This window comes from Clostridia bacterium, from assembly GCA_017394805.1.
GTDB lineage: Bacteria > Bacillota > Clostridia > Christensenellales > CAG-1252 > RUG14300.
In genome coordinates, this window is record JAFPXC010000020.1 from 1 (window position 1) to 56,812 (window position 56,812).

54 protein-coding genes and 14 tRNA genes (1 of these 68 cut by a window edge) are annotated in these 56,812 nt (G+C 55.1%); 53 read left to right on the forward strand and 15 right to left on the reverse strand.

Features of this window, described 5'->3' with window-relative positions; translation table 11 throughout:
- Nucleotides 1-117: 117 nt before the first annotated feature.
- The 9 genes from II896_04960 to rdgB all read right to left on the reverse strand — a co-directional run bounded on the left by II896_04960 (nt 118) and on the right by rdgB (nt 2,020).
- Nucleotides 118-220, reverse strand: a tRNA-Gly gene (locus II896_04960).
- A 191-nt stretch (nt 221-411) separates the two neighbouring features.
- Nucleotides 412-495 (reverse strand) — tRNA-Leu (locus II896_04965).
- 4 nt (nt 496-499) lie between these two features.
- Nucleotides 500-575 (reverse strand) — tRNA-Lys (locus tag II896_04970).
- Between the two features lie 4 nt (nt 576-579).
- Nucleotides 580-654: transfer RNA gene (locus tag II896_04975), tRNA-Gln, on the reverse strand.
- Between the two features lie 19 nt (nt 655-673).
- Nucleotides 674-750, reverse strand: a tRNA-His gene (locus II896_04980).
- 6 nt (nt 751-756) lie between these two features.
- A tRNA-Arg gene (locus II896_04985) sits at nt 757-833 on the reverse strand.
- A 3-nt stretch (nt 834-836) separates the two neighbouring features.
- Nucleotides 837-910 (reverse strand) — tRNA-Gly (locus II896_04990).
- Nucleotides 911-977: 67 nt separating this feature from the next.
- The gene (locus II896_04995) at nt 978-1,445 is read right to left on the reverse strand and encodes a metallophosphoesterase (protein ID MBQ4443992.1); all 468 of its coding nucleotides are present in this window, start codon (nt 1,443-1,445) and stop codon (nt 978-980) included.
- Nucleotides 1,442-2,020 carry an RdgB/HAM1 family non-canonical purine NTP pyrophosphatase gene (gene rdgB / locus II896_05000; GenBank protein MBQ4443993.1) on the reverse strand — a complete coding sequence of 193 codons (579 nt, stop codon included), beginning with the start codon at nt 2,018-2,020 and terminating at the stop codon, nt 1,442-1,444. Before rdgB ends, II896_04995 begins: the two co-directional genes overlap by 4 nt.
- Before the next feature lie 140 nt (nt 2,021-2,160).
- Here rdgB and II896_05005 point away from each other — a divergent pair, with 140 nt between their 5' ends.
- From II896_05005 to coaD, 6 genes are read left to right on the forward strand one after another with little or no spacing between them, the layout of a single operon-like run.
- Nucleotides 2,161-2,649 carry a hypothetical protein gene (locus II896_05005; GenBank protein ID MBQ4443994.1) on the forward strand — a complete coding sequence of 163 codons (489 nt, stop codon included), beginning with the start codon at nt 2,161-2,163 and terminating at the stop codon, nt 2,647-2,649.
- Nucleotides 2,642-3,988, forward strand: coding sequence for a hypothetical protein (locus II896_05010; GenBank protein MBQ4443995.1), 1,347 nt, complete (start codon nt 2,642-2,644; stop codon nt 3,986-3,988). Before II896_05005 ends, II896_05010 begins: the two co-directional genes overlap by 8 nt.
- A complete protein-coding gene (locus II896_05015) occupies nt 3,981-4,523 on the forward strand; it encodes a hypothetical protein (GenBank protein MBQ4443996.1) in 543 nt (180 codons plus the stop codon). Before II896_05010 ends, II896_05015 begins: the two co-directional genes overlap by 8 nt.
- Before the next feature lie 31 nt (nt 4,524-4,554).
- Nucleotides 4,555-5,511: an alanine racemase gene (locus II896_05020; protein ID MBQ4443997.1), complete on the forward strand. Its 957-nt coding sequence runs from the start codon at nt 4,555-4,557 to the stop codon at nt 5,509-5,511.
- The gene (gene rsmD / locus II896_05025; GenBank protein MBQ4443998.1) at nt 5,508-6,044 is read left to right on the forward strand and encodes a 16S rRNA (guanine(966)-N(2))-methyltransferase RsmD; all 537 of its coding nucleotides are present in this window, start codon (nt 5,508-5,510) and stop codon (nt 6,042-6,044) included. Before II896_05020 ends, rsmD begins: the two co-directional genes overlap by 4 nt.
- A gap of 18 nt (nt 6,045-6,062) precedes the next feature.
- The gene (coaD, locus tag II896_05030) at nt 6,063-6,548 is read left to right on the forward strand and encodes a pantetheine-phosphate adenylyltransferase (GenBank protein ID MBQ4443999.1); all 486 of its coding nucleotides are present in this window, start codon (nt 6,063-6,065) and stop codon (nt 6,546-6,548) included.
- Here coaD and II896_05035 read toward each other — a convergent pair.
- A complete protein-coding gene (locus II896_05035) occupies nt 6,545-7,498 on the reverse strand; it encodes a hypothetical protein (GenBank protein MBQ4444000.1) in 954 nt (317 codons plus the stop codon). The genes coaD and II896_05035 overlap by 4 nt on opposite strands.
- A 108-nt stretch (nt 7,499-7,606) precedes the next feature.
- On the opposite strand from II896_05035, the gene II896_05040 reads away from it, so the two are divergent.
- Nucleotides 7,607-7,858, forward strand: a complete 252-nt coding sequence (locus II896_05040; protein MBQ4444001.1) for a hypothetical protein — start codon at nt 7,607-7,609, stop codon at nt 7,856-7,858.
- A gap of 151 nt (nt 7,859-8,009) precedes the next feature.
- Here the strand turns inward: II896_05040 and II896_05045 are convergent, their stop codons facing one another.
- Nucleotides 8,010-9,128, reverse strand: coding sequence for a nucleotidyltransferase family protein (locus II896_05045; protein MBQ4444002.1), 1,119 nt, complete (start codon nt 9,126-9,128; stop codon nt 8,010-8,012).
- A gap of 109 nt (nt 9,129-9,237) precedes the next feature.
- On the opposite strand from II896_05045, the gene pta reads away from it, so the two are divergent.
- The 29 genes from pta (at nt 9,238) to II896_05190 (ending at nt 33,530) form a co-directional block, all read left to right on the forward strand.
- The gene (gene pta / locus II896_05050) at nt 9,238-10,227 is read left to right on the forward strand and encodes a phosphate acetyltransferase (GenBank protein MBQ4444003.1); all 990 of its coding nucleotides are present in this window, start codon (nt 9,238-9,240) and stop codon (nt 10,225-10,227) included.
- Between the two features lie 9 nt (nt 10,228-10,236).
- Nucleotides 10,237-11,430: an acetate kinase gene (locus II896_05055; GenBank protein ID MBQ4444004.1), complete on the forward strand. Its 1,194-nt coding sequence runs from the start codon at nt 10,237-10,239 to the stop codon at nt 11,428-11,430.
- Nucleotides 11,431-11,522: 92 nt separating this feature from the next.
- The gene (locus II896_05060) at nt 11,523-12,035 is read left to right on the forward strand and encodes a DUF177 domain-containing protein (GenBank protein MBQ4444005.1); all 513 of its coding nucleotides are present in this window, start codon (nt 11,523-11,525) and stop codon (nt 12,033-12,035) included.
- A complete protein-coding gene (gene rpmF / locus II896_05065; protein MBQ4444006.1) occupies nt 12,016-12,207 on the forward strand; it encodes a 50S ribosomal protein L32 in 192 nt (63 codons plus the stop codon). Before II896_05060 ends, rpmF begins: the two co-directional genes overlap by 20 nt.
- 76 nt (nt 12,208-12,283) lie before the next feature.
- Nucleotides 12,284-13,276 carry a phosphate acyltransferase PlsX gene (plsX, locus tag II896_05070; GenBank protein ID MBQ4444007.1) on the forward strand — a complete coding sequence of 331 codons (993 nt, stop codon included), beginning with the start codon at nt 12,284-12,286 and terminating at the stop codon, nt 13,274-13,276.
- Nucleotides 13,269-13,898, forward strand: a complete 630-nt coding sequence (locus II896_05075; GenBank protein MBQ4444008.1) for a hypothetical protein — start codon at nt 13,269-13,271, stop codon at nt 13,896-13,898. The genes plsX and II896_05075 overlap by 8 nt, the downstream gene beginning before the upstream one ends.
- Before the next feature lies 1 nt (nt 13,899).
- Nucleotides 13,900-15,063: a class I SAM-dependent rRNA methyltransferase gene (locus II896_05080; protein MBQ4444009.1), complete on the forward strand. Its 1,164-nt coding sequence runs from the start codon at nt 13,900-13,902 to the stop codon at nt 15,061-15,063.
- A gap of 105 nt (nt 15,064-15,168) precedes the next feature.
- Nucleotides 15,169-18,744 (forward strand): chromosome segregation protein SMC, encoded by a 3,576-nt coding sequence (gene smc, locus II896_05085; GenBank protein MBQ4444010.1) that lies wholly within the window; start codon nt 15,169-15,171, stop codon nt 18,742-18,744.
- A 7-nt stretch (nt 18,745-18,751) separates the two neighbouring features.
- The gene (gene ftsY / locus II896_05090) at nt 18,752-19,648 is read left to right on the forward strand and encodes a signal recognition particle-docking protein FtsY (GenBank protein ID MBQ4444011.1); all 897 of its coding nucleotides are present in this window, start codon (nt 18,752-18,754) and stop codon (nt 19,646-19,648) included.
- Complete coding sequence (surE, locus tag II896_05095) at nt 19,645-20,382, forward strand: 5'/3'-nucleotidase SurE (GenBank protein MBQ4444012.1); 738 nt, start codon at nt 19,645-19,647, stop codon at nt 20,380-20,382. Before ftsY ends, surE begins: the two co-directional genes overlap by 4 nt.
- Entirely contained in the window at nt 20,373-21,593 is a 1,221-nt protein-coding gene (locus II896_05100; GenBank protein MBQ4444013.1) for an NAD(P)/FAD-dependent oxidoreductase, read from the forward strand. The genes surE and II896_05100 overlap by 10 nt, the downstream gene beginning before the upstream one ends.
- Nucleotides 21,590-22,246 (forward strand): (d)CMP kinase, encoded by a 657-nt coding sequence (locus tag II896_05105; protein ID MBQ4444014.1) that lies wholly within the window; start codon nt 21,590-21,592, stop codon nt 22,244-22,246. Before II896_05100 ends, II896_05105 begins: the two co-directional genes overlap by 4 nt.
- Nucleotides 22,247-22,254: 8 nt before the next feature.
- The gene (locus II896_05110) at nt 22,255-22,890 is read left to right on the forward strand and encodes a 1-acyl-sn-glycerol-3-phosphate acyltransferase (protein MBQ4444015.1); all 636 of its coding nucleotides are present in this window, start codon (nt 22,255-22,257) and stop codon (nt 22,888-22,890) included.
- The gene (locus II896_05115; GenBank protein ID MBQ4444016.1) at nt 22,887-25,202 is read left to right on the forward strand and encodes a S1 RNA-binding domain-containing protein; all 2,316 of its coding nucleotides are present in this window, start codon (nt 22,887-22,889) and stop codon (nt 25,200-25,202) included. The genes II896_05110 and II896_05115 overlap by 4 nt, the downstream gene beginning before the upstream one ends.
- A 55-nt stretch (nt 25,203-25,257) precedes the next feature.
- Nucleotides 25,258-26,274, forward strand: coding sequence for a hypothetical protein (locus tag II896_05120; GenBank protein MBQ4444017.1), 1,017 nt, complete (start codon nt 25,258-25,260; stop codon nt 26,272-26,274).
- Nucleotides 26,275-26,385: 111 nt separating this feature from the next.
- A tRNA-Pro gene (locus II896_05125) sits at nt 26,386-26,461 on the forward strand.
- A gap of 14 nt (nt 26,462-26,475) precedes the next feature.
- Nucleotides 26,476-26,552: transfer RNA gene (locus II896_05130), tRNA-Ile, on the forward strand.
- A 17-nt stretch (nt 26,553-26,569) separates the two neighbouring features.
- A tRNA-Asp gene (locus tag II896_05135) sits at nt 26,570-26,646 on the forward strand.
- A 5-nt stretch (nt 26,647-26,651) separates the two neighbouring features.
- Nucleotides 26,652-26,727: transfer RNA gene (locus tag II896_05140), tRNA-Phe, on the forward strand.
- Between the two features lie 19 nt (nt 26,728-26,746).
- Nucleotides 26,747-26,821: transfer RNA gene (locus tag II896_05145), tRNA-Thr, on the forward strand.
- 6 nt (nt 26,822-26,827) lie between these two features.
- A tRNA-Tyr gene (locus II896_05150) sits at nt 26,828-26,912 on the forward strand.
- A gap of 679 nt (nt 26,913-27,591) precedes the next feature.
- Nucleotides 27,592-29,742, forward strand: a complete 2,151-nt coding sequence (locus tag II896_05155) for a TerD family protein (protein ID MBQ4444018.1) — start codon at nt 27,592-27,594, stop codon at nt 29,740-29,742.
- A gap of 134 nt (nt 29,743-29,876) precedes the next feature.
- Nucleotides 29,877-29,967: transfer RNA gene (locus tag II896_05160), tRNA-Ile, on the forward strand.
- A gap of 174 nt (nt 29,968-30,141) precedes the next feature.
- Nucleotides 30,142-30,447: an STAS domain-containing protein gene (locus II896_05165; protein MBQ4444019.1), complete on the forward strand. Its 306-nt coding sequence runs from the start codon at nt 30,142-30,144 to the stop codon at nt 30,445-30,447.
- A gap of 9 nt (nt 30,448-30,456) precedes the next feature.
- On the forward strand, nt 30,457-30,879 hold the full coding sequence (gene spoIIAB, locus II896_05170) for an anti-sigma F factor (GenBank protein ID MBQ4444020.1): 423 nt from the start codon (nt 30,457-30,459) through the stop codon (nt 30,877-30,879).
- Nucleotides 30,873-31,583: a SigB/SigF/SigG family RNA polymerase sigma factor gene (locus II896_05175; protein ID MBQ4444021.1), complete on the forward strand. Its 711-nt coding sequence runs from the start codon at nt 30,873-30,875 to the stop codon at nt 31,581-31,583. Before spoIIAB ends, II896_05175 begins: the two co-directional genes overlap by 7 nt.
- Nucleotides 31,584-31,717: 134 nt before the next feature.
- Nucleotides 31,718-32,161: a stage V sporulation protein AC gene (spoVAC, locus tag II896_05180; protein MBQ4444022.1), complete on the forward strand. Its 444-nt coding sequence runs from the start codon at nt 31,718-31,720 to the stop codon at nt 32,159-32,161.
- Nucleotides 32,161-33,162, forward strand: a complete 1,002-nt coding sequence (spoVAD, locus tag II896_05185) for a stage V sporulation protein AD (GenBank protein ID MBQ4444023.1) — start codon at nt 32,161-32,163, stop codon at nt 33,160-33,162. The genes spoVAC and spoVAD overlap by 1 nt, the downstream gene beginning before the upstream one ends.
- 11 nt (nt 33,163-33,173) lie before the next feature.
- Nucleotides 33,174-33,530, forward strand: a complete 357-nt coding sequence (locus II896_05190; GenBank protein MBQ4444024.1) for a SpoVA/SpoVAEb family sporulation membrane protein — start codon at nt 33,174-33,176, stop codon at nt 33,528-33,530.
- 5 nt (nt 33,531-33,535) lie between these two features.
- Here II896_05190 and II896_05195 read toward each other — a convergent pair whose 3' ends face one another.
- Entirely contained in the window at nt 33,536-34,168 is a 633-nt protein-coding gene (locus II896_05195; GenBank protein MBQ4444025.1) for a hypothetical protein, read from the reverse strand.
- Between the two features lie 148 nt (nt 34,169-34,316).
- Here II896_05195 and pheS point away from each other — a divergent pair, with 148 nt between their 5' ends.
- Genes pheS through thiI form a run of 6 tightly spaced genes read left to right on the forward strand, consistent with a single transcriptional unit; the run spans nt 34,317 to nt 42,837 of the window.
- Complete coding sequence (gene pheS, locus II896_05200) at nt 34,317-35,333, forward strand: phenylalanine--tRNA ligase subunit alpha (protein MBQ4444026.1); 1,017 nt, start codon at nt 34,317-34,319, stop codon at nt 35,331-35,333.
- Nucleotides 35,334-35,345: 12 nt separating this feature from the next.
- Nucleotides 35,346-37,748 (forward strand): phenylalanine--tRNA ligase subunit beta, encoded by a 2,403-nt coding sequence (locus tag II896_05205; protein ID MBQ4444027.1) that lies wholly within the window; start codon nt 35,346-35,348, stop codon nt 37,746-37,748.
- 4 nt (nt 37,749-37,752) lie between these two features.
- A complete protein-coding gene (locus II896_05210; protein MBQ4444028.1) occupies nt 37,753-40,095 on the forward strand; it encodes an endonuclease MutS2 in 2,343 nt (780 codons plus the stop codon).
- Nucleotides 40,092-40,550 carry a hypothetical protein gene (locus II896_05215; GenBank protein ID MBQ4444029.1) on the forward strand — a complete coding sequence of 153 codons (459 nt, stop codon included), beginning with the start codon at nt 40,092-40,094 and terminating at the stop codon, nt 40,548-40,550. The genes II896_05210 and II896_05215 overlap by 4 nt, the downstream gene beginning before the upstream one ends.
- Nucleotides 40,537-41,664 carry a cysteine desulfurase gene (locus II896_05220; GenBank protein ID MBQ4444030.1) on the forward strand — a complete coding sequence of 376 codons (1,128 nt, stop codon included), beginning with the start codon at nt 40,537-40,539 and terminating at the stop codon, nt 41,662-41,664. The genes II896_05215 and II896_05220 overlap by 14 nt, the downstream gene beginning before the upstream one ends.
- Before the next feature lie 9 nt (nt 41,665-41,673).
- On the forward strand, nt 41,674-42,837 hold the full coding sequence (gene thiI, locus II896_05225) for a tRNA 4-thiouridine(8) synthase ThiI (protein ID MBQ4444031.1): 1,164 nt from the start codon (nt 41,674-41,676) through the stop codon (nt 42,835-42,837).
- Here thiI and II896_05230 read toward each other — a convergent pair whose 3' ends face one another.
- Together II896_05230 and II896_05235 are read right to left on the reverse strand one after the other, a co-directional pair.
- Entirely contained in the window at nt 42,838-45,000 is a 2,163-nt protein-coding gene (locus tag II896_05230) for a transglycosylase domain-containing protein (protein MBQ4444032.1), read from the reverse strand.
- A gap of 55 nt (nt 45,001-45,055) precedes the next feature.
- Nucleotides 45,056-45,523, reverse strand: coding sequence for a hypothetical protein (locus II896_05235; GenBank protein ID MBQ4444033.1), 468 nt, complete (start codon nt 45,521-45,523; stop codon nt 45,056-45,058).
- Between the two features lie 82 nt (nt 45,524-45,605).
- Between II896_05235 and II896_05240 the strand changes: the two genes are divergently transcribed.
- From II896_05240 to II896_05285, 10 genes are all read left to right on the forward strand, one after another.
- Nucleotides 45,606-47,414, forward strand: a complete 1,809-nt coding sequence (locus tag II896_05240) for a YgiQ family radical SAM protein (protein MBQ4444034.1) — start codon at nt 45,606-45,608, stop codon at nt 47,412-47,414.
- Nucleotides 47,415-47,554: 140 nt separating this feature from the next.
- Nucleotides 47,555-48,301 carry a polysaccharide deacetylase family protein gene (locus II896_05245; protein ID MBQ4444035.1) on the forward strand — a complete coding sequence of 249 codons (747 nt, stop codon included), beginning with the start codon at nt 47,555-47,557 and terminating at the stop codon, nt 48,299-48,301.
- Between the two features lie 15 nt (nt 48,302-48,316).
- Nucleotides 48,317-48,994 carry a single-stranded DNA-binding protein gene (locus tag II896_05250; protein MBQ4444036.1) on the forward strand — a complete coding sequence of 226 codons (678 nt, stop codon included), beginning with the start codon at nt 48,317-48,319 and terminating at the stop codon, nt 48,992-48,994.
- Nucleotides 48,995-49,038: 44 nt separating this feature from the next.
- On the forward strand, nt 49,039-49,674 hold the full coding sequence (locus II896_05255) for a YggS family pyridoxal phosphate-dependent enzyme (protein MBQ4444037.1): 636 nt from the start codon (nt 49,039-49,041) through the stop codon (nt 49,672-49,674).
- Between the two features lie 7 nt (nt 49,675-49,681).
- On the forward strand, nt 49,682-49,981 hold the full coding sequence (locus tag II896_05260) for a cell division protein SepF (protein ID MBQ4444038.1): 300 nt from the start codon (nt 49,682-49,684) through the stop codon (nt 49,979-49,981).
- Nucleotides 49,978-50,763 carry a signal peptidase II gene (gene lspA / locus II896_05265; GenBank protein ID MBQ4444039.1) on the forward strand — a complete coding sequence of 262 codons (786 nt, stop codon included), beginning with the start codon at nt 49,978-49,980 and terminating at the stop codon, nt 50,761-50,763. Before II896_05260 ends, lspA begins: the two co-directional genes overlap by 4 nt.
- On the forward strand, nt 50,756-51,667 hold the full coding sequence (locus tag II896_05270; GenBank protein ID MBQ4444040.1) for an RluA family pseudouridine synthase: 912 nt from the start codon (nt 50,756-50,758) through the stop codon (nt 51,665-51,667). Before lspA ends, II896_05270 begins: the two co-directional genes overlap by 8 nt.
- Before the next feature lie 274 nt (nt 51,668-51,941).
- Nucleotides 51,942-52,481: a bifunctional pyr operon transcriptional regulator/uracil phosphoribosyltransferase PyrR gene (gene pyrR / locus II896_05275; protein ID MBQ4444041.1), complete on the forward strand. Its 540-nt coding sequence runs from the start codon at nt 51,942-51,944 to the stop codon at nt 52,479-52,481.
- 48 nt (nt 52,482-52,529) lie between these two features.
- Nucleotides 52,530-54,128 (forward strand): uracil-xanthine permease, encoded by a 1,599-nt coding sequence (locus II896_05280; GenBank protein ID MBQ4444042.1) that lies wholly within the window; start codon nt 52,530-52,532, stop codon nt 54,126-54,128.
- A gap of 229 nt (nt 54,129-54,357) precedes the next feature.
- Nucleotides 54,358-54,645 (forward strand): hypothetical protein, encoded by a 288-nt coding sequence (locus II896_05285; GenBank protein ID MBQ4444043.1) that lies wholly within the window; start codon nt 54,358-54,360, stop codon nt 54,643-54,645.
- A gap of 58 nt (nt 54,646-54,703) precedes the next feature.
- Here II896_05285 and II896_05290 read toward each other — a convergent pair whose 3' ends face one another.
- Nucleotides 54,704-56,185: a DUF1846 domain-containing protein gene (locus tag II896_05290; GenBank protein ID MBQ4444044.1), complete on the reverse strand. Its 1,482-nt coding sequence runs from the start codon at nt 56,183-56,185 to the stop codon at nt 54,704-54,706.
- 184 nt (nt 56,186-56,369) lie between these two features.
- Between II896_05290 and II896_05295 the strand changes: the two genes are divergently transcribed.
- Nucleotides 56,370-56,812, forward strand: partial view of a 4-hydroxy-tetrahydrodipicolinate reductase gene (locus II896_05295; protein ID MBQ4444045.1) — the 5' portion only. 286 nt of this gene lie beyond the right edge of the window; the window shows 443 of its 729 coding nt (coding positions 1-443); its start codon is at nt 56,370-56,372; its stop codon lies beyond the right edge, outside the window.

The window sequence follows — 56,812 nt, forward strand, 5'->3', positions numbered from 1 at the left end:
GATGGCCTTCGCTTCGGCTCGGCGTGCTTCCGCAACGAACCCGCGACATTTGCCTTGGCAAGGCAACGCTCTACCACTGCGCCACTCCCGCACGGAGTGTGTTTTGTTTTGTACTCGAGCGGGAGACGGGATGGCCTTCGCTCTGGCTCGGCGTGCTTCCGCAACGAACCCGCGACATTTGCCTTGGCAAGGCAACGCTCTACCACTGAGCCACTCCCGCACGGAGTGTTTTCTATTTTGTACTCGAGCGGGAGACGGGATGGCCTTCGCTTCGGCTCGGCGTGCTTCCGCAACGAACCCGCGACATTTGCCGAGGCCGGCAACGCTCATCTCATCCACTCTCGCGTGCTTTTATATATTAGCGCAAAACAAACTCGTTGTCAAGAATATTTCACGCATTTTTTGGCGGATTGGTGCGCTCGAAGAGACTTGAACTCATACCTCGAAGAGACTAGATCCTAAGTCTAGCGCGTCTACCAATTCCGCCACGAGCGCATTGTGGTGATCCATCGGGGGCTCGAACCCCGGACCCTCTGATTAAAAGTCAGATGCTCTACCGGCTGAGCTAATGAATCACGATGGCAGGGGTAGCGTGATTTGAACACACGAATGTCAGAGTCAAAGTCTGATGCCTTACCGCTTGGCGATACCCCTACGGATTGCAAAATGGGATTGGGGTGAGTAAAGGGACTCGAACCCTTGGCCTCCAGGGCCACAACCTGGCGCTCTAACCAACTGAGCTATACCCACCATATTTGGTGAACCTGGGGGGATTCGAACCCTCGACCCACGGCTTAGAAGGCCGTTGCTCTATCCGACTGAGCTACAAGTCCACGTGGAGCGAGTGATGGGAATCGAACCCACGCGACCAGCTTGGAAGGCTGGGATTCTACCGTTGAACTACACTCGCGCGACCCATTCTTGCCTTAGTATATTAGCACTTGGCATAGTTGCTTGTCAACCGAAAATATTAAGAATTATTCGATTTTTACAATTTTCGGCGAAACCATATCCCCCTCAACGTCGATGACGCAATAGGTCGCCGTGTTGTGCGGATAGCACACGTGTCCGGGGTTGACGCACAGCACGCCGCCCACGTAGCGAACGTCCGCTCGGTGCGTGTGCCCGTAGAGCGCGACGGTGGCACCCGCTTGCCTGGCCGCCGTGGCCAAGGTATCCAGACCGTATTTGACGTTGTAGCGATGGCCGTGCGTCATAAAGACGCGCACGTTGCCCGCTTGGAAGACGTAGTCTTCGTTCCACGGACAGTCGTAGTCGCAGTTGCCGCGGACGGCGGCGAATTGAGTGGGGAACGCGTACTTGAGACTTTCGGCGTCACGCCAGCCGTCGCCTAAGAACAGGACGTGCGTAAAGGTGGGTACGTCGAAAAGAAAGTTGAGGCGCTTCGCCTCGCCGTGCGTGTCCGAAACGACCAACAGTTTCATAGCATACTCTCCAATTTGCGCAAAGCGCGGCCACGGTGCGAAACCGAGTTCTTTTCGTCGGCGGTGGCAACGCCGAAGCATTTGCCGAGGTCGTAGGAATAGAAGAGGGTGTCGTAACCGAAGCCGAACGAGCCGGTTTCTTCCCAAAGAACGTAGCCGTCCACCTTGCCCTCTGCGACGAGATATTCGCCCGAGGGGTAGTAGAGTACGATGGCGGTGGCGAAATAGGCCTGCCTATCTTTCTCGTCGGGGTAGTCGCGCAAGGCCTCTAACAATTTGCGACGGTTGGCCGCGTCGTCGTGCTCTTCGCCCGCGTAGCGCGCCGAATATACGCCGGGAGCGCCGTCGAGCGAGAGAACGCACAAGCCCGAATCGTCCGCTATGGCCGCGGCACCCGTCGCCTTGGCGACGTAGGACGCTTTGATGAGGGCGTTGTCGCGGAAGGTGTCGCCCGTTTCGGGAATGTCGACGTTGAGACCTTTGTCCGCCATCGTGTACAGGGTGAACTTGTCGCCCAATATCTCTTTGATTTCGCGGACTTTGTTTTTGTTGTTGCTGGCGATGATCAAATCCATATCGTTACCTCGCTTGGCGCGTATGCGCGGTTGAATATGCTATAATTATATAGTGAAATCGGCCGAAAGACAACAAAAATGTGGCGTGCTTTTTGAATATCGGGGTTGAAAAAGCCGTTGGAATTGTTTATAATAGGGGTATGAAAGATAAAAAACAGGTGTTTTTGTGCAAGTTGCCCGTGGTGAATTACGTCATACTGGGCGTGATGTGCGCGGCGATGATCCCCTTTGCCGTCGTGGCGTTGTTGCGCCTATTGGAAGTGGGACGCTTCTATTCTTTCAATCGGGCGTTCGATATCGTCGCTATGACCGTGGAGATTGCCGCAACGGTGTTCATCGTCCTCTTGACCGTATTGACCCGGTACGTCGTGACCGATAGATTTTTTATTTTTCAACGAATCGTCGCCACCAAAATCCCCATAGAAAAATTGTTGCTCGTTCGCCACGAATTGAGCGAGGATACCTGCGTGCTGTACTATGCCGACGAACGGGCGCCCGACGGCGTGCGTTTCGTGGTGTTGAGGGTATTTGCCAAGCACAAGCAGGAGATCGTGCGCGCCATACAGGCCGCCAACCCGAACGTGGCGTACGAAGTATTCGATAATTCGAGGAAGGAAGAAGATGAGTAAAAAATTGTTGAACGGATACCAAAGCGCATTGCGCGGCGCGTTGGAAGCCGCCGTGGAGACGGTGGCCGTGCAAGACGGGCGCTTTGCAACCGAAAAAGGGGATTTCGCCTCGATAGAGGTGCGCAAAAACGCCTTGCAATACGCGTTGGGCGCGAGCATCGCCGGACGGCGCGCCACGGCAGTCGCGTACGACTTCGACACGGACGAGTTGGCCTCGGTGGCGCACGTGGGCGTCAATGCGGCTTTGGTGGTGCTGGCGGTCGACAACGAGATACGCCCCTACTGCGATCTGCGTAGTTTGGCGTATGCCGCACACCTGCCGATGATGGAGCCTTCGTCCGTCTATGAATGTAAGACGTTCGTCAAAATCGCGTGCAATTTGAGCGAAAAATACGACGTGCCCGTGCTGGTGCATATCGGGCAGGGGCTTGCGGACACCTACGACGAGGTGGAGTTGGTCGAGCCGAAAGTGCTGAAAGCCAAAGCCTACAAGCGCAACGTGGAAAAATACGTTACCACGCCGACCGCCAATAAGCTGTGCGCCGAGGATATCGTCGTCAGGGACAAGCGACTCGCGACCGACTGCGAAACCTTCCCCATACATACCGTGGAATACCTCGACCGCACGATGGGCGTGGTGTGCTACGGCGAAGCGTACGCCGCTTTGAAAGTGGCCGCGCCGCACTTGTCGGTGTTGCGGCTGGGGACGTGCTATCCTTTGCCCGTCAATACCATACGGGAGTTTGGGCAGAACGTGGAAGACTTGGTCGTGATGGAAGAGGGGGAGCCCATCGTGGAATACGCCCTTAAAGCGCAGGGGATCGCGTGCCACGGCGAGGACTTGTTCCCCTTGCGAATGCGCTACAATCCCGCCGAAATCAAAGAGCGGCTACTTGGCGTGGAGATAGCCAAAGACGACGTGTCTTTGCCCATACGGACGCCCGCGTTTTGCTCGAATTGCCCCTTGATAGATTTGTTTACGGCCATCAAAAAGGCCGAGGTCAAGACGCATACCGATACGGATTGCGGGTATTTGGCCGCCAATATCCCCATGATTTGTGCGGATACGGCCTTTGCCGCGTCGCCCGTTGCGTTGGCGGCGGGCTTTGGAAAATACGAGCCGTGCGTGGCCGTCGTGAGCGCGAAACGATTGGATTTGAACGATTTTCGCGGTGATCTCGCGGGGGTGAGCGTGTTCGTCTACGGCGACGTGGCGGGCTTGGAGCCCGTGCTGAGCAGTCTGTGCCCCACGGTGTGCGTCGTGAATGTGAAAGACGTGGGCGACTACCTGACCAAAGAGGGCGTGTGGCTGGTGCTGACGGAGTGCCGCCATGGATAAGAAGATACTCGTCGCCCTGTCGGGCGGGCAAGAAACGGCGTATTTGCTGACCGTGTTGCGGGCGGTGGCCGAGCGCGAACAGAGCGCGTTCGGCTATTACAGACCGTGTACGACCTCGCGGGAAGCGTGCGTGGAGCGGATATTCGTGACCGTGGGCGCGCAAACCGCGTGCAAGGAGTTTTTGCCCGAAACGGCCGACGTCTTGGTGGCGTTGGAAGAGTTGGAAGGGCGTCGTGGGGTGCGTTTTCTCAAAAAAGAAGGCGTATTGATACTGTGCGCGATGCATCGTTTGCCTATGGCCGTGGCCGTGGGCACGACGGGCTATCCGACCGACGTGTTGTACCGTTCGGTGAGCGAAGGGCGCAACGTATGGCAGGTGAAAAGGGCGGAATGCACGCCCGCTTTTATCGCCGCGATCACCTTGCGCGCCTTGGGGTACGAAAGGGAAACGGCGGAAGAAATCCTCTTATCGTGCGGGTTGACCGTAGACGAGGAGAGCGTGCGGGCCGTGTACGCCAAGGAGTACAGCAAGTAGCACCGCCAAAAGCCTTTTCATACTATATAGTATGAAAGAACTGGTCTGCGAAGTGGATTGCGCGCGCGTCGCGCGTAATATAGTGGAATACGGGAAGCCCGTCGTATTGATGGCCAAAGCCGACTGCTACGGCTTGGGGTTGACGGTGGCGGCGGCCCAAGCAAAATACGTCGCGGCGTACGGTGTGGCGTTTGCCGAGGAAGGCAAAACCCTGCGCGCCTTGACGGATAAACCCATATTGGTGACCACGCCCGTGTGGACGGCGGACGAGATAGCGCGCTACGCCTTGACGCCCGTGGTGCACGGAGTGGAAGACGTGCGGAAGTTGGCGACCATCGGCGCGGATTGCGCCGTGCATATCAAGTTGGACACGGGCATGGGGCGATACGGCGTGCGGTCGGCAAACGAATTGCGCGAGGTGGTGCGCGAGATAGCGCGTAACCCCCACCTTCGACCGGTGGCCGCGTGTACGCATTACGCCGCAGAAGCGGATTACGTCGAGCAAAACAAGCGGCTATTGACCTTTTTGCGGGAGTTGCCGCGCGATATCGCGGTGCATACGCAAGCCAGCTCGACGGCGCGTAAAAAAGGCTTCGACCTCTTGCGTATAGGCTTGGACGCCTATCGCGGCTGCGTGCGTTTGGCAACTAGGGTCATCGCCGTGCATCGCCCCAAAGCGGGCGAACGCCTGGGGTACGACGGTGAGTATACGGTCAAGGCGGGCGAAACCGTCGCCGTGCTGGCGGGCGGCTACGCGGACGGTATAGGTAAGCGCCTCAAGGGGCATTTGATATGGATAGGCGGTAGGCTTGCGCCCATCGTCGCCGTATGTATGGACGTGTGCTTCGTGGCGACGGATAGACCGTGCGCCGTAGGCGACGAGGCGGTTATATTGGGCGAAAGTCCCGACCCGACGGGGCAATCGCTGTACGAAACGTACACGGGATTACACGGGCGAGTAGCGTTCGCCTACAGAGGAGCGGAATGAGAATTATTGCCGGAAAACACAGGGGGCGCAAGTTGCTGACGCCCAAAGACGATGCGGTCATTCGTCCTACGAGCGACTTTACGCGCGAGGCGTTGTTTAACGTATTGTCCTCTCGCGTCGCGGGGGCGGACGTGTTGGACTTGTTCGGCGGAACGGGGGCACTGACCTTGGAAAGCCTGTCGCGCGGCGCAAAAAGCGCGACGGTGGCCGACCGAAGCCGCGAAAGTTTGTCCCTCATACGGCGCAACGCCGAGATGATGGGGGAGACGCCCACCGTCGTAGCGGGCGAGTACGACGCCGTATGCCGCAGGCTTCGCGGACAAGCCTTCGATCTCGTCTTTCTCGATCCGCCGTACGCGATGGACGTACAGCCCGTCTTGGCGTGCATAAGGGAAAACGAGTTGGTGCGTGAGAACGGAACGGTGATATACGAACATGATAAAAGCAACGCTTTTGCGCCCGTGGACGGATGGCGCGTGATTGATGAACGAGTCTACGGAAGGGTGGCGTTGACTTTTTTGCAACGAGAATAAACGAACGAGGAGACGACGATGAAAACTTGTATGCTAACGGGCAGTTTCGACCCCTTTACGGTGGGACATTTCGATTTGGTGAAGCGCGTGGCGGGCGTATTCGACAAGGTGTACGTGGCCATTTTGGTCAATCCCGTCAAAAAATGCACTTTCTCGGTGGATCAGCGTCTGCGTATCATTCACGCGGCGTTGGACGGATTCGAGAACGTGCGCGTGATCTCCTATGCGGGTATGACCTACGAGTTGGCCAAGGAGTTAGAGGTGGATTATTTGGTGCGCGGCATTCGCGTGGAGAGCGACTTCCGCTACGAGGCGGATATGGCCGAATTCAATATGCAGGAGGGCGGCGTGGATACCATTTGTTTGATGACGAACAAGCTGCACGACGTGTCTTCGAGCGAGGTGCGCCGTAGATTGCAAGCCAAAGAGAGCCTGGTGGGATTCGTGCCCGAGGCGTGTATCCATTTGGTCGAAACCGTTTATTGGGGCGAGATAGAGGGCTAAAGCGCAAGACAAAACAGGGTGCAAAGCCCCGTCGCGATGGCCGCTTGGGTGCATTTGGTGAGCAGATAGTACAAGGGATTGACGTGACACTTGGACAAATAGGCGACCGATTGCAGGCATACGCCGAACCCGCCGAAGGATACCAACAAACAGCACAAGGGCGCCGTGGTGGCGACGGGCAATCCCGTGGCGGAGAGCATAACGCATCCTCTAGTCATTTCGGTAAGACCGTACGCCATGGCCGTGCCCACCGCGTCGGTAAGGCCGAGGTGGGAGAGCAAAGCGGACGTCCAGCGCATAAGACCGAGGTCGGACAAGACGTCCGCAACCATATTGAACATCACGATATAGACGCAACTGACGAAGAGAGAAACGACCGTATTGTAGGCCGTTTCCCATAGTAGTTTATCCATTTTGACGGGGGCGGCGATATTGTCGCAGAACCCGTATTTTTGTCGTTTGCCGCGATAGAGAAAGCCGTTGAGCACAGTGGCGAGATAGTGGGCGGCCAAAATGCACAGCCCCGCTCGGTAGTCGTGCAGTATCTGCGATCCCACGGCGCCCACGACAAACATGGGGCCGGTAGCCGAGGTGAACGGTATCATCTTTTTGGCGCCTACTGCGTCGATAACGCCGTTTTGGTACATTTCGGCGGTCAATTTGGCACCGACGGGGTAGCCCGACAAAAAACTCATCAGCATAACGTACAGACCTTCGTCCGGGGCGTGAAAGAGGGGCTTCGCCAAATGAACGCGCGACAATTTGCCCGCCACGCCCGTGCCCGTCAGCAATCCCGACAAAAAGAAGAAGGGAAGCATGGACGGCAGCACGGATACGACGTACATCAATAGGCCGTCCGTGACCGATTGGGCGTATCGGGTAGGGTTGACGATGAGCGCAATCATCAGGCCGAACGCTACCGCGGCTATCGCGATTTTGAGATATTTCATATAGATAGATATGGAGATGCGGCGCGGTTTATTACCGACCGACGGTTACCCTTGTAATATGAGAAAATGGGTATTGACAAATACCGAAACCCATTGTAAAATTAATTTATGGCTAAGAAGAATATAAAGACACCCGAAGAGGGAGAGGTTTCCGCCGCTCCTATGAATGAGTATGCCAGAGAGTTGGAATACGAAAAGTCTTTGCCAAAAAAAGAGCGGAAAGCCTACAAGAAAACCAAGCGTAAACAAAACTTCACGGAGTGGGTGGATAAGCATTGGTTTCCTTTTTTACTGTTTTGTGCCGTCGTTCTTCTTTGTAGCGCCATCACCATACTATTGGCCGTATTCAACAAGATTTGATTTTACGGGGAATCTACGGCAAAAATCGTTTATCGGTGAGATCCGACGAAAGGCGGATAAAGTTTCGTTTGGCAAAAACAACGTTTAAGAAAATTAATTTTTGAGTGGAATCAAGTTGCCCGCGCGGTGGACGGCAATAAAATCGACGGCGTTATTCTACGACGCGCACGCTGTGGGACACGTCGGTCGCGTGCAGTAAGCGATAGGTCTCGTGCGCTCGTGCGTCAATGCGCTGGGTGGGCGTGCCGCCGACGAGTTCGCGCTGGGTGGTGCATATTTCGGCGTATCGGCCGAGGTGCGAAATGAGGTCGGTGCGATCTTTTTTGACGGCCAGCACGTTGAAGTAGGCGGGGGCGGCGTCGGCCTCGACGAGGTCGCCGCGGCGTAGGTCAAGCAGAGCCGCCGTGAAGAGGCGCGCAACGCGGGCGCGGGTGTAGCGTTTGGTCATGGCGCGGTCGACCGCCTCGTCCAAGGTGTTGGCCTCCATCGCGCATTGCCATATACGGTTGGACAGCCCTTCGGCATTGTCCAATAGGTCTTCGAATGAGGCCTTTGAGTGGGCGCGTAAAGCCGCCAAATAGAGTACGTCTTGGGCGGTGGTGGCGCGGGCTAAGTCGCGGCGCACGCAGTCGGGGACGAGGTCGGCGTAGGGTAGGCCTTCGCTCAAGGCTTTGCGCACGTAGCCGCTCGACAAAGCGGGGGCGTCGCTGTGGTAGTCGTCGGTGCGGCGTAGGGTGAAATAGTCGTGCGGACGTTGGGCCGCGCGGATATACTCCAAAGCCAATATGTTGTTGGGTTGGGTGACGTCCGCTATCGATATATTGTGTTCGCGGGAAAAACGTGCGATGGCTTCGGCACGGGCGCGGGGGTAGGCCGTGCCCTCGGAAACCGAGGCTTTGACGTAGGCGTCTACGGTGGCGTCGTCGAGAAGAGACGCCGTGGCTTGGAGAAGGGACGCGTCCCCGCATTCGCTACCGAAAGAGAGTACGCTGTTGGGCAGTAGATCGACCAAGCGCATAGCCCCGCGGGCGAATTGCTCCGCGCAGGAAACGGCGTACACGGTGGGCAATTCCACCACGACGTCCGCGCCCGCCGAAACCGCTTCTTCGGCGCGGGTGTATTTGTCCAAAACGGCAGAGAAACCGCGTTGACAAAAATCGCCGCCCAGTACGACCAAGGTGGCGTCGCCTAAGGACTTGGACGCCGCGAGATGGCGGACGTGGCCCAAGTGCAACGGATTGTATTCGGCGACGACGCAAACGAATTTCACAATTTCTCTCCAAACACTTGATTTATTCCATTGAATAAATTATATTTATTACAGTATATAACAAAATCACCGCTAAGACAACGGGTTTTGTGATTTTAGGAGGATAAATATGTCTAAACTTATGCAAAGCATCAGAGCAAAAGCCGCGACCTTGCAAAAGCACATCGTGCTGGCCGAGGGCGAAGAAGAACGTATTATCAACGCCGCGTTGAAGATCCGCGACCAAGGTATCGCCAAAATCACCTTGTTGGGCAACCCCGACGTGGTGAAAGCCAAAGTCAACGCCGATTATACGGGTATCGAAATCGTGGACTTCAAAGCCTGCGCCGAGAGAGAAAAGTACGCCACTTTGCTGTACGAGATCCGCAAAAATAAGGGCTTGACGATGGAAGACGCCTATCGTTTGCTCAACGACCCCCTCTATTACGGCGTGTTGATGGTCAAGGCCGGCGACGCGGACGGTATGGTCGGCGGCTCCGTGCGTTCGACGGGCGACGTGTTGCGCCCCGCTTTGCAAATCATCAAGACCGCCCCCGGTATCAAAACTGTGTCGAGCGTGTTCATCATCTGTTTGCCCGAGGGTAGCCCCTACGGCCAAGACGGCGTGATGGTGTTCGGCGACTGCGCCGTCAACCCCATGCCCGACGCCCAACAACTTGCGGATATCGCCGTGGCTTCGGCCGAGACCGCCAAGGTGCTGTGCGGCATCGAGCCCAAAGTGGCTATGCTCAGCTTCTCCACCAAAGGCAGCGCCAAGCACGAAGTCGTCACCAAGGTGCAAGAGGCCACCGCTTTGGTGAAAACCAACGCCCCCGACCTTTGCGTGGACGGCGAATTGCAACTTGACGCCGCTTTGGTGCCCACCGTCGGCAATCTGAAAGCCCCCGATTCGACTGTGGCGGGACAGGCCAACGTGCTTATCTTCCCCGACTTGCAAGCGGGCAACATCGGCTACAAATTGGCGCAACGCCTTGGCAACGCCGAGGCCGTCGGCCCCATCTGCCAAGGCTTCGCCGCACCCGTCAACGATTTGTCGCGCGGTTGCAACGTCGAAGACGTTGTGGACGTGGTGAGCATTACGTCTTTGCAATGCAAATAAGAGGTGCGTATGAAGATTTTGGTTTTGAACGCGGGTAGTTCTTCCCTCAAATATCAACTGATCGATATGAACGGCGAAGTCGTCCTTTGCAAGGGCGTCGCCGAAAAAATCTGCGACGAAGGCAGTTTCCTGACGCACAAATTGGGCGGCGAGACTTTCAAGATCTTGCACGATATGCCCGACCACAAGGTCGCTTTGAAACTGGTGCTCGACACCCTTTGCGACGAGAAGTTGGGCGTCATCAAGTCCCTGACGGAAATCGACGCCATCGGCCATCGCGTACTGCACGGCGCGGAGGACTTCAAACAATCCGCCTTGGTGGACGACGAAGTGATCCGTTTGTGCAAGAAGAACGAGCCATTCGGCCCTCTGCACATGCCCGCCAATATCGCCTGCATGGAGATTTGCCGCGAGATGCTGCCCGTGCCCAACGTGGCCGTCTTCGACACGGCGTTCCATCAGACCATGCCCGACTACGCCTACCGCTATGCGGTGCCCGAAGAGGACTATCAAGAGTTGCGCGTGCGTAAATACGGCTTCCACGGCACCAGCCACAAGTTCGTAGCGGGTGAGGCCGCCAAGATCGCGGGCAGAAGCGATATCAAGGTAATCACCTGCCACCTCGGCAACGGCGCTTCCATCGGCGCCATCAAGGACGGCAAGATCATGGATACCTCTATGGGCTTCACGCCGTTGGAGGGCTTGGTGATGGGCACTCGTTCGGGCGATATCGACCCCGCCATCATTCCCGTCATTATGAAGAAGCGCGGCATCGAGGATATCGGCAAATTCGTGGACGTATACCTCAACAAAAAGAGCGGTATGAAAGGTATCGCGGGGATGAGCGACTGCCGCGACCTGCAACAAGCCGCCGAAGCGGGCAATAAAAACGCCGAGTTGGCGTTGACGATGTTCGCGTATCGCGTGAAGAAGTACATCGGCGCCTACGCCGCCGTGCTGAACGGCGTGGATATGATCGTTATGACGGGCGGTATCGGCGAGAACAGCGACTATATGCGCAAATTGGTTCTCCAAGATATGCAGTACCTCGGCGTGGAATTGGACGAAGAGGCCAACGCGGGCGCAAGAGGCGTCGTGAAGAAAATCAGCAAAGAGGGCAGCAAAGTGGACGTGTACGTCATTCCCACCAACGAGGAATTGGTCATCGCCCGCGACACTTTGGCGCTTTCGGGGCTGAAATAGGCAAAATGAAGGGCTAAAATCGTATAAAAAATAAAAAATCTATTTGACAATACGATATTTAGCCTTTATAATACTATGAGCGGAGGTGTGCTATGCGCATTGCATTGTCCGATTTGGCCGAGGGTAGGTCCTATCGATACGTCGCGTCGTTCGGCGAGGAAGACGTGGAAGGATTGTTGGAGACGTCCTTGGCGGAACCGCTGTCCATCACCGTGGAATGCACTACGGTAGAGGGCGTGACGTACGTGCGTGTGGAGGCCAAAGGCAAAGTGTACGCAGTCTGCGACCTGTGCGGTACGGAGTGCGTCGCGGACGCCAAGTGCACCATCGACGACGAGTTGACGACCGAGAGCGATTGCTACGACGAAACGGACGATTGCTACGACCTCGACAAGTTGATCGACGAGGCTATCGTGATGTGCGCTCCGCGCAAAGTGCTATGCAAACCCGATTGTAAAGGTCTGTGCCCTACGTGCGGCAAGAACCTCAACGAGGGCGCCTGCACTTGTCAAGAACAAAAGCCCGCGGTGGGAGATAACAATCCTTTTGCGGCGTTACAAGATATATTAACGGGAGGTGCGAACAATGGCAGTACCAAAATGTAAAACTTCTAAGGCAAGAAGAAACAGCAGAGCGGCTAACTGGAAGATCGAAGCCGTCAACTTGGTCGAGTGCCCGAATTGCCATACGCCGATTCAAAGTCATCGCGTATGCCCCAACTGCGGCACTTACAACGGCAAACAAGCGGTTGAGATCAAGCAAAAGAAAGAGGACTGATTTCCTTACGATGACTGCATTAGGGAGTGGTAGGATTTTTTGTCCTACCACTTTTGCGTAAGTACGAGGTGTTGATATGAGAATCGCAGTAGACGCGTTCGGCGGCGACAACGCCCCCGTCGAAGTGGTGGCGGGCGCGGTAAAAGCGCTCGGAATGGACGAGAATTTGGAGATAGTTTTGGTGGGGAAACCCGCCGTTTTGGCCGACTTGTTGAACGAATACGGCAATCCCAAACGCATAAGCGTTTGCGAGGCACAAGACGTCATAGATTGCAACGAGTCGCCCACTATCGCCATACGCCGCAAGAAAGACAGTAGCCTTGTCAAGACGTTCGGCGTGCTGGAAGAAGCGGACGGCGCGGTATCCGCAGGCTCTACGGGCGCGGTGCTGGCCGGCGGCATCTTTCTTTGCGGGCGCATCAAGGGCGTTAAACGCCCCGCGCTGTGTCCCGTGTTGCCTACGGTGAAGGGCGGGCACGTGATCCTCGCGGACTGCGGCGCCAATACCGATTGCAAGCCCGAATATCTGGTGCAATTCGCCCAAATGGGCGTCGCCTATATGCAATGCCTCTATGGGTTGGAAAACCCCAGGGTGGGTTTGCTGTCCAACGGCGCGGAAGAGGAGAAGGGCAACGAGTTGACCAAAGCGGCGCACGCGCTGCTGAAAGAAAGCGACCTCAACTTCGTGGGTAACGCGGAAGCGCGCGAGATATTGTCGGGCGACTACGACGTGGTAGTGGCTGACGGCTTTGACGGCAACGTGGCCCTGAAGAGCGCCGAAGGCACGGCGGGCGCGGTGTTTACCCTCTTAAAAGAGGGTATCAATAGCAGTTTCCGCGCCAAGTTGGGCGCGCTTATGCTGAAACCCGTGCTCAAAAAGATCAAGAAAACTATGGATTATACCGAGTACGGCGGCGCGGCGTTCGTGGGCATCAACAAGCCTTTGGTCAAGGTGCACGGCTCGGCCAAAGCCAAGACCTTTGCCGCGGCCATTCTGCAATGCGCCGAGATGGCGAAGGGCGACTTGGTGGGTAAATTGAGTAGGACGTTGCGATTGGAAGATGAGTGAGTTCGACGTATTGTACAATCAAATAGGGTATACCTTTCGGGACGAGTCTTTGCTGCGGTTGGCGCTGACGCACTCTTCTTTGGGCGGAGAAAACTACGAGCGGCTGGAGTTTTTGGGGGACGCGTTGCTGGACTTCGCCATAGGCGAATACCTCTATCGGCAGTATCCCGACAAGGCCGAGGGCGAGTTGACCAAGCTAAGAGCGCAGATGGTCAGCAACACCGTGTTGTATCCCTTGTTCGACCGCTTGAATCTCGTGTCCTACGTGCGCAGTCAAAATCTCGCTCTGTCCAAGTTGAGCGAAAAAACGCGCGCCAATTTCGTGGAGAGCCTGTTGGCGAGTATCTATCTCGACGGTGGTATGGACGCCGCCAAAGGATTTATCGAGCGGTTTATCTGCACCGAGAGTTCGGACTACAGCGATTACGTCAGCAAACTCTACGAGCATTGCGCGATACACAAATTGCCCCTCGCGGTGGAAGAAGAAAGCGTGGGTACGGTGAATAAGCCCCGCTTTAAGGTGATCGTCAAGTTGGGCGCCGTCATTTTGGCCGAGGCTACGGCGGGCAGTATCAAGCAGGCCAAACAGGCCGCTTGCAAAAAAGCGTTGAAGGCGTTGTGAGATGTACACGGTCATTTTGAAGAAAAACGAAGAAAAGCGCGTGCTGTATCACCCTTGGGTGTACGCCAACGAAGTACAGCGGGTGGAAGGCAAGGATAAGCAAGGCTCCGTGGCCGCCGTGCGCAGTTCGGACGGCAGATTGGTGGGCTACGGCTTTATCAATCATTTGAGCAAGATATTGGTGCGCATTTTGTCCCGCAAAGAGGAAGTCTTCGACGAGAAATTCTTTGCAGACCGCATAGCCAAAGCGGACGATTTTCGCCGCGAATTGGGCTACTGCGACGCGTATCGCGTCGTCTTCGGCGAGAGCGATGATTTGCCCGGTCTTATCGTAGATAAGTACGGCGAGTATTTGTCCGTGCAATTCCTCTCATTGGGAATGGACGTGCGGCGGGATATGATCGTGGATATTCTCGTCGAGCGATTCCGCCCGAAAGGCATATACGAGCGCAGCGACGTGTCCGTCAGACAAAAAGAAGGACTCGAAGAGCGCACGGGCGTATTGTACGGCGAAGTGCCCGAATTGGTGCCCATCCGCGAAAACGGCAGTACGCTGTACGTGGATATAATAGGCGGGCAGAAGACGGGCTATTTCCTCGACCAACAAGAGAACAGATCGAATATCGCTCGCTACGTCAAAGGCAAAACCGTGTTGGATTGCTTCTCCAACGCGGGCGGGTTTTCGATGGTGGCGGCCCGTGGCGGCGCGAAAGAAGTGACCGCCGTGGATATTAGCCGCAAAGCCTTGGACTTGGTGGAGAAAAGCGCCGAGGTCAACGGTTACGCCAACGTCAAAGCGGTGCAGGCCGACGTGTTCGAATATCTGCGAACGCAGCGCAAAGAGGGGGTGCGATACGACGTTATCGTGCTCGATCCGCCCGCATTCACCAAGAGCAAAGACACGGTAAAAAGCGGCATGGCGGGGTATAAGGATATCAATATATGCGCCCTGAAACTGCTGGCGGAGAGCGGCGTTTTGGTGACGTGCAGTTGCTCGCAACATTTGACCATGCCCCTTTTCCTTAAGATGCTCGAAGAGAGCGTGAAGGAATCGGGCGTGCGTTGCCGACTGCTCGAAGTGCGCACGCAAGGAAGAGATCACGCACCCTCGATGACGGAAGAGGAAACGCTCTATCTCAAAGTCGCCGTATTGAAGGCCTATTGAACGCGAGATTTTTCGCGTTTTTTTATGATATGATAATTTATTAATTTACAAAAAAATATTTTTGTACTATAATCAAAGATATACCATATTATCGGGAGTATAACTTTGAGTCTAAAACGAATCGAACTACAGGGATTTAAGTCTTTCAGAGATAAAACGGTCATCAATTTCGAGCACGGCTACACGTGTATCGTCGGCCCCAACGGCTGCGGTAAGAGCAACGTGAGCGACGCCATTCGGTGGGTGCTGGGCGAGCAGAGTGCCAAACAACTGCGCGGCGAGAATATGAAGGGCGTTATCTTTTCGGGTACGGCTACTTTGCCCGAGATGGGCTACGCCGAGGTGACGTTGGTCTTTGACAATTCGGACGGTATGTTCCAGACGACCTATGAGGAAATCGCCATTACGCGTAAGGTTTTCCGCAGCAAACAGGACAACTACTACTATATCAACCACAAGCCGTGCAGGCGGTCGGATATCATCGAGTTGATGCGCGGCACGGGCGCGGGCAAAGAGAGCCTGAGCATCATCGAGCAGGGTGCGGTGAGCAACGTCATGCGCGTCAAGCCGGAGGATCGCCGCGTGATATTCGACGAAGCGGCCGGTATTTCGGGCGCAAAAATCGAAAAGAAAAAGAATCTCAAACAGTTGGCCGAAACCCAACTGAATATCGACACGTTGAACGTGCGTATCGAGGAGATGGACAAGCAGTTGGGGCCCTTGCGCAAGCAAATGGAAGCCGTCAATAAGTACGAGATCTATCACGACGAACTGCAACTATTGGAATTCAATATGTTCATCTATAAGTACGAGCACGCCGACTCGGAAAAGGAGAAGGAACGCGCCAAAATACGCGATTACGAGGAATTTTTGCGCACCAAAGAGGCGTTGCTCGAAAAAACCCGCCTGAAAATCGACGACGTGCAACGCCAAATCGACGACAACGACAGGCAAACGCGCGCTTTGATCGACAGGCGCGAGACCCTGAAAGTCAACCGCGCCAAGGCTTCGGGCGACCAACAGACGCACCAAGCCAAGTTGGAGGCGTTGGAGGGAACGCTGGCGCACCTCGAGGAGAATTACAACCTTTCGGTGACAGCGCGAGACGATACCGCCGTGGAATTGGCGGAGGCCAAGAACGTCTTGCAGATCAAGAAGGACAACAAGTTCGACCTCGACCTGGAATACAGCGTGGTCAACGCTTCGTTGGAGAGCGTGATCGAAGATATCGAAGCCAGCGAGCGCGGATTGGACGCCGCCACCAACGAACGGTTGGCCGATATGAGCAAATTGAGCCAGGTGCATTCGGAGCAGGCCAAGGCCGAAGCGCAGGAAAGCCTACTGAAAGAGAACCTCGACAAGGACGATAAGGAAATCGCCGAATGCAAAAAGCAGATCGAGGACAAAAAGCGCTTGACGGCCGATCTCGAAAAGAGTCAATCGACGGTACAGCAGGAATACGAGAATATCAACGTCAACCGCAAGAGTTGCGTGAGCGCCGGCAACGAAGCGCGCTACGAAAAGGGCGACCTCGACAAGCGTATCCGCGAGATGGACGTGCGCGTGCAAACCGCCGAGGTCAACGTGAAGACCTTGCAAAACGCCGTGCGCGCTAAGAAGGGCTACAGCAAAGCCGTGGAGTTTTTGGTGCGTCATTCGCAAAACAATGCGAACGTGTCCCGCCACATGATGGGCGTGGTGTCCGACCTCTATCAGGTGGACGCACGGTATGCGGAGGCTATCGAGGTGGCTTTGGCCGCGTCGGTCAACCACGTGGTGACGCCCACCCAAGACGACGCCAACGCCCTTATCAATATGGTGCGCGAAGCGGGCGTCGGGCGCATTACCTGTATGCCCCTCAATCGTATCAAGGCCGAGCAGTTGGCCTACGAGTACCGCCCCGCGCTGGGTGAAAGAGGCGTGTTGGGCGTGGCCAGCGATTTGATAGCGTACGATCAAAAATACGACGTCATTTTTCAACGCCTGCTGGGGCGTATATTGATCGTCGACAGTTACGACACGGGTAAGTATCTCGACGGGAAATATCGCGGTGGCCTGAAAATAGTCACGCTGGACGGCAAATTGTTCGACCCGTCGGGCACCCTCTCGGGCGGCAGCCGCAAAACGCAGGAAGAGATGCTGTTGGACCGCGAACGCAAAACCTTGGAGGCTTTGGTCGCCGACCGTCAAAAACTGTTGGACAAACGCGCACAACTCGACGCAATTATCGAGAAGTGCGAAACCTATATCCGCGAGTCGCGCGACAAGCAGGACGAATTGCAGGAGAGATTTATCACGCTCAAAACGCAAATCGAGGCAAGTAACGCCGCTATCGAGCAGTTGCACGAGCGCATACGGGATATCGAGGGCGAAAAAGTCCATATCAATATCCGCTTGGAAAGTCTGCACCGCAATATTCAGGAAGCGCAGACGGCTTCGGGCGAGTTGGAGAACAGCAGTCTCGACCGCGACCAACTGATGGAAAAGGCCAAGGCGGACAAGGAAACCAAGAAGGCCATGCGCGATTCGCTGACCGAGCGCAGAGCGGCCCTGACCGCGCGTATCAACGCCGTCGCCGCCGAGATAGCCGCCATCGAAAAGGATATCAAGCGCTTGACGGACGAGAACGTCAAGGCGGCCTCCGCCGTGTCCGGGTTGACCGTGGATATCGCCAATAAGAAGGCCGAAATCGAGGCGCACGTCGCCGCCAAGCCCGAATTGGTGTTCACCGCCGAAGAAGGCGAGATTTTGGACAAGATCAACAAGGAGATCGTCGTGCGCGACGAGCGCAAGGTGGAGTTGCAGAAAGAGGGCGAGAAGTTGGCGCAAGACGTGACCGACCTCGGCAACTATATCAGCGAAGCCAAGCAGGACAAAGTGCGGTCGGAAGGCAAAATCGAGAAGATCGACACCGAATTGCAACAATGGCGCGATAGGATATACGAGGATTACGACGGCAAAACCTACGAGGACGTGGTGTACGCCAAGTTGGAGCAATTCGAGTACACCAAAGCGCCCGCGCAAATCGCCGTGCTGCGCGGCAATATCACCAAGTTGGGCGCTATCAACTTCCAGGCGAAGGAGCAGTTCGAGCAACTGTCCCAGGAGCGCGAATATCAATTCAACCAAATGAACGACGCGTTGAAGGCCAAAGCCAATATCGAAGAGGTCATTCAGCGCAGTACCTTGGCGATGAATCAACAATTCGACAAGGCCTTTACGCAAATCAACGAGAACTTCCAAAACACCTTTGCGGAGTTGTTCGGCGGCGGAAAAGCCGAATTGCTGTTGGTGGAGAATCCCGACAATCCCGACGACGACAAGGGCGTGGATATCAGCGTGCAGTTGCCCGGCAAGAGCAAAGGCCCTCTGTCCCGTCTGTCGGGCGGCGAGCAGACCTTGACGGCCATCGCCATTTTGTTCGCCATTCTCAAATTGAAACCTATGCCGTTCGTGGTGTTGGACGAGGCCGAGTCGGCCTTGGACGACGTCAACTGCAACCGCTTCGCACGGTTCTTGCGCAGATATGCCGATACGGCCAAGTTTATCGTCATCACGCACAAAAAGCCGACGATGGAGCGCGCGGACGTCTTGTACGGCGTGACCATGCAACAACCCGGCGTGTCCAACGTCGTGTCGGTCAGTTTGGAAGCCGCGGTCAAACATTCGCAGGATAATTGAGGTAACTATGGGTATTTTTAAGAAAATCGCCGAAGGGTTGCGCAAGACAAAAGAAAACCTTTCGAAAAAACTGTATCAGGCCTTTAAGGGCGCCAAATTGGACGACGAGTTCTACGAGGGGCTGGAATACGCCTTGCTGTCCGCCGACGTGGGCGCGGAAGCCACCGAGTCCATCATCGAGGAACTCAAAGGGGAGGCGTACAAAAGACGCCTTACCACGCCCGAGGAGGCCAAAGACGTGTTCCGTCAAATCCTTGTGGATATGATCGACTACGAGGTGGAGCCCTATCAATATCCCTTGTGTATATTGGTGGCGGGCGTCAACGGCGTGGGCAAGACCACGGCCATCGGCAAATTGGCCAACTACTTCGTCAAGCAGGGTAAATCCGTCGTGCTGGCCGCCGCGGATACCTTCCGCGCCGCCGCCGCCGAACAGTTGTCGGTATGGGCGGACAGGAGCAACGTGCGTATCATCAAACACGAGGAGGGCGCGGACGCGGGCGCGGTGGTGTTTGACGCCATCAGTTCGGTGAAAGCGCACGATACCGACGTGCTGCTCATCGATACGGCGGGACGCTTGCACAACAAAAAGAACTTGATGGAAGAGTTGAAAAAGATCAATCGCATCGTCGAGCGCGACTATCCAGAAGCCGACTATCGCAGTTTCATCGTATTGGACGCGACGACGGGGCAGAACGCGTTGGAGCAGGTCAATATCTTCGACGAAGCCATCGACATAGACGGCATCGTGCTGACCAAATTGGACGGCACCGCCAAAGGCGGTGTGGTCATCGCCATTTGCGCCGAGAAGGAATTGCCCGTGCTGTACGTAGGCGTGGGCGAGGGCAAGGAAGACTTGCTGCCCTTCGACGCGGGCGAGTTCGTGGACGCTATACTCGAATGAAAATACTACTTGTAAACGACGACGGAATAGAAGCCGAGGGCATCTGGGCCTTGGCGCGGGCGTTGCGCCCCCAACACGAAGTCGTGATCGTCGCGCCCGACCATCAACGCTCGGGTGCTTCGCACGCCGTCACCTTGCACGGCGCGATACGATACGCCGCCTACGACAACGATTTGTGCGCGGCGTATTTTCTTAGCGGCACGCCTTGCGACTGCGTCAAGTTCGGCTTGCTCGAATTGGCGGCGGGCGCCGATTGCGTTATATCGGGCATCAACGATTGCGCCAATATCGGCACGGACGTGCTCTATTCGGGAACGGTCAACGCGGCCGTCGAAGGCGGCATCGAAGGGGTGCCGTCCATCGCCGTTTCGGTGAAGGTGAAAAATAACGATTTTGCCTATCCCGCCAAGTTCGTCGCCGACAATCTGGAAGCCTTGATGGGCTTGTGCGAGGGCGATTTGGTCGTATCCGTCAATATGCACAGCAGTCTTCGAGAGGAGCTCAACGGCGTGCGATTGGCTTCGTGCGGCGTGCGCCGATTCGACGACTATTACGTCAAAGAAAAGGACGGCTACCATTTGTACGGCAACGCCATTGACGTTGGCAACGACGAGGACAGCGACGTCGTGCTGTATTATGAGAACTACGTCACGGTTACGCCCGTCAGAATCGATATGACGGACAGAGCCGCTATGCAAAATTGGCAAAAGGCGGTGTCGAAACTATGTTGGTGATAGGCGGAGGCGCCGCGGGTATGATGTGCGCCGTGACGGCGGCGAGAATGGGCGCAAAAGTGACCGTGCTCGAACGCAACGAGAAAATAGGGCGCAAACTCTATATCACGGGCAAAGGCCGCTGTAACGTCACCAACGCCACCTCGGGGCAGGATTTCTACGAGAATATTGTCACCAACGCGCGGTTTTTGTACGGCGCGTTGAGCCGCTTCGACAGTTGTAAGACGATGGAATTCTTCGAGGAAGCGGGCGTGCCGCTGAAGATAGAGCGGGGAAATCGCGTCTTCCCCGAGTCGGACAAATCCGCCGACATTATCGACGCTTTGTGGCGCGAATCCGCCAAGGCGGGCGTGCGCATCACGTTCGGTTGTCGCGTGCAAACCTTGACTTTTGAGGACAATCGCTTCGTGGCGCGCACGAATAAAGGCGTGTACGAAGACGGGCAGGTCGTCATTGCGACGGGCGGCGTTACCTACGCGGCTACGGGCTCAACGGGCGACGGATACGCTTTTGCGCGAGCGTTCGGCCATACCGTCGTACCGCCCGTGGCGGCCCTCGTCGGCATACGAGCCGAGGGTACGACGTCGCTTGCCGGATTGACGCTCAAAAACGTGGCGGTGACGGTGGAAGAAAATGGCAAAACTATTGCGTCGGCGTTCGGCGAAATGCTGTATACGCATACGGGCGTCAGCGGCCCGACCGTGCTCACGTTGAGCAGTCGCATCAACCGTCGGGACGTTGCGGGGCTTGCGCTGGCGGTGGATATGAAACCCGCCGTGGCCGTTGAAGAATTGGACGACCGCTTGCGCCATACGCTCGCCGCCAACAACAAGCAGTTGATCAACGCCGTCGTTGGTTTTTTGCCCAACGCGCTCGTCGCGAGTTGGCTCGACAACGCCCGAGTCGATCCGCGCAAGGTCGCCAATTCGGTGACCAAAGAGGAGAGAGAGCGATTGGCCAAAGCGCTGAAGCGCTTTGTCTATCCCATCGCGGGGTTGGAGCCCATCGACGGGGCGGTCGTGACGGCTGGCGGCGTGTCCGTCAAAGAAGTGGATCCCAAGACCATGGAGAGCAAGTTGGTGAAGGGATTGTACTTCGCGGGAGAAGTGCTGGACGTGGACGCGCTGACGGGCGGTTTCAACCTGCAAATCGCCTTCGCTACGGGATATACCGCCGCTTATTTCGCGGCGCAAAAGGAGATAAACGTATGATTAATATTGCCATTGACGGACCTTCGGGCGCAGGCAAAAGCACGGCCGCAAAAGCCATTGCCAAACAGTTGAATATCCTCTATCTGGATACGGGCGCCATGTATCGGGCGCTGGCGTTGAAAGCGTTTCGACTGGGCGTGGATCCCAACGACAAGGAGAAAGTGGAGGCATTCTTGCCCGCTGTTTCGGTGGACGTTCGGTACCGCGACGGTGTGATGGAGTTGTACTTGGACGGAGAGGAAGTGTCGGGATTTATTCGCGAACACCACATATCCAAGGGCGCTTCGGATATCAGCAAAATACCCGCCGTGCGGCTCAAATTGGTGGAATTGCAACGCGCCATCGCCGCCAAGAACGACGTGGTGCTGGACGGGCGCGATATCACGTCGTACGTACTGCCGAACGCCGAGTATAAGTTCTACCTGACGGCGTCGCCCGAAGTGCGCGCCAAAAGAAGATACGACGAGTTGACGGCAAAAGGGCAGACGGTGTCGTACGAGCAGATATTGGCGGACGTCATCGACCGCGACTACAACGATATGCACCGTGATTTTGCACCTTTGGTGCAAACGGCGGACAGCGTGTTGGTGGACAGCAGCGATATGAGCGCAGACGAAGTGGTCGAATTGATATTGTCGTACGTAAAACGGTAGGCGAAAGTATGAGTTTTTTCAATTTTTTCAAGGTCATTACCGCGCCTTTGATGTGGGTGTTATTCCCAACCAAAGTGTACGGAAAAGAGAAATATTTTAAGGAAAAAGCCGTCGTTTGCTGCAACCATTACAGCGGCTTGGACGTCGCCATTATCGGGCACCAATTCCTGTGGGGCGGGTGCTATTGCATCGCCAAAGAGGAGTTGTTTCACAACAAATTCGTGGCCTGGTTTTTGCGCAAATCGGGCGCTATCAGCATCCATAGAGGGGAGAACGATCTGGCCGCGTATCGTGCCAGCCTCAAGGTGCTTGCGGACGGGCATCAGTTGATCATTTTCCCCGAGGGAACGCGCAACCGTCCCGACAATATGCAGCTGCAACCGTTGCTGCCCGGGGCGGTGACTTTCGCCCTAAAGGGCGAATGTGACATTCTGCCTATGGTGATACACAAGAAACCAAAGCCCTTTCGGCGGGTGTATATGATGGTGGGCAATCCTATCAAATTGGATGAATTCAAGGAGATGAGTCCAAAGGACGCACGCGAAGGCGCGACGGCGGTTTTGTATGAAACAATGAGCCGTATGAAGGCGGAATTGGACGAAACGGTGACCGCCAAAAAGCGCAAGCGCAAGAAGACGGAATGAAACTGATTTTGGCCAAACATATCGGGCTTTGCGAAAGCGGCAAAGCCTGCATAGCCAAAGCGCGGCAAGCCAAAGAGTACGGCTTGCCCGTCTTTACGTTGGGGCAACTCTTGCACAACGAATACGCGTGCCGTTCGCTCGAGCGGGAAGGGCTGAAATCGGTCGACCGCGATGAGGCCTTGGCGTTGAAAAACTGCGCGTTGGTGATACGGGCGCACGGCGCGAGCCGCAAGTTCGAAGCGGCTTTGGACCCGAGCGTCAAGGTGGTGGACGCCACCTGCCCCAACGTCGCCAAGGTGCGCGAAGTCGTCGAAACCGCCATACGGGAAGGGTGCGACGCCATCCTTTTGGGGGACGAAAAGCACGATGAAATCAAGGCGATAATCGAAGATTACCCCGAAGTCGTCGTGATGGGCTCGGAAGAAGAGGCATTGCGCCATATTCCTCGAAAAAACGCGGTTTTGGCCTCGCAAACCACGCTTGCGCAAAATAAATACGAAATTTTGGCAAATATTTTGGATATTGCCTACAAAAAGTATGATAAAACGCTTGTCAAGAAAAGAACTATTTGTTATACTACGATAGTACGAAGGGAAGAGTCTGTCCGCTTGGCCGAGCGTTGCGACGCCATGATGGTGATAGGCAGCGCCCGCAGTGCGAACACTTGCGCCCTGGTGGAGTTGTGCCGCGACCACTCGCAAGACGTGGTTTTGGTCGAAAGTGCGCAAGACGTAGGCAAAATCAAAACAAAACAAAAAATATCAACTGTAGGGGTAGCGACAGGTGCATCCACACCGCTGGAGTTGGTAACGGAGGTAATAACAAGAATGAGTATCGAAGAGAAAGCCGTCAATGGCGAAGAAGTCGAAGTTACTGTCGACGAATCAGCAGCAGAAGTCATTTCTGCACCCCAAGAGGAAGAGAAAGCAGCCCCTATCACGACGATGGCTCAAGCATTGGAGAGCATGGTCGATATCAAGCCCGGCGCAGTGTTGAATTGCAAAGTCCTCACCGTGCGTGATGACGGTCTTATCGTGGCTTGCGGTCAAAAGAAAGACGGGTTCATTTCCGCCGAGAATTGCGGTGTGGAAGAATACGATCAATCCAAGTACAGCGTGGGCGACACGTTCAAGGCGAAGATTATCGAGAACAAGGAAAAAGACAAATCCTTGTTGACCTTGTCCAAGAAGGCCGTGGATCAAGACCATTTGGCTCGCGAGGCTCGCGCCGAGGCCGAGAAAGAACTGACTACCGGCAAGTTCGACGTCGTGGTCAACAAAGCGGTCAAGGGCGGTTTGCTCGGCAGCAAGGGCGACTACATCATCTTCATCCCCGCTTCGCACGTTGACGTGAAACACGTCGAGCAAGAGGAGTTGGAGTCCTACGTGGGGCAGACCATCACCGTCAAGAAGTTACCTCCCAAGAAAGAAGAAGGCGAGCGTGAGTCCTCAGGCAAACGCATCGTGGCTTCCCGCAAGAACGTGCTCCTCGCCGAGCGCAGACAACAAGCGGCCGAGCGCAAGAAAGCGCGCGAAGAGCGCATTGCAAAAGAAGAGCAAGAGAAGAAGGACATCTTCGACGCCAACAAGGACCGTTTCGAGGTCAACAATATCGTGCCCGGCGTCGTGAAGAAGTTCGTCACCTTCGGCGTCTTCGTCAACGTGTACGGCTTTGACTGCTTGTGCCCCTCCAGCGAAATCAGCTGGGTGCGTCACGCGGATCCCGCCACCATTTTGGAACAAGGCAAAGAGTACGAGTTCCTCATCATCAAGGTCGATCCCGACAACTACAAGGTGACCTTGTCCTACAAGCAGATCCAACGTCAACCCTACGAAGTGGCCGCCGAGAAGTATCCCGAGGGCACCATCGTCAAGGGTACCGTGCAATCCATCGTTAAATTCGGCGCCTTCATCAGCATCGAGCCGGGTGTGGACGGTTTGGTACACATCAGCAATATCTCCAACGACAAGATCGAGTCCGTGGAGGACGTGCTGACCGTCGGGCAGGAAGTCGAAGCGAAAGTCATCAGTTTCAACGACAATCGTATCGCCTTGTCCATCAAAGACCTCAACGCCCCCGCCAAGTCGCAAGAAGAGGGTGAGAGACCCGCTCGTGCGCCTCGCAAACGCAACTTCGACCGTCCGCAACAAGAGCGTAAACCTCGCAAGCCCGAGGATAACCTCATGAGCGAAGAAGAGAAGCAGAATATGGAGGCCTACAACGCCGGTGCGTCCGCGACCAACAACGCCTTTGCGGAAATGTTGGCGAACTTCGCGGGTAGCGACGACGAAACGGATGGTGACAACAACTAATCCTCAAGAGTAATTGTGCCCTCGCAAGAGGGCACATTTTTTTGATATGCAGTTTTTGGCTATAGACTTAGAAGCGTGCAATCGCTACGTAAAAGGAAGCGTCTTTTCCGTCGGATACGTTTTGGCGGACGAGAATTTCCAAGTGATTGCCAAAGAAGACATCGTTATCAATCCCAAGTGCCGCTTTGTGGCCAAGTTCCGCAAGCCGATAGAGTTTTCGGTGACGAAGGAACAGGCCGAAGCCGCGCCTACATTTGCCGAGCAATACGACAAGATAGCGTCTTTGTTCGCAAAGGATACCATCGTTTTGGCGCACTCAGCCAATAGCGATATGTTTATGCTGAACGAGGCGTGCAAGCGCGCGCGTGTGCCCGCGCTTAAATTCAAATATATCTGCACGCAGATGATTTATTCGGCCATCTACGACGTGATGAACGGCATTGGGTTGGATAAAGCCGCGGAGGAAATGCACGTATCCTTTACCCATCACAAGGCGGACGACGACGCGTTGATGGCTTTGCTGCTCCTGAAAAGTTGCTGTGAAAAGATGGGATGCAGTTATTTGCAACTCGAAAAGCAGTTGGGCATCAAACGGGGCGTCAATCAAAATTATACATTTCAACCTATGCAGTGCGCCAAGCTCGAAAAGTTGCGCATACAGCACCGCCAGCAGAAAAAGCAGGAGCAAAAGGAATTGCAACAGGAACTCAAGACCAAACATAACGTGGCCATCGAGTTGGACCTGCGTACTTTCGACGCCGTGCGCGGGGGCGTGAACGCCATTTGCACGGTCAACGACGCGTTGGTGCGACAGTTGGCGCCGAGCGCAACGTTGTATCTGGTGAAGCATACGGGGAGTATGGAAGTGTGCAAGGTGGAAGTGGTCAAAATAGAGTGCTTCCAAAGTTTTTTGGAATTGTACGTGTCTTCGGATAAGAAAGGTCCCATCATCCGCAACGAGACGGAATTGGATTTTCTCGAGCGAATGTACACGACCAACGACGCCGCCAAAGAGAAAGAGAACGGCGTAGCGGTGATCACTTTCAGAGTGGTGCATAATCACAAGGAATAGGCAACGTGTTAAATGCGTAAAAATGCAAAAAAAAGTTGCTAAATGCGCGAAAAAATTGTTGACATTCACTTGGAAATATACTATTATAGGATAGTCTTAGGTTGAGCCCATCGAGGTGTAGCGCAGTTGGTAGCGCACGTGGTTTGGGACCATGAGGTCGCATGTTCGAGTCATGTCACCTCGACCAAATACATTAGATGCGGGCCTTTAGCTCAGTTGGTTAGAGCAGTCGGCTCATAACCGATCGGTCCAAGGTTCGAGTCCTTGAAGGCCCACCAAAAGATATTACAAACGCGGTCCGGTAGTTCAGTTGGTTAGAATGCCAGCCTGTCACGCTGGAGGTCGACGGTTCGAGCCCGTTCCGGATCGCCAAATTTGCCCAGGTAGCTCAGTTGGTAGAGCAGTGGACTGAAAATCCGCGTGTCGCTGGTTCAAGTCCGGCCCTGGGCACCAAATCGGCTATTCTTGTCATGCTGGTGTGGCTCAATGGCAGAGCAGCTGATTTGTAATCAGCAGGTTGATGGTTCGATTCCGTTCACCAGCTCCAGATTTTGGGAAGATTCCCGAGTGGCCAAAGGGAGCAGACTGTAAATCTGTTGTCAGTGACTTCGGTGGTTCGAATCCACCTCTTCCCACCAAACATTGGCGACCTACAAAGTAGGTCGCTTTTGTTTTATCCCCGCGACTTGTGCTTGCACAAAGGCGCGAGGGATAAAACAAAAAGGGGCGCGCACGTAAAGGTGCGCGAGCCAATGTTTGGTGAGGGACGCCCACGGCGAGCGGGTGGATAGTCTTGAGCGAAGCGAAAGGCTTATACACCGAACGAAGTGGGATAAAGCACTACAAAAGGAAGGTGCAGGGAAACGACTTGTGCTTGCACAAAGGCGCGAGGGATAAAACAAAAGGGGCGCGCACGTAAAGGTGCGCGAGCCAATGTTTGGTGAAGGACGCCCACGGCGAGCGGGTGGATAGTCTTGAGCGAAGCGAAAGGCTTATACACCGAACCGGACACGCCAAAGGCGTGAGTGAAGTTTCGCCTACGGCGAAGAGAAGTTGCATTCGCAGTGAAGTTCAAGGCAAAGCCTTGAGTGAAGTTTGCTCGGGGCGCAAGTTGCGGTATGAAATAGATGATTGTCTGCGGAGTGGATAGAGGGAAGTGCCACTACTTAGGGATTCCGCAAGTGCTTCGGATTGACGTATCTTTCGTGAACGAATAACGACGATTGTCAATTATTTTTTAATTTACCATTGACAAACGTGTTGCGTCATCCTATATTGAAAATGTGTTAATTGAAATATGTGAATGAGGAGGACAGTATGGATAACTTCTTCGAGATGATGTTGCGCCGTAAGGACGCATTGTTGTTGCAACCCAAAGATATTACGTACGTGCAGAACGAGTACGAGAAGGCCTACTTGGTGGCCGCCGTGGGCAATATGATCAGCCTCGGCTTCGAACCGTCCGTGCAATGTATTCGCGTGCTGTCTGCGTACAGCCTCGACGAAATGAAAGACCTCGTGCCCATGATGATGTTTTACTTGCGCAAAAAAGTGGGCGCCAACGTGCAATATAATCCGATGTACCCCAATTTCCCCGAGCAAGTGGCCGAGGCAAGTGACGTGGAGTTGTTTTTCAACGCCATCGTTCATTATGCTACGTTCGGGCTGTTGAAGCCCTATTACGTAGAGGATCCGCGCCCCGCATTGAAAGAGGCGGGAAAACTGCGTATTCTCAACCTCGGCAAGAAAGAGGAAGTCGTGGAGATGATTCAAAATCTTTTGAACAGCCCCACTTCGTTGTCATCCGTGGACGTGTGCGACTTCAAAATCTTCATCGAGAACTACGAGGATTACTCGACGGTGTTGCCTGAAACCATTCCGTTTAAGGAAAACGTCGCCGTGGTGACCGCGATGATGTTCCTGTCACCCGACAGATACGGCGCCGCGGGCATCGGCAAATACGTCAAGACCGCGACCGACGTACTGCGCATGATCACGGCGGCTTCGGGCGGCGACGTCAGTTTGGCGAGAAACTGCAAGTATGACAATCTGGACAGAGAGCATCGCCGTATGGTGATGGATTTGCTGGCAAATTGCGGCAAAATCGACGAAGATTTGTTCCGTTATCGCCAAAAATGGCTGCGTATCGGTGAAATCGTGCATCCGTTTGAGTTCAAAGCGGGCAAATATCAAGGCGTCGTCAAGGCGTTCGATATGCTGCGCAACCAACACAAACCGCAGTATTTCAACGGCGCGGTAGAGGCGTATATTATCAACAAAGATGTAGACGGCTTGGTGAAATTGCTATCCAAACGCCCCACCGAATTTGCGCGTAGATTGGACAAGATCCTGCGCGACAATCCCGCGTGCTCGGACGATATCCTGGACGCTTTCGCCCAAGTGGCCAAAGAGGTGTCTACGCCCGTATTGCTCAATTTGCGAGAGTTCTATCGTCATCGCAACGAGAAAAAGGTCGGCCGTTTCGTCTTCCCCAAGGGTATGCTGGCCAAGGTGGAAGAGATCGAGCAAGTCGAAGTGTACCTCGACGAGGCGGTCTGTCGAAAACTCGTGGACGTGTGCACGGCCGCGTTGCTGGACGTGTACAAAACGCGCGAGCCCATGGGAAAAGTGTACGTCGACGAGTCGCTACGGGATATCGTCGTGCCGTTCGGTCAGCGCAGCGCTTTGGGTACGTCCAAAATCGTGACGCGCGGCAGTCGCTTCGCCTTGGACGCCAAGACGGTGCGCGGCTTTATCTGGTGGACCGATACCCGCAAAGGCAATCGAGTGGACGTGGATTTGTCCGCCGAATTGCTGAATAAGGACTGGGAATACGTCGCGCATATCTCGTTCACCCATCTGCGCGAGGGTGCGCTCGGCTATCATTCGGGTGATATCGTCAACGGCGGCGATTTCGACGGCGAAGGCGTGGCCGAATTTATCGACCTCAACGTGGACGAATGCCGCAAAGCAGGCGCGCGGTACGCGGTTTTTATGGTGTTTTGCTATACTTCCCAGCCTTTCAACACCTTGGAACACGCCGCTTTCGGTTGGATGAACCGTGAAGAACCCAATTCGGGCGAGATTTTCGAGCCGAGAACGGTCGAAATGAAGATGTCTTTGACGACCGACGGCAATATGTGCCTGCCCGTCGTCTACGACTTCGAAGAAAAGACGTTCATCTGGGCTGACCTCAGCGGGGAGCAGTTCGGTTTGAATATGCTGGAGACCACGCAGAACAAGGCGCTCACGATGGCCAAAGCCACCGTGTATATGCAAAAACCCAACTTGTACGATTTGGTATGCCTGAACGCGCAAGCGAGAGGGGAGTTGGCAGAGACGCCCGAAGAGGCGGATATCGTCTTTGGCAAAGAGCGCGTCGAATTGCCCGTGGCGGAGGAGGGCGAGCCCGAAAAGGCGTTCGTGTCCGCCTACGATATCGATTATATCGTGGGAAATTTGCTGTAAGGCTATTGACAAAACGCAAATAGCAACCTATTATAATAATATCCAAAACAACCGCTTGGCTATTGTCGCTCATCCTTCTATAGGGGCGTATGCCCAAGGAGATCCTGTTCCCCCCGTTCGCGGGGAGAAATTGAGCGCAACTTACCAAGCGAGTCGGCTACGGAAAGCATCCTTCTATTTTTGGCTGATAACCCGGAGGTCGTTGGTTCGAGTCCAACCTGCGCGAATGCGCGGTAGCCCAGGAGGTAGAGCGCCGTTTCGAAGCTTTCGACTTTCCGACGTGTTGTTTTGGGTATTTTTTTATGACAAATAAGGTGGTTTGGCGTCAAATTACCTTATTTTTTTACAGTCATACGGGGGTATACTGTGAGTACAAGCCGACTGGTTGGGAGGTAGAAGATGGACATCGAGATAACGGGTGACAGAGATACGGTAGTGGTAAGTCCTCACGGGTATATAGACGAATATACGGCGCCCTCCTTGCGCCGCGCGTTGGATAAAGCCGCGGACGCCTATCCGTTGACGGTCGTATTGAACTTTGAAAACGTGGATTTTATGGACAGCACGGGCATAGGCACCATACTCGCCAGGTACAAAGTCATGCGCGACCGCAATATCGAATTGTGCGTCAAAAACGTCAACAGACAAGTGGACAAGTTGTTTCGCCTTACGGGCATATACTCGATACTCAATTTGGTGAGGTAAGCTATGAAAATGGAAAATTATTGCAGATTGACGGTGAATTCCGCGACGAAAATAGAGTCCTTCGTGCGCTGCACGGTGGCCGCGTTTTGCGGATTGCTCAACCCGACGGTGGAAGAGATCAACGATATCAAGACGGCCGTGTCCGAAGCCGTCAATAACTGCGTCGTGCACGCCTACGGCGGAAAAGACGGCGAGATTGACGTGGAAGTGTCCCTCTATGAAGATAGCGTGCAAGTGACCGTGCGTGACGAGGGCTGCGGCTTTGACAACGTGCAAGAGGCCATGCAACCCTTCTATACCAGCAAGCCCAACGAAGAGCGCAGCGGTATGGGATTTACCTTGATGCAGGCGTTTATGAACGAGGTAGAGGTGATGAGCCGTCGCGGCGAGGGGACGACCGTGGTGATGCGGAAGCAAATCGCGTCATGTTGAGCCGAGATGAGACGGTACGACTGATAGAAAAAGCGCAAGCGGGCGATAAAGAGGCCGCCGAAACATTGGTGGCGGAAAATATGCCCCTCGTAAAGAGTATTGCCAAGCGGTATAAGAACTCGGTGGAGTACGACGACCTCATCCAGCTGGGGAGTTTGGGGTTGTACAAGGCGATAATGAATTTCGACGTTAAGTTCGGCGTGCGGTTTTCTACCTACGCCGTGCCCATGATCGCGGGAGAAATCAAGCGGCATATCCGCGATGAAGGCCCGATAAAGATATCGCGCCAGACCAAGTCGCTGGCCGCGCAAATCGCGCGGTTTACCGAGGAATACCGACAAAAAGAGGGGCGAGAGCCCACCATGGACGAAATCGCCGAGGCCTTGCGGGTGGAATCGTCCGAAGTGGTGTACGCGATGGACAGTACCCTTGCGCCCGTGTCCCTCTATGAGAAATACGACGAGGACGGGTGCTATCTCATCGATACTCTGCGCACCGAGGACCAAACGGACGCGATGCTCGACCGTATCATGCTACGCCAATGCATCAAGGCCTTGGACGAGCGCGACCGCAAAATAATATTGTTGCGCTACTACCGCGACAAGACGCAGTCGGAAGTGGCGGCGATACTGGGGGTGTCGCAAGTGCAGGTGTCGCGGTTGGAGGCGCGAATTATACGCGAAATGCGGGATAAAATGTCCTGACTTCTATTTTATACGCATAAGCGAGCGAGGATTCGTCCATCATTCCCGTATGAAAAAGCCTTTGAGTTTTTTGGGAGACCAAGCGGAGGACGTGGAGATCTACGCCCCAAGCAAGGCTTTGGAGGAGGACGGATTTGATAGAGAAAGAAGAGTACGTCGAACTTGTCAAGAAGACGACGCCTAAATCCAAGGAACTGAAAACCCTGCCCATCGCTTTTGCGGTCGGCGGGTTTATTTGCTGTATCGGGCAAGCGTTTCGGCTGATTTACAGCACGTTTTTGCCTATAGGCAAAGTGACCGCCGGAAGCTTGACGTCGGTGACGATGATTTTTATCGGCTCGCTGTTGACGGGACTGGGCGTGTACGACAAAATCGGCAAGGTGGCGGGCGCCGGCTCTATCGTGCCCATCACGGGGTTTGCCAATTCGGTGGTGTCACCCGCGATGGAATTTAACCGCGAGGGCGTGGTGCTGGGCGTGATGAGCAAAATGTTCGTGGTGGCAGGCCCCGTCATCGTGTCGGGCGTGGTGGCTTCTATCATCATTGCGCTCGTCTATTATATCGTGGGGTTGTTTTGATGAACGGCGGCAAGCAGACCATTTTGTTCGAGAAAAAGCCGCATATCGTCGCAGGCTACGGCATCGTCGGGCCCAAAGAAGGGGAAGGGCCGCTCGCTCGCTACTTCGACGAGGTGGCCAAGGACGACTTGTTCGACCAGGAAAGTTATGAAAAAGCCGAGTGCAAAATGCACCTTTTGGCCATCGAGCGTGCCATAGAAAGAGCGGGATTGCAAGAGTCGGACGTGGACGCGCTGTTGTCGGGCGACTTGCTCAATCAAATCATTTCGTCTTCCTTTTCGGCGCGGGAGTTGGATATACCGTTTTTGGGGCTGTACAACGCGTGCAGTACCTTCGGCGAGGCGCTAATATTGGGCAGTATCCTCTTGTCGGGCGGCAGTATGCGGGTGGTGGCGTGCTCGACGAGCAGTCACTTCTCGACGGCGGAACGGCAGTACCGCTTTCCGTTGGAGTTGGGTACGCAAATGACGCCTACCGCACAGTGGACGGTGACGGGCAGCGGGTGTTCGGTGCTGGCCGCAGAGGGCGAAGGCCCCGTCGTGACCGCCGCTACCGTGGGTAAGGTGATAGACTACGACATTACGGACGCCAACAATATGGGCGCGGCTATGGCGCCGGCGGCGGCCTACACCATCGCCACGCACCTACGGGAGACCGATAGAAACGTGGACTATTACGACGCGGTCGTGACGGGCGACTTGGGAATTTTCGGCTCGGAAATGTTGCACCAACTGTTGTTAAGCGAGGGGATAGACGTGGCCGACAATCATCTCGATTGCGGCAAACTCGTATTCGACGAAAAGCAAAAAGTGCACATGGGCGGCAGCGGCGCGGGCTGTTCGTCCAGCGTGTTCAACACCTATTTTTTGCAACAATTCAAAGAGGGCAAGTTGAAGCGCGTGCTGTTCGTGCCGACGGGTGCTTTGCTTAGCAAGGTTTCGTCCTTGCAGGGGGAGAGCATTCCCGCCATCGCGCACGCCGTGGCCATAGAGGTGGAATGATGGATATATTCTTGCAATTTTTACAGGCGTTCGCCGTGGGCGGGTTGATTTGCCTCGTCGGTCAACTGCTCATCAACTATACCAAGATGACGTCTTCGCGGATACTCGTGATTTTCCTCTTGCTCGGGGCGGCGCTGGAAGGGGCGCAACTCTTTGATCCCATCGAGAAGTTCGCGGGGTGCGGTATCACCATACCCATCGTGGGCTTCGGCGCGACTTTGGTGAAAGGCGCGGTCAAAGCCATGCACGAAACGGGGCTGTTGGGCGTGCTGACGGGCGGCATCGTGGCGGGCGCCGCAGGCTTGGCGGCGGCCATACTGTTCGGCTTTATGATGTCCATCATCTTCAAAGCGCGCACCAAGTCGTAGGGGAATCAGGGAATCAAATCCAGAAAGTTGGTGCCGTTTTCGCCCGCGACGTAGACGTTGGGGACGGTGGCGGCGTACATTTTTTCGCATATGGGCACGTAATAGGTGTAGTGCAAGTCCTCGATGGCGGCGGGTACGGTGACGTGCGCGGTGGCCTCTACGACCAAATAGACCGCGTAGCGTATTTGGTTGATGCCCACCGATTGGCAGATGGCCGTGTATTGGGTGGCGACGTCGTACGAAACGTGCAGGGTATAGATCTCGCTACGACCTTTGTCCGCCCAATACGAGCCGCCGAAGAGCGCGCCTTTGGGAAAGGACACGGGCAGGCGTTCGTACTGCCGCAGGTCGAGAGCGCATTGTACGTTGCATTGGTTTGCCAGCTTGTTGACGGCGAGGGCGTTGACTTTGACCTGCGTCGATTCGGCGCTCAGCGGGGTTTCGGCGACGTAGGACGCGTCCGTGTTTTCGATGACCGCAAGGCAGGTGCGGTTGATTTGCGCGTGCAAAACCTCTTCAACTTTGGCGCGGCCGCTTTGGACGATCTGCGCGTCGAAGACCTTGCCCACTCGGCAGGATAGGGCCACGGCCAGCGCAGCCAAACACAATGCTACGAAGATGATTTTGAATTTGCGCACGGTACAGTATATGACGTATCGGCGCGTTTTTTGCCCCCGTGGGCGCGTGTACGCACGCAAAAACGGCAAAGGTGCGTCAAGTTGCTTGACGAGTGGGGCAAATCGTGGTAAATTAAAATATAGAATATTTTAACGAACGGAGAACATTATGCTTGATTTGATTGAAAAAATTGTAGCAAAGAGTATCGCGCTCATCGAAGCCGCCAAGGATTTAAACGCGCTCAACGAAATCCGCGTCAAGATTTTGGGCAAGAACGGCGAGTATACCTCGGTTTTGCGCGGTATGAAAGACGTTTCGCCCCAAGATAAGCCGCGTTTGGGCAAGTTGATCAACGAAGGCCGCGTCGAAATCGAAGGGTTGATCGCCAAGAAAGAGGCCGCCTTCAAGGCCGCCGAACTCGAGCGCAAACTCAAGAAAGAGACCGTGGACGTCACGTTGGACGCCCCCGTCGAGGTGGGTAGCGTGCACCCCATCACTTCGGTCATCAACGAAGTGACCGATATCTTCGTGGGGTTGGGCTTCACCGCCGTCGAAGGCTCGGAGGTCGAGAGCGACTACTATAACTTCCAACTGATGAATATTCCGCCCGATCATCCCGCGAGAGATATGCAGGATACCTTTTACGTGAGCGACAGCACCTTGTTGCGCACGCATACTTCGCCTATGCAGGCGCACACGATGATGAGTCAGCAACCGCCTATCCGCATTATCGTGCCCGGCAAGGTCTACAGAGCGGACGACGACGCCACGCATAGCCCCATCTTCCACCAGATTGAGGGCTTGGTGGTGGATAAGGATATCTCTTTGGCGCACCTCAAAGGTACGCTGGATATGGTGGCCAAGGCCCTCTTCAACGCCGAGACCAAGACGCGATTCCGTCCCTCGTATTTCCCCTTTACCGAGCCGTCGGTCGAGGTGGACGTCAGCTGCTGTATGTGCGGCGGCAAAGGGTGCCGCTTGTGCAAGGGCACGGGCTGGCTGGAAATATTGGGCGCGGGCGTGGTCAATCCCGTCGTCTTGGACAACTGCGGCATAGATTCCACCGTCTATTCGGGCATCGCGTTCGGCTTGGGCGTGGATCGTATCGCCATGATCAAATACGGCATTCCCGACATTCGCAGTTTGTACGAGAATGACGTGCGCTTCTTGCGCAAGTACAAATAAGGGGGTAGTAGTATGAAAGTACCGTATAGCTGGTTGAAAGATTTTGTGGATATCGACGTCACCCCTTTGGAACTCGCGGACAAATTGGTCAAGGCGGGGTTCGAAATCGAAGAGATCATCGATTTGGAAAAGCAGTACGTCAACATCGTGGTGGGCTTGATCGAAGAGATCGAGCCGCATCCCAACGCCAATAAACTGCAAATATGCAAAATCAACGTGGGCGAGAAGGGCGTAAGACAAATCGTCACGGGCGCCAAGAACGTGGCCGTGGGCGATTACGTCCCCGTGTGCCTGGACGGCGCCGTGTTGCCCGACGGCAAGGAGATCCGCACGGGCGAGTTGCGCGGCGTGCTGAGCGAAGGTATGCTGTGCGGCGGTAGCGAACTCGACCTCAACGACTCGGACTACGAGGGCGCGGGCTTCGACGGCATCTTTATCCTCAACAAGGCGTTCGACGTGTCCAAGTTGACATTGGGTATGGATATCAACGAGGTCATCGACACCAAGGACGTGGTGCTGGACGTGGGCGTGACGGCCAACCGTCCCGATACCAACAGCATCGTGGGCATCGCGCGCGAAGTCGCCGCAGTGCTCGATAAACCGCTGAAACCTTTTGCCTTTGGCAAAACCGAGGAGAAAGGCGACGTGAAAGAGATGATCAAAGTGACCGTGGAAGACAAGACGCTTTGCCCCCGCTATATGATCAAGGGCGTCAAAGATATCGTCGTCAAGCCCTCTCCCGCGATTATTCGCCGCAGATTGCGCAAGGTGGGCATTCGCCCCATCAACAATATAGTTGACGTCACCAATTACGTGCTGATCGAGATCGGTCAACCCATGCACGCCTTCGATTACGACCGCTTGGCCGACGGGCAAATCGTCGTTAGACGCGCCAAAGAGGGCGAGCATATCGTCACGTTGGACGGCAAAGACAACGCGTTGAACCCCGAAAACCTCGTCATTTGCAATTCCACTGCGCCCATGGCTTTGGCGGGTGTGATGGGCGGTCTCAATTCGGGCATCGAAGAGAGCACCAAGACCATTTTGCTGGAATCCGCTCGCTTCAAACGCGACAATATCCGCCGCACGAGCAAAGCGCTGGGCATTCGCAGCGATTCTTCCGCCCGCTTCGAGAAGGGCATCGACTTCATCAGTCAGGAGTGGGGCGTGGCGCGTGCCGTGCAACTCATCACCGAACAGGCGGCGGGCGTCGCCGTGGGCGGCGTGTGGGACGTGTTCGACGGCAATACCGACGAGCGCACCATTACGGTGAAAGCGTCCAAAGTCAATACCATTCTGGGTATCGAAATAGACAAAAAGACCATGGCCGACATTCTCAACCGTCTGCAACTGCGGACGGTGGTGAAAGGCGACGACCTCGTCATCACGGTGCCGCAATACCGCGAGGATATCCAAAACGCCAACGATATCGCCGAAGAGGTCATTCGCCTCTACGGCTACGACAATATCGTTTCGACGCCGTTGGACGGCAAGAAACAAACGCACGGCGGCGTGAGCGACAACGTCAAATGGCTGGGCAAAGTGAAGAATCTGTTGTCGGGCGTGGCGGCCTATCACGAGATCGTGTCGTATAGTTTCATCTCGCCCAAAGCGTGGGATATGCTGCGCTTGCCCGAGGACGACGACCGCCGCAACTGCATCACTTTGCTCAATCCTTTGGGCGAAGAATTGTCGGTCATGCGCACGACGTTGCTGCATTCTATGCTCAAAACCGTGGCGCTCAACCAAACGAGGAGCAACAAATCCGTCAAATTGTACGAGGCGGCCAAGACCTATCATCCCGCCATTGACGCGCCCTCTACCGAGATTTTGCGCCTGATGATCGCCGAGACGGGGGAGAAATGCGATTTCTACAGCATCAAAAACACCGTTCGCGCGGTGGCGGACAAACTCAACGTCAAAATCGAAGTGCTGCCCAAGACCTATCCGTATTTGCACCCCGGCAGAAGCGCCGCCGTGATGCTCAACGGGCAGGAGATCGGCTATATCGGCGAAGTGCATCCTTCGGTTGCTGCCGACTATGACCTTTCGGGCCGAGTTTACGCGGCCGAATTGACGCTGGCGCCCTTGTTCGAGGCGGCGACGCCTTTCCTCGCTTTTGAGGCGATTCCCAAATATCCCGCGATCAACCGCGACTTGGCGTTCGTCTTGCGTAAGGAAATTTTGGCCAAGGATATATTGGACGTCGTGAAAAAGAGCGCGGGCGACAAGTTGGAATCCGCCGAGATCTTCGACGTGTACGAAGGGGCGGCGTTGCCGCTGGGTACCAAGAGCGTGGCCGTGGCGTTGACCTTCCGCGACAAGGAGCGTACTCTGGTGGACGCCGAGGTCGTGGCCGCCGTAGACGATATCCTCGCGGCGATGAAGGATACCTTCGGCGCTTCTCTACGATAGAAATATGAACGAAAAAGTATTGCAGTCGCTCGGATACGACAAGATAATGCAACGCGTGGCCGCTTTTGCGCAAAGTGAAAGCGGCAAATCTATTTTGCTGGCCACCGTGCCCAATACGTGTTTTGGTGAATGCGATACTATGCTCAAAGAGACCGCTGAGGCCGATAGATTGCTGTACGAACACGGTATTCACCCCTCTTTGGGCGTGGAAAACGTGACCGAGCAGTTGGAATTGGCCAAAAAAGGCTTTATGCTGGGTATGGGCGACTTGCTCAAAGTGTCGCAGGTTTTACGCGTCAGCAGCGCCGCCAAGCAGAGTATCGGGCATACGAGCGCCGAGGCGCCCTTGTTGAAGGCGTACGCCGCCAGAATATTTACGGCGGATAGTTTGCAGGCCGCCATCGACCTCGCCATCATCAGCGATACCGAGATGAGCGACAATGCGTCGCCCAAGTTGGCCTCGATACGACAGGCCATCAAACGCGGTAACGAGCGCTTGAAAGAGAAAATACAGTCCTTCATTACCACCAAGGCGTATGCGCCGTATTTGCAAGAGGCGTTGGTGACCAAGCGTGACGACCGCTATGTCATTCCCGTCAAATCCGACTTCCGCGGTCAAATAAAAGGATTGATCCACGACCAATCCGCGAGCGGTCAAACGGTGTACGTCGAGCCTTTGGAAGTGGTGGAGATGAACAACGAACTCAAACAACTTTCCATCGACGAGCACAAAGAAATAGAGCGTATTTTGCTGGACTTCACGGCACGCGTGGGGTTGATAGCGGATCCGTTGGCCGTCAATCTGGAAGTCATCGTCGCCTTGGACGTCATTTTCGCCCGCGCCATTTACGGCCATACCATCGACGGCACCATGCCCCGCTTGAACGAGCGAGGGTACGTGCGTATTCGCAAAGGGCGGCATCCGCTCATCGAAAAGCACAAGGTGGTGGCCAATACGGTGGAATTGGGCGGCGACTTCGATATTCTGTTGGTGACCGGCCCTAATACGGGCGGCAAAACGGTCACGCTGAAATTGACGGGGCTTTGCTGTTTGATGGCGGAGAGCGGGTTGTTTATCCCCGCCGAGCCCGATAGCGACGTGGCCGTATTCCAAAACGTGTTGACCGACATCGGCGACGAGCAGAGTATCGAGCAAAACCTGTCCACCTTCTCCTCGCACATGAGCAACGTGGTGTATATGGTCAGGCACGCCGACGAAAATACCTTGGCGCTCATCGACGAGTTGGGCGCGGGTACAGACCCCGAGCAGGGTGCGGCTCTGGCCGTGGCCATCACCGATTGTTTGCGCGAAAAAGGCGTCAAAGCGGTGATCACCACCCACTACGGCGCACTCAAAGAATATGCCTATTCCACCCAAAGGGTGGAAAACGCCTCGATGGACTTCGATCCCGATACGTACGAGCCGCTGTATAAGTTAATCATCGGCGTGCCCGGTACGAGCAACGCTTTCGAGATAGCGAGGAAGTTGGGGTTGGACGAGCAAATCGTGCAAAACGCCGCTTCGGGCGTCAAAGAAGGTAGCGTGCGCTTCGAGGACGTGCTGATGCGCGCCGACCAAATGCGCCGCAAAGCGCAGGAAGAGTTGGACGAAAACAGGCGGTTGAACGCCGAATTGGAAGAGGAGATCCGCCGCACCAAGCAAGAGCAAAACAAGTTGCAGGCCGAGGTGGACAAACTCAATCAAAACGCCCGTCGCGAGGTGCGCAGGCTGGTGGATATCGCCTTGGCCGAAGTCAACGAGATAGTGGACGAACTGAAGAAACTACTGGACGAGCCGCAGCAATCGGGGTATTTTAAGGCTACACAACTGCGCAAAAAACTCGAACGAATCACGGTCGAAGAGGAAGAGGCGGACGACGATCCGCCCATGACCGACGACGAGCCGAAGCCGGGCGACAAGGTGTTCGTGCTCAAATTCCGCAAGGAAGCCGTGCTGAACAGCATTACCAAGAACGGCGAATACGTCGTGTCGATGGGCAATTTGAAAAGCATCGTCAAACCGTCAGAGGTCAAAAAACTGCTTGTGCAAAAAGAAGCGGCGCCCGAAAAACCCATTCGCAAGCAAGTGACCTTGGGAAACGCGCGCGTCAAGCGCGAGTTGTATCTCTTGGGTTGCACGGTGGACGAAGCCTTGTATCGGTTGGAGAACTTCCTCGACGAGGCCGACGCCGCCAAGGTGGAAGAGGTCAAAATCATACACGGGTTGGGTACGGGCGCGTTGCGCAACGCCATTTGGGAGTACCTCAACGAGTCCGACGTGTTCAGTTTCCGCGCGGGAAAGCAGGGTGAGGGCGGTCAAGGCGTGACCTATGTGCGATTGAGATGACCTACTACGAGTATTTGTTGCCCAATCAAAATCACGGCTTGATCATGCTGAAGCGTGCGTTTTTGCTGATGGCCGCCTTTAACTTCGTCACGGGGCTTGCGGCGGGTATCGTTGCCGCCATCATCAACTGGGTGTTCGTCTTCGTGCCGCTGGTGTGGTTTTTGTTGGGCTTCGTGTACGGCAATATCGCGTATTTGTTCGTCACCGATTACAAATACGTCTACGACAACGGCACCTTCGCCATCTACAAACACCGCAAATACGGCAAATACCGCTTGGTGATGCAAGCCGCCGTCACCGATTTGGACTGGGACTTAACGACGTATAGCAAGCAAAAACAATGCACCAATACGGCCGCTACGACCAAATTCGTCTGCCAAGACGTACTGTACTTCGTAACGGTGGACGACTATATGCAATCTATACTCAAAGGAGAAATCAATGTATCTCGATAATGCCGCGACGACGAAATTGCTGCCCGAAGTGGTCGATATCGTGCAAAAATACGGCTGTGAGCAGTTCTATAACCCATCCGCTTTGTACGGCGAAGCCATAGCGGTCAACCGCGCGTTGAACGCGCAAAGGGGCGTTTTGGCCAAGGCGTTGGGCGTGACGGCGGACTGCATCGTCTATACTTCGTGCGGTTCGGAGAGCGACAACGCCGCCTTGTTGGCCACGCGCAAGAAAAAGGGCGGCAGGGTGATCGTTTCGGCCGCCGAGCACGCCGCCGTGTACCAAACCGCGGAAGCCTTGCGCCAAATGGGCTACGACGTGAAGTATTGCCCCGTGGACGGTTGCGGCAAAGTGATTGAAGAGGAATTCGTCAAGTTGCTCGACCAAAACACCGTGTTGGTGAGCGTGATGCACGTCAACAACGAAACGGGCGCGGTCAACGACGTGCGCAGACTGTGCGAGTTGACCAAGAGATACGACGAGTCCATCCTGTTCCATGCGGACGGCGTGCAGGCGTTCGGGCATATCAAGGTCAATCTGCGCGCGTTGGGCGTGGACTTGTATTCGGTCAGCGGACACAAGATCGGCGCGCCCAAGGGTGTGGGCGCTTTGTACGTCAAAAGCGGCGTATCCATGCAGCCCATCGTCTACGGCGGCGGGCAGGAGAGCGGCTTGCGCTCGGGCACGGAAAACGCCATAGGCATCGCCGCGCTAAGCGCGTGCGCCGAGAAGTATCTTGCTATGCAAGATAAACTGCGCGAAAAAGGCGCGGAACTGCGGACGCGTGCGCTTGATTTCGTCACTTCGCACGAGGGGTGCAAACTGCTGTCTCCCGAGAATGGTGCGCCGCATATCCTCACGATGGCTTTCGAGCGCGTGCGCGGAGAAGTGATGATGCACGAGTTGGAGGGATACGGCATTACGGTAGGCATCGGCTCGGCGTGTTCGTCCAAGAAAGGCACGGCGCGTATCCCCAAGGCGCTGGGGCTTGCGGGCGGCTATGAGATGGGAATGGTGCGCATCAGCATCAATCCCTTCGACGAGTACGATTGGGACTACTTGTTTGAAAAAATGCACGAAGCGTACGTCAAATTGAGCAGATTCGTGCGCGTATAGCGAGGAAATATGAAAAAAGTCATTTTGTTGAGATACGGCGAGATATATTTGAAGGGGCGCAACCGCTCCTATTTCGAGCGCTGTCTTTTGGATAATATCAAAGAAGTGCTGTCCGGCTACGACTGCAAGGTCGTCAAGATGCAGGGGCGGTATTCGGTGGAGGATTTCGACGCGGATCTGACCGAGGAGATCGTGGACAAATTGCGCAAAGTGTTCGGCTTGCATTCGCTGTCCATTGCGGCGGTCGTGCCGAGCGATATTCCGTCCATCGGTGCTATATGCGCAGAGGCGGCGCCCGACAAAGGCTCTTTCCGCATTACGGTCAATCGCGCGGATAAGTCCATCGCCCTGACTTCTATTCAAATCGCCGCCGAGTTGGGCGGGTACGTATTGGAAGCGCACCCCGACCTGAAAGTAGACTTGCATACGCCCGACAAGGAAATTCGCGTGGACTTACGCGAAAATCATACGGCCTACGTCTTCACGGACGTCGTTGCGGCGGCGGGCGGTATGCCCGTGGGCTGTAGCGGCAAGGGGATCGTGCTGTTGTCGGGCGGTATCGACAGCCCCGTGGCGGCCTATCGCATGGCCAAGCGCGGTATGAAATTGTGCGCCGTACACTTCCACAGTTATCCCTACACCAGCTTGATGGCCAAAGAGAAGACCTTGGACTTGGCGCGTATCCTCACCGCCTACACAGGGGATATGGACGTGTACGTGGTGCCGTTTACCGAGGTGCAGTTGGCCATTCACGAGCATTGTCCCGCCGAATATATGATCACCATAATGCGCCGTATCATGATGCGCATCGCCGAGCGCTTGGCCAAGGCGCACAAGTGCGGCTCCATCATCACGGGCGAGAGTCTGGCACAGGTGGCGTCGCAAACGCAGGAGAGTATTTTGGTGACCAATTCGGTCGTGGAGTCCCTGCCCGTGTTCCGTCCGCTCATCGGTATGGACAAAGAGGAAATCATCGTCACTGCGCGTGAAATCGGCACCTTCGACACGAGCATTTTGCCCTACGAGGATTGCTGTACCGTGTTTTTGCCCAAGAATCCCGTTATTCGCCCCGAGTTGGCGCTCATCGAGGCCGCCGAGAGCAAATTGGACGTGGAAAGCTTGATAGCGGACGCTTTGGCCAACGTCGAATACCATCGTATCGAAAGAGAATAATCAAACGATCATTACGCGCTCTATCGCGCCGTAGACGTCCGTTTTTCCGTGCAATATCGGCTTTATGCACCACCAACCCGCACCCATTGGATAGCGCTTGGCGGTGCTTTTTTCGTCCGTGGGGCGTATTTCGTCTATGAGATAGGTGCTAAATCCGTTGTCGTAGAACACTTGGTAGGAGCAGAGAGCCTGCGGTGTAAGAGTAAGGCAAATCTCGTCGCCTTCCACCGTGAACGCACCCTCGACCGAAGGCGGCGTTTCGAACAGGAGTGACTGCGGCGCCCGATAGGTGGACTTGGCGAGGATACGCTTTCGGTACTTGGTGGGTACGTTGGGAGAGGCCGTGAGCACCGTGCCAGCCGTTTCGTACGAGTATTGGTCTATTTCGAGATCGACGACGCTATCGGGGCGCGTGAAATCACGCGGCGCGAAGGGGGCAAACATCGCCTTGACAATGGTGGTCGTACCGCCGCCGCCCGAGACCGTGGTCATTTTGTCCTCGGCCATAGAGAGGTTTCCCGCCCAAGCGATGCAGACCGCTTGGGGCGTGTAGGCCGCGCACCAAGCGTCAGAGTTGGCGCCTTTGCATTCCACCGTGCCCGTTTTGGCCGCGATGGGTATGGACAGTTCGCCGAGTTTTTTCGCCGTGCCCGTGCGCGCGGTTTCGCACAGCATATCCGTGACGAGGTAGGCGGTAGACGGGGAGATAATCCGCTCGGCCGTCGTCGGTTTGTCGTATACGACCGTGCCGTCGGGCGCGACCACTCTGCGGACGAAGGCGGCGCGTTGACGAATGCCGCCCGCCGCCAACGTGCAATACGCAGAGGTCAATTCGTCTATGGTGCTACCATACGTCAGCCCGCCCAAGGCAAGCCCCAAGTGCCTGTCTTTGCGGTGAAGGGGAATGCCGAAACGATTGATGAGGGCGAACGCATCGTCCAATCCCGCATAGCCGAGCGTCTTGACGGCCGCCACGTTGGAACTCTTGGCGAGGGCGTCGCGGGCGGTGATGCGTCCGTAGTAGACGTCGTGATAGTTGTGCGGCGTATAGTCGCCGAAGGATTGCGGTCGGTCGTCCAAAATGGAATCGGGCAAAAGAAGGTCCTTTTCGATGGCCGAAGCGTAGACGAAGGGCTTGACGGTCGAACCGATTTGGCGGCGAACGGCGGCGGCGTTTTCGTCAAAGGTGGCGCAAAAGGCCCGAATAGCGCCGTCGGTAGAGGCAAAAGCAAGCATATAGTCCGTGCCGTCTGCGAGCAAATTGCTTTGAAAAATCGCCTGTGCGCGCGCTTGTGTCTCGGGGTCGCAATAGGTGTACACGGTGTAGCCCTCGGTGAGCGCGTTGGTGTCTATGCCCGTCATTCGCGCCGCCTCTTCTACGGCGTTAAGCCTGTACGTTTTGTATATATCACGCTGTCCGTCGGCAAGGCGCAGCGGCGCGTTTTTGCTCTTTTCGGCCTCTTCCTGCGAGATATAGCCTTGCTCGGCCATCAAATCCAAAATGCGGTTGCGCCGCGTTTGGTTGTTTTGGGGGTTGCGGACGGGAGAGTAGTGGGTGGGATTGACGGTCGTGGCGGCGATCGCCGCGCATTCCGCCGTCGTCAATTCGTCGAGGTCTTTGTCGAAATAGCCCTTGGCGGCCGATTTGACGCCGTAGTGACCGCCGCCCAAATAGATGACGTTGAGATACATCTCGAGGATTTCCTCTTTGGAATGGCTCTTTTCGAGTTCCAAGGCGAGTTTGGCCTCTTTTAGCTTGCGCTTCAAGGTTTTTTCTTGGCTGAGATGGGTGTTTTTGACGAGTTGACAGGTGATGGTGCTGGCGCCTTCCTTGGCGCCTTTGCGTTTGAGGTTGGCCCACATAGCCCCCGCGATGCGCCGATAGTCCAGCCCGTGGTGGCGGTAAAAGCGCTTGTCTTCCACGGCGACGAAGGCGTCTACGAGCGCAGGGGGTATCTCGTCGAACGAGGCGTACGCGTTGGGCACGCCGATGGCGCGTCCGTCGTAGGCGAGTACGTTGACCGTGCGGTCTTTGCGCGTCAGTTTGCTTTCGTCGAGGGTGGCGTCCTTGGTGACGAAAAATACGCACGCGACCGCGACGAGCAGTCCCGCGAGCGTGACGAATAACAAGACTATAGTGGAGATTTTGAGAAACCGTTTCATCTCCGTTATTATTTGAAAACGGGGTGGTTGTATGCGTGGGAAAGAAAAGTGAAGCCTATCGGTTGGCGTCGACCGCGTTTCGTTCGGTCGGGACGTTCGCGTCGTTTGCTCGTTCGCTGTCGGGTTGCGAGGGAATAACGGGCATTTCGTCCACATTCTGCGCGGGCAAAGTCGGCGCGTCCTCTTGCTCGGTGGCTTCGACCGAGGGCGATTCGGTAGAAGAAGCCTTCGCGGCTCGGTCGGCTGAGGGGCTATCGTCGCGCGTCCAGACGACGGCTTTGCCGTCGGCGCGGTTGCGTATAAAGTCCTCTTTGGAGAGCATACCTTCCTCGCCGCCGTGTTCGGCACGGTATTTTTCGCAATACTTATCGTATTTCTTCTCCTCGATTTTGACGCCCAAAACGCGCGAAAACAGCAAAACGAGGTAGAGAATAACGGCGGCCGCTACGACGCCGCCGAGTAGTTTGAGGGCGACGATGCCGCCCTTGGAAAGATTGTCCGATACGTCGACGAGTATATTCATACTGCTATTTTAGCGCGCATTTGCCGAAAAAGCAAGCGGATTTGCCCTTGCCAAATCGCGCGGGAAATGATATACTGTATCTATGCCGTTTTTACCTGTCAAAAGAGAGGAATTCGAGGGGGTGCCCGACTTCGTGTTGGTATCGGCGGACGCGTACGTCGACCATCCGTCTTTCGGTATGGCCGTCGTGTCCCGCGTGGTGGAACACGAGGGGTTTTCGGTGTGTATCGTCCCCCAACCGCAATGCGACGCGGATTATTGCCGATTCGGTGCGCCTCGGCACGCTTTTCTCGTGAGCAGCGGGGTGTGCGACAGCATGGTGGACAACTATACCGTCGCCAAAAACAAGCGTACCGAAGACGTGTACAGCGAGGGCGGCAAGCCGGGGATGCGCCCCGACCGTGCGGTCACCGTGTATTGCAAAAACCTCAAACGACTGTTTCCCGATACGCCCGTGCTCATCGGCGGGATAGAGGCGAGCCTGCGGCGCTTCGCGCACTACGACTATTGGGCGGACCGCGTGATGCCGTCGGTGCTGGTGGATAGCGGCGCGGACCTATTGATGTACGGCATGGGAGAGCGCACCCTCAAAGAACTGCTGTCCTACGTCCGTAGAGGCGTGCCCATAGGGAGTTTGCGCGACGTGCGCGGCACGTGCTATCTCTGCCCATACGATGGGTTAAGTAAAAAATTACAGCAAGACCTTGCCGAAGGCAAGGCCATAGCGTGCGCTTCGTACGAAGACGTATGCCGCGATAAGGTGAGTTACTGCAAGGCGTTCAATGTGCAAAGCGAGAATTGCGATCCGTTTTCGTCCAAAGTGCTTTTGCAAAAGCACGGCGCGCGTTACGTCGTGCAAAACCTGCCCCAACTACCCCTATCGCCCAAGGAGATGGACGAGGTGTATGCCTTGCCCTATATGCGGACTTATCATCCTATGTACAGTGGGGGCGTGCCCGCCATCGAAGAGGTAGAATTCAGCATTACGTCCGTTCGCGGGTGCTACGGCTCGTGCTCGTACTGCGCCTTGACCTATCATCAGGGCCGCATCGTGCAGAAGAGGAGCAAAGAGTCCATCGTGGGCGAGGCCGAACAACTCGTCAAGATCAAGGGTTTTAAGGGATATATCCACGACGTGGGCGGGCCTACCGCCAACTTCCGCGATCCCGCGTGCCGCAAGCAGATGGAGAAGGGCGCTTGCAAACACAGGAATTGCATCGGCTACGAGCCGTGCGACAATCTGCAAGTCGATCACAGGGAATATCTCGACATTTTGGAGGCCTTGCGTCGGATAGAGGGGGTTAAAAAGGTCTTTGTCCGCAGCGGCGTGCGCTTCGATTACGTCATGCTGGACAAGGACGACACGTTCTTGCGCGAACTCATCAAACACCACGTCAGCGGCCAACTGAAAGTGGCGCCCGAGCACTCGGAAAACGGCGTGTTGAAGTTGATGAACAAGCCGCCCTTCGAGGTGTACAAGGCGTTCAAAAACAAATTCGACCGCATCAATAAGGAATTGGGAATGCAGCAGTACCTCGTGCCCTATCTCATTTCGTCCCATCCCGGTTGTACCTTGCGCGACGCGGTGAAGTTGGCCGAATATCTGCATTCCATCAATTATATGCCCAAGCAGGTGCAGGACTTTTATCCCACGCCCTCCACCAAGTCAACGTGTATGTACTATACCGAGATGGACCCCGATACGCTGAAGCCCGTCTTCGTGCCCAAGAGTAAGGAAGAAAAGCAGATGCAGAGGGCTTTGCTGCAATATCGTAAGCCGCAGAATTACGCCATCGTCAAAGCGGCCTTGCTGAAGGCCAACCGCACGGACCTCATCGGCTACGGGGCGCGTTGTTTGATATCGCCGTATCCCAAAAGAAACAATAAATAATCGTTTGATAGTTTTGATTTGCGCGTGAAAACGCGCATTTTTTAGTCTATTCCGTCAAGGGCGAACATACGAATAAATACGGGCGAAATAGTATATTTTCGACAATAGGGCGCAAAATGTGCGCCGAAAAGGAGAGTATAATGAGATTGTTCGGGGTATGTAGACTCAAAAGCGTGCTGACGGCGGTCGCCGCCGTGTGCTTGGTTGCCGTAGGGCTGGGGGTGAGCGTTCCCGTGGCGGTCGCCGCCAAAACGACGAAAAAACTGCCGATATACTGCGTGGAAGACGATAGGAAAATCGCCGTTACCTTCGACGCGTCGTGGGGTGCGGAGAGGACGAAAGGTATCGTCGATACGCTGGAGCGGTACGGCGTAAAAGCCACCTTTTTCCTGACGGGGATATGGGTGGACGATTATCCCGAAGAGACGAAATATATCGCCGAACACGGCATGGAAATCGGCAACCACAGTATGCACCATTACAATATGGGCAAAATGAAAAGAGAGGATATCGTGCGGGAAATCGACGAAGTGGACGGCAAGATAGCCGCGTTGACGGGCAAACACCCCGCGGTGTTCCGCGCACCGTTCGGCGATTACGGCAATACGCTCATCGACGTATTGGAAGAAAAGGGGATGCGTTGTATACAATGGGACGTGGATTCGCTGGATTGGAAAGGACTGTCGGCGGACGTCTTGGTGGAACGCGTCGTCAAGCGAGCGACAGGCGGCAGCATTATACTGTGCCACAACAACAGCGAACATATTTCGGAGGCGTTGCCGACCATACTCGAAACGCTCGGAAAGCAATACGAATGGGTGACGGTAAGCGAACTGATCCAAGGAAAAGAAGGAACAATCGACCATACGGGAAAACTGCACGCATAGTGCAAGGAGGATACAATGAATTACGAAGAATTGGCAAACAACAGAGTATTTTTGTCGGGTGAGGTACTGACGCCGCCCGCATTCAGTCACGAGGTATTCGGCGAAGGGTTTTATGAATTTATGCTGTCCGTGTTGCGCCTAAGCAATCAATGCGACGTGCTGCCCGTCACGGTGTCCGAACGACTGCTCGGCGAGGCGAGAATAACCATTGGCAAGCGGATATCGGTATCGGGACAATTCCGCTCATACAATAAGTTGTATGAGAATCACAGCAAATTGATGCTGACCGTGTTCGCAAGGACGATCGAGGAGTACGACGACGAACTCAACCCGAATACCATCGAATTGGACGGCTATATCTGCAAGAAACCCATGTACCGCACGACGCCGTTTAAGCGCGAGATATGCGATATATTGCTCGCCGTCAACCGCGCCTATAACAAGTCGGATTATATCCCGTGTATCGCTTGGGGGCGCAACGCGCGATTCGTCAATACGCTGGAAGTGGGACAGCATATCGCCCTGTCGGGCAGGATACAAAGTAGGGAGTACCTCAAACAGTTGGGCGACGGGCGGCAGGAAACGCGTACGGCCTACGAAGTGTCCGTGTCCCGATTGACCACGGACGGCGACGAGGCCAAGGACGAGCGGGAGTGGTATCATTATCTCGCCGTCAATTCGCAAGTAAATTAGGCGAATACATTGCAACTTAGAAGAGAACGTGCTATAATATCGGTATGCTGGAGTATACCGATATTTGTTTGAACGTAGAACGATTCCAAGAGATTTGCCGCGAGAGGCACGTCCTTTTGACGTTGGCCACCAAGACTATCCCCAAAGAAACGTTGGAAAAGTTGGCGGCGCAGTACGACCTCGTCTACGGCGAAAACCGCGTGCAGGAACTGACCGAAAAGTATTTCGCGGGGCCTACGTGGTATTTTATCGGCAGATTGCAACGCAACAAAGTCAAGTATTTGGTGGACAAGGTGTCTATGATCTGCTCGGTCGATTCGGTCGAGTTGGCGGAGGAGATCCAAAAGCGGTGCGCGGCCAAAGGCAAAGTGATGCCCGTGTTGGTCGAGATCAATTTGGGCGAAGCCCAAAAGGGCGGCGTGGAGGGAACGGCACTATCGGCTTTGCTCGACGAGATCGCGGCGATGCCCAATCTGCGGCTCGAGGGGTTGATGGCCGTTTTGCCGCGCGAAAACGCCGAGGACGCCGCTAAGCGTGCCGCCGAACTGTATCGTAAAGCAAAAGAACGCTACCCTATGACCTATTTGTCTATGGGAATGAGCGAGGATTATCAAATCGCCATAGAAGCGGGCGCCAATATGATTCGGTTAGGCAGCGCGGTCTTTGGCAAAAGGAGTTGACATGGCTATGAACAAAACGGATAAAAAGGTCACGCCCCTGTACGTAGAGAGCGTGGAGACCAACAACGCCGCCAGCAAGATGATCGTGATGAAGCCCAAGAATTTCGACGATATTCAGGCGCTGATTACCAATCTGGCGTCGGGGCAGTCGGTGATATTCAATCTGGACGAAGCGTCCAAAGACACCGCGCAACGTATGCTCGACTTTATGGCGGGCGCGGCGTTTGCGTTGGGCGGCAGTATGCAACGCATCGAAAACTCCATGTTCTTGGTGACGGCAAAGGGCGTGGGTATTCAGGTCAAATGATCGTTTTGCTCGTCGTAGAAGTACTTTTGTTCGGCGCGTTTCTCGCGTCCGACCTCGTTAGTAAGCATTTCGTGATGCCCTTTTTGGAGGCCAACGGCGATTACGTGCTGATCGACAAGGTCATTACCTTGACGCCCGCGTATAATACGGGCGCTGGGTTCAGTATGCTCTCGGGGAAGACGGGTTGGCTCATCGCCATCACCGTGGTGGGGTTGGCGCTCCTTTTGGCGTTCACCGTATACGCGCATCTCAAACTCAACACCAAGAAGAAAAGCACCAAGTTTTTGCTGGTGCTATTGATGATGATGCTCGCTGGCGGCGTGGGCAATCTGGTGGATAGGGTAGCCTACGGCTACGTGCGCGATTTTATCGACTACACCGTGGTGCAGACCTTGTTCCACCGCTCGTTCGCCATCTGCAACGTGGCGGATATATGGCTGACCGTCGGCATGATCTTGCTCATCGTGTACGTCATTTTCTTTTGGCGGGACAGCAACAAGAAGGATTACGTCGAGCCCGCCCCCGACCGCTATCAGGTGGAAACGGCCGAACGCCTTTTGTCCGTGGACAAAGAGCGCGAGGTGGATTTGCGCCAAGTCGCGTTCAAAGAGGATATAAAAGACGAGCACGCGGGCGAGGTCGCAAGCGGCACGGACGCCGAGGCCGCCGAGAAAAGTGCGGACGGCGAAGCGCAAAACGCGGAATCGAAGGAAGATATGGCAGGCGAGACTGCGAATGATAGAGGCACGACAGACGGGGAGGACGTCGGTAACGATGGCTGACCTCGTGGTCTTCGTGGTGGATAGCCCCGCGCGCTTGGACGCCGCCGTGGCCGCCTCCGTCGAGGACGTCACGCGGTCTTTGGCGCAAAAACTCATCGGTATGGGCAACGTGTCGGTCAACGGCAAGGTCGTTACGAAGAACGGGTACGCATTGTCGGCGAAGGACTCCGTGGCCGTGCAGACCGTAGATCCCGTCGAGTTGTCCGTCGCGCCCGAGGATATTCCCATTGATATCGTATACGAAGACGCCGATATGATCGTCGTCAACAAGCAACAGGGGCTTGTCGTGCATCCATCGGTCGGTACGCCGTCGGGCACATTGGTCAACGCTTTGATGAACGTGCGCGACCGCTTCAGCGGTATCAACGGCGTGGTGCGACCGGGCATCGTGCATCGGTTGGATAAGAATACGTCGGGACTATTGGTGGTGGCCAAGAACGACAAGGCGCATTTGTCCCTGGCCGAGCAGATCGCCACCAAAGAGGCCAAACGGTTTTATATGGCCTTGGTGGACGGCAATATCAAAGAGGACGAGGGCGTGATTTGTGAGCCCATCGCCCGCAATCCCAAAGACCGCAAGCAGATGGCCGTGGTCGAAGGGGGGAGAGAAGCCACTACGTTGTATACAGTGGTCGAACGCTTCGGACAGTACACGTTGGTGAAATTCGAGTTGAAAACGGGCAGAACGCACCAGATACGCGTGCACGCCAAGTACATTCACCACCCTGTAGTGGGCGACGACGTGTACGGCGGCAGCAATAAGTTCGGCCTGGCGGGGCAGCTGTTGACCGCGTATCGGCTGGAACTCGATCAACCCACCACGGGGGAGCGGTTGGCTTTCGAGATACCTTTGCCACCTTATTTTCTGGACGTTTTGGAAAAGTTGCGCAAGAATTGCAAGTAACGATATAAAATGTGCGTATGGGCGCGCGCATAGCGCACGCGCATGAGGCGTAGTCGGACGAGAATCGCTCACGTATTCGAAGACCTTATGGGGTTTATCCGTTTTAGTTATAGGATATTTTTGTGAGAATCGTAAAAATCGGTTGACACCCGTCGAGGGGTGTGTTAAGATAATGTCAGCATGAGTCTTTAAGTTGATGCGAGACGTCGACAAGGCAAGTAATATAAGGGTTATACTACGGTCTTGTCGCATGGCAAGGCCGTTTTTTTGTAGGATGAAGTTCAAGTCGGTGTTGATTGAGGAATCGGTGGTGATGCGCACGCTACTTAGGCTGTCCTTCGAGATAGTGGAACGTAGCGAGGATATCACCAACGTGGTGCTCATCGGCATCCGCACGAGGGGAGTGCCCTTGGCCGAAGTCATCCGCAAGAATATCGCCAACAACGCCGCGGTGGACGTACCCTTGGGAGAGTTGGACATCACCCTCTATCGCGACGATTTGAGCGCCATCGCCGAGTTGCCGATCGTCAACGGCACCAAGGTGGACTTCGATATCAACGGCAAGGACGTGGTGCTGGTGGACGACGTGGTGTACACGGGACGCACCGTCCGAGCCGCCATCGACGCTGTGTTTGCCTTGGGTAGGCCCAAGACCATTCGGCTGGCCGTATTGGTGGACAGAGGGCACCGCGAATTGCCCATTCGCGCCGACTTCGTGGGAAAGAACGTGCCGACTTCCAAGAAGGAAGTGGTGTGCGTTCATTGCACGTCGATAGACGGCAAGTGCGATGTGGAATTGTGCGAACTCGATTAACCTTCGGGTTATTAATATAGCAAAACTTTACAAAAGGAGATATTTTGTATGAAAATGATTTACAACGTCGAAGACAAGCCCGCATGGTCCAAACTGCTGGTTTTCGCCTTCCAACAAGTGCTCGCCATCATGGCCGCCACCATCGCGGTGCCCCATATCATCGGCTTGGATGCCCAAATCCCCGCGGCTATCTTGGGCGCCGGCGTCGGTACCATCGTGTACTTGCTCTTCACCCGTTTCAAGAGCCCCGTGTGCATCAGTAGCTCGTTCGCGTTCCTTAGTTCATTGTTTGTGGCGCTTACATTTGGTTACTGTGGAATCATCGTTGGTGGTATTTTGGCAGGTTTGGTGTACGTCATCATCGCCATTGTGATTCACTTTGTTGGGACTAAATGGGTTAGCAAATTGATGCCTCCCGTCATCATCGGACCCACCGTTGCACTTATCGGTTTGAGTTTGGCCGGTAATGCGGTTGGTGATTTTGTTAAGGCAAGTGCGAGCAGCATCAATGGCGCTTATAACTGGGTAAGCATTTTGTGCGCATTAGTAACCTTAATTACCATCATCGTTTGCTCCATTCAAAAGAAACGCAAAGGTTTGCGCCTCATCCCCTTCATCGTGGGTATCGGCGCCGGCTATCTGTGCGCGTTGATCTTCACCCTCATCGGCTACGGCGCTCACGCCGACTACTTGATGGTGCTCGATTGGAGTCCCTTGGTCAACAACTTCAGCCCCGTGAAATTCACCTCTTTCCTTGATTATCCTCACTTCGCGTTGGTAGAAGGAATTAAAGAGTTGGCTAATGGTACCGCTACTATGTCTTGGGCTGGTTTAGGTGAAATCGCCTTGGCCTTCATCCCTGTGGCACTAGTGGTCTTCGCCGAGCATATCGCCGACCACAAAAACCTCGGCTCCATCATCGAGCGCGACTTGGTTGAAGGCGAGCCCGGACTCGAGCGCACCCTCCTTGGTGACGGCGTCGGCTCCATCGCCGGTACCGTGTTCGGTATCTGCCCCAACACCACTTACGGTGAGTCCGTCGGTTGCGTGGCTATCACCCGCAACGCTTCCGTGCGTACCATCTTCGTGGCGGCTTGCATGTGCATCGTGCTCTCGTTCGTTAAACCCCTCATGGTCATTCTGCAAACCATCCCCAGCTGTGTCATGGGCGGCGTGTGCTTGACTCTGTACGGCTTCATCGCTGTCAGCGGTCTCAAGATGTTCAAAGACATCGACCTGGGCGAGAACAAGAACTTGTTCACCGTGTCTGCCATCCTCATCGCGGGTATCGGCGGCTTGTCCATCCAAATACCTTATGCTCTTATCAAAGCCAATGTTCCTACCATCGGTTACGATGCGGCTGGTAATGCAATTGAGTTGTATGATTCTAACGGCAATCAATTGTTCGACGCGCTCGCAGGTCAACCTGCAAAGGTTATTACCGTAACTTCGATTGCAACCGCGTTGATACTCGGTATCTGTATTTACGCTATCTGCAACTTCATCGAGAAGAAGCAAAAGGATATCCCCGATGACGGCGAGGCCGAAAGCTTGATGGCCGCTCCCATCGAGTCGGGCAGCACCTACGAAGTAGGCGGCGAAGAAACCGTCGAAACGGTCGAAACCACCGACGGCGACAACGAGTAAACGATATAGAGCATATATATCCGCAAAAAAAGATTAAGTCCGTGCTTCGGTACGGACTTTTCTTCGGTCAAGGAAAAACGATTGAGATCATTCCTTTGAGCGCAGTCGAAACGGTACGAGCGGGAAGAGAAAATTATTTTGTAAAATCGTCGCGTATAGGCAAAGCGTTAGAAGACATACTACGGGTATGGAAAACGCATCCAGAGAAAGTTTTATTCATAGCAACCGAATGCCCATCTTGATTGTCGGCATTCTCATGACGATAGTTTCGGTCATTTTGTTCGCCATCGGTTATGCGACCGAGGCTAGACCGGGACTGTGGATCGCCTCGGTGGTGATAGGCGTCATCGCCAGCATTATGCTGATGGTGGCTACCTACGCCTCGGGCGGCGCGTATCGCGTGCTGGGTATGGTGTTTTTGACCATTCAAGTGGTGTTCATCACCATTATGGCGACGATGTACTTCGGCGGCATAGGCTGGGAAGGCGTAGGTCGCGGCGTAGAAGGCAGAATGTAGCGATACCGAACGAAAAAAGAGACGGCAGGAGTTGCCGTCTCTTTTTGGTTGCGAATACTTACGCGTGATACAAGCGGTCGGTCTCGTACTTGGGCTCGCAGGTGAGGTTGATGCCCAAATTCTTGAAGGTCTTGACGTCGGAAGAACTGACGATGACTGAGCAATGCGCCTCGCACCCTTTGAGTTTGTCGAGTTGCTTCAACGCGTGCTTGGCCACGGGGTTGGTCGCCGCGCAGATGGCAAGTGCCATCAGCACCTCTTTGGCGTGCAGGCGGGGGTTTTTGGATCCGAAGCTGTTGACTTTGAGGGCTTGCATGGGTTGAATGACGATCTCGGAGATGATATCCTGGTCGTCGGGAATGCGCGCCAACTTTTTGAGCGCGTTCATCAAAATGCCCGCGCAAGCGCCCATATAGTCGCTGGTACGCCCCACGACGATGGTGCCGTCGGGCATAAGAAGAGAAGCGGCGGGCGCACCCGTTTCTGCTTCGCGTGCGAGGGCAGGGGCGACGACCACGCGGTCGGAAGTGGAGACTTGGAGCGTCTTCATCAATAGCTCCAACTTGCCCACGACGGTAGAGGGACAGCGGCCGAGTTTGCAGTCGACCATACCTTGGTAGTAGCGGCGAATGACCTCTTGCGTGGCGGCCTCGCATACGACTTCGTCGTTGGAAATGCAGTAGCCCGCCATATTGACGCCCATATCGGTGGGGGACTCGTAGGGGCTCTTGCCGTAGATCTGCTCAAACATACTGCGCAACACGGGGAAAATCTCTATGTCGCGGTTGTAGTTGACCGCCAATTCGCCCTTGGCTTCCAAATGGAAGGGGTCGATCATATTGACGTCGTTGAGGTCGGCCGTCGCCGCCTCGTAGGCCACGTTGACGGGATGCTTGAGAGGCAGATTCCAGATGGGGAAGGTCTCGAACTTGGCATAGCCCGATTTGACGCCGCGGCAGTTGTCGTGATAGATATTGGATAGGCAAGTGGCCATCTTGCCGCTGCCGGGGCCGGGCGCGGTGACGACGATGAGGGGGCGGGTGGTCTCGATATAATCGTTGCGGCCGAAGCCTTCCTCGCTGACGATATTGACTATGTCGTGCGGGTAGCCCGCGATGCTGTAGTGGTGATAGACCTTGATATTCTGCGCCAACACTTTGCGCTCGAAGTTGACCGCCTTGCGCTGCTCGTTGTAGCGGGTGAGCACCACGCTGCCTACGTACAGACCGACCTCGCGGAATTGGTCGATGAGCCGCAGTACGTCAAGATCGTAGGTGATGCCGTAATCGCCGCGTATTTTGTTGCGCTCGATATCGTCAGCGTTGATGGCGATGACGATCTCGGACTGATCTTTGAGTTGCAAGAGCATTTGCAGTTTGCTGTCGGGCTTGAAGCCGGGCAACACGCGCGAGGCGTGGTAGTCGTCGAACAGTTTGCCGCCGAATTCCAAATACAATTTGGAGCCGAACAGGCTGATGCGCTCGCGGATGTGTTGAGATTGCATATCCAAATACTTTTGATTGTCAAATCCTTTTTTCATAAGTTTACCTCGTTGCGTTCGATGGTAGTTTTTTGCGATATAAAATACAGTCTTAATTATATATTCTTTTAGATACGAATGTCAATTTTTGTTTGAAAAACCATATATTATTATTGATGATAACGCCTTGGAAAAATACTTATAACACAAAATATGATGGTGTTGACCACAATATATGGTGCCTATGATCGCAATTAACGGATACGGACGAATGGGGAAACTCGTGGCCGAGGAGATCGGCGAACGAGTGGTCGTGATAGACCCGAACGTCGCCGGGCGCCCAGACGGGAATGTATATGTACGTAACGTACAGTTGTTGACCAAAACGCCCGAAGTCATCATAGATTTTTCGTGCAGCGCGGCGCTCGAAGGGGTGCTGGCGTACGCCGTGGCGCATCGCGTGCCCTTGGTCGTCGCTACGACGGGGCACACGCCCGAGCAAAGGGCGCGGATAGCCGCGGCAGCCGAATATATTCCCGTCTTTTTCAGCGCCAACACGGCCTACGGAATGGTCGTATTGCTGTCCGCCTGCGTTCGCGTCGCCAAAGCCTTGCCGAAGGCGAGGGTGAGCGTGCACGAAATACACCGAGCGGGCAAGGCGGACGCGCCGTCGGGTACGGCCGTAAT

What these genes read in the sequence shown, in the direction of transcription:
- II896_04995 (MBQ4443992.1), bottom strand. Translation starts at nt 1,445, where the DNA reads ATGAAACTGTTGGTCGTTTCGGACACGCACGGCGAGGCGAAGCGCCTC.
- rdgB (MBQ4443993.1), bottom strand. Translation starts at nt 2,020, where the DNA reads ATGGATTTGATCATCGCCAGCAACAACAAAAACAAAGTCCGCGAAATC.
- II896_05005 (MBQ4443994.1), top strand. Translation starts at nt 2,161, where the DNA reads ATGAAAGATAAAAAACAGGTGTTTTTGTGCAAGTTGCCCGTGGTGAAT.
- II896_05010 (MBQ4443995.1), top strand. Translation starts at nt 2,642, where the DNA reads ATGAGTAAAAAATTGTTGAACGGATACCAAAGCGCATTGCGCGGCGCG.
- II896_05015 (MBQ4443996.1), top strand. Translation starts at nt 3,981, where the DNA reads ATGGATAAGAAGATACTCGTCGCCCTGTCGGGCGGGCAAGAAACGGCG.
- II896_05020 (MBQ4443997.1), top strand. Translation starts at nt 4,555, where the DNA reads ATGAAAGAACTGGTCTGCGAAGTGGATTGCGCGCGCGTCGCGCGTAAT.
- rsmD (MBQ4443998.1), top strand. Translation starts at nt 5,508, where the DNA reads ATGAGAATTATTGCCGGAAAACACAGGGGGCGCAAGTTGCTGACGCCC.
- coaD (MBQ4443999.1), top strand. Translation starts at nt 6,063, where the DNA reads ATGAAAACTTGTATGCTAACGGGCAGTTTCGACCCCTTTACGGTGGGA.
- II896_05035 (MBQ4444000.1), bottom strand. Translation starts at nt 7,498, where the DNA reads ATGAAATATCTCAAAATCGCGATAGCCGCGGTAGCGTTCGGCCTGATG.
- II896_05040 (MBQ4444001.1), top strand. Translation starts at nt 7,607, where the DNA reads ATGGCTAAGAAGAATATAAAGACACCCGAAGAGGGAGAGGTTTCCGCC.
- pta (MBQ4444003.1), top strand. Translation starts at nt 9,238, where the DNA reads ATGTCTAAACTTATGCAAAGCATCAGAGCAAAAGCCGCGACCTTGCAA.
- II896_05055 (MBQ4444004.1), top strand. Translation starts at nt 10,237, where the DNA reads ATGAAGATTTTGGTTTTGAACGCGGGTAGTTCTTCCCTCAAATATCAA.
- II896_05060 (MBQ4444005.1), top strand. Translation starts at nt 11,523, where the DNA reads ATGCGCATTGCATTGTCCGATTTGGCCGAGGGTAGGTCCTATCGATAC.
- rpmF (MBQ4444006.1), top strand. Translation starts at nt 12,016, where the DNA reads ATGGCAGTACCAAAATGTAAAACTTCTAAGGCAAGAAGAAACAGCAGA.
- plsX (MBQ4444007.1), top strand. Translation starts at nt 12,284, where the DNA reads ATGAGAATCGCAGTAGACGCGTTCGGCGGCGACAACGCCCCCGTCGAA.
- II896_05075 (MBQ4444008.1), top strand. Translation starts at nt 13,269, where the DNA reads ATGAGTGAGTTCGACGTATTGTACAATCAAATAGGGTATACCTTTCGG.
- II896_05080 (MBQ4444009.1), top strand. Translation starts at nt 13,900, where the DNA reads ATGTACACGGTCATTTTGAAGAAAAACGAAGAAAAGCGCGTGCTGTAT.
- ftsY (MBQ4444011.1), top strand. Translation starts at nt 18,752, where the DNA reads ATGGGTATTTTTAAGAAAATCGCCGAAGGGTTGCGCAAGACAAAAGAA.
- surE (MBQ4444012.1), top strand. Translation starts at nt 19,645, where the DNA reads ATGAAAATACTACTTGTAAACGACGACGGAATAGAAGCCGAGGGCATC.
- II896_05100 (MBQ4444013.1), top strand. Translation starts at nt 20,373, where the DNA reads ATGTTGGTGATAGGCGGAGGCGCCGCGGGTATGATGTGCGCCGTGACG.
- II896_05105 (MBQ4444014.1), top strand. Translation starts at nt 21,590, where the DNA reads ATGATTAATATTGCCATTGACGGACCTTCGGGCGCAGGCAAAAGCACG.
- II896_05110 (MBQ4444015.1), top strand. Translation starts at nt 22,255, where the DNA reads ATGAGTTTTTTCAATTTTTTCAAGGTCATTACCGCGCCTTTGATGTGG.
- II896_05115 (MBQ4444016.1), top strand. Translation starts at nt 22,887, where the DNA reads ATGAAACTGATTTTGGCCAAACATATCGGGCTTTGCGAAAGCGGCAAA.
- II896_05155 (MBQ4444018.1), top strand. Translation starts at nt 27,592, where the DNA reads ATGGATAACTTCTTCGAGATGATGTTGCGCCGTAAGGACGCATTGTTG.
- II896_05165 (MBQ4444019.1), top strand. Translation starts at nt 30,142, where the DNA reads ATGGACATCGAGATAACGGGTGACAGAGATACGGTAGTGGTAAGTCCT.
- spoIIAB (MBQ4444020.1), top strand. Translation starts at nt 30,457, where the DNA reads ATGGAAAATTATTGCAGATTGACGGTGAATTCCGCGACGAAAATAGAG.
- II896_05175 (MBQ4444021.1), top strand. Translation starts at nt 30,873, where the DNA reads ATGTTGAGCCGAGATGAGACGGTACGACTGATAGAAAAAGCGCAAGCG.
- spoVAD (MBQ4444023.1), top strand. Translation starts at nt 32,161, where the DNA reads ATGAACGGCGGCAAGCAGACCATTTTGTTCGAGAAAAAGCCGCATATC.
- pheS (MBQ4444026.1), top strand. Translation starts at nt 34,317, where the DNA reads ATGCTTGATTTGATTGAAAAAATTGTAGCAAAGAGTATCGCGCTCATC.
- II896_05205 (MBQ4444027.1), top strand. Translation starts at nt 35,346, where the DNA reads ATGAAAGTACCGTATAGCTGGTTGAAAGATTTTGTGGATATCGACGTC.
- II896_05210 (MBQ4444028.1), top strand. Translation starts at nt 37,753, where the DNA reads ATGAACGAAAAAGTATTGCAGTCGCTCGGATACGACAAGATAATGCAA.
- II896_05215 (MBQ4444029.1), top strand. Translation starts at nt 40,092, where the DNA reads ATGACCTACTACGAGTATTTGTTGCCCAATCAAAATCACGGCTTGATC.
- II896_05220 (MBQ4444030.1), top strand. Translation starts at nt 40,537, where the DNA reads ATGTATCTCGATAATGCCGCGACGACGAAATTGCTGCCCGAAGTGGTC.
- thiI (MBQ4444031.1), top strand. Translation starts at nt 41,674, where the DNA reads ATGAAAAAAGTCATTTTGTTGAGATACGGCGAGATATATTTGAAGGGG.
- II896_05230 (MBQ4444032.1), bottom strand. Translation starts at nt 45,000, where the DNA reads ATGAAACGGTTTCTCAAAATCTCCACTATAGTCTTGTTATTCGTCACG.
- II896_05235 (MBQ4444033.1), bottom strand. Translation starts at nt 45,523, where the DNA reads ATGAATATACTCGTCGACGTATCGGACAATCTTTCCAAGGGCGGCATC.
- II896_05240 (MBQ4444034.1), top strand. Translation starts at nt 45,606, where the DNA reads ATGCCGTTTTTACCTGTCAAAAGAGAGGAATTCGAGGGGGTGCCCGAC.
- II896_05245 (MBQ4444035.1), top strand. Translation starts at nt 47,555, where the DNA reads ATGAGATTGTTCGGGGTATGTAGACTCAAAAGCGTGCTGACGGCGGTC.
- II896_05250 (MBQ4444036.1), top strand. Translation starts at nt 48,317, where the DNA reads ATGAATTACGAAGAATTGGCAAACAACAGAGTATTTTTGTCGGGTGAG.
- II896_05255 (MBQ4444037.1), top strand. Translation starts at nt 49,039, where the DNA reads ATGCTGGAGTATACCGATATTTGTTTGAACGTAGAACGATTCCAAGAG.
- II896_05260 (MBQ4444038.1), top strand. Translation starts at nt 49,682, where the DNA reads ATGAACAAAACGGATAAAAAGGTCACGCCCCTGTACGTAGAGAGCGTG.
- lspA (MBQ4444039.1), top strand. Translation starts at nt 49,978, where the DNA reads ATGATCGTTTTGCTCGTCGTAGAAGTACTTTTGTTCGGCGCGTTTCTC.
- II896_05270 (MBQ4444040.1), top strand. Translation starts at nt 50,756, where the DNA reads ATGGCTGACCTCGTGGTCTTCGTGGTGGATAGCCCCGCGCGCTTGGAC.
- pyrR (MBQ4444041.1), top strand. Translation starts at nt 51,942, where the DNA reads ATGAAGTTCAAGTCGGTGTTGATTGAGGAATCGGTGGTGATGCGCACG.
- II896_05280 (MBQ4444042.1), top strand. Translation starts at nt 52,530, where the DNA reads ATGAAAATGATTTACAACGTCGAAGACAAGCCCGCATGGTCCAAACTG.
- II896_05285 (MBQ4444043.1), top strand. Translation starts at nt 54,358, where the DNA reads ATGCCCATCTTGATTGTCGGCATTCTCATGACGATAGTTTCGGTCATT.
- II896_05290 (MBQ4444044.1), bottom strand. Translation starts at nt 56,185, where the DNA reads ATGAAAAAAGGATTTGACAATCAAAAGTATTTGGATATGCAATCTCAA.